Origin of the sequence: Corallococcus interemptor, from assembly GCF_003668875.1 — a bacterium.
GTDB classification, from domain to species: domain Bacteria; phylum Myxococcota; class Myxococcia; order Myxococcales; family Myxococcaceae; genus Corallococcus; species Corallococcus interemptor.
In genome coordinates this window covers 1-56893 of record NZ_RAWM01000016.1, presented here as the reverse complement: position 1 = coordinate 56893, position 56893 = coordinate 1, and the positions used below count along the sequence as shown (strand labels likewise).

Here is a 56893-nt window from a genome sequence, read left to right as displayed (position 1 = left end):
GCGTCCTCGCCCTCTTCGTGCAGCCACGCGGCGAAGCGCGGCCGGGAGTTCACGTCCGCGTTGCGCTCGTTGGAAAGGGCATTCGCTCCCGTGGGCGCGTAGACGCTGAACGGCGCGCCGCTGTACTGCACGTGGTAGCGCCCGCTCTCCTCGAAGCGCGGACGCAACAGCGGCCCCTGCGCCGCGTCGCCCATGAGGCCCCGGCCACCGCCCAGCCGCACCGCGTCCACGGACAGCGTCGCGCCCGCGCCCTGCGCCGAGTCGTTCTCCAGCACCACCGCGCCCGACTCCGGGTGCGCTCCGGCCTTGAAGTAGAAGCGCCCCAGGAGCACCCACGTCCCACCGTGGCGCTGCTGATTCACCCGGAAGTGGCTCTCGCCTCCCGCGTGCTTCACCACGTAGTGCGCGTCCGTCGCGCGCGTGGCGCCGGAGCCGTAGGAGACGTAGACGTTGTAGGCCGCGTCCGCCGGCACGTCCGGCGTCCACGTCGCCCGAGCATTGGAGGACGCCGCCGTGTCCAGCGTGCGCGTGGTGCCCAGGGTGAAGGGCTCCACGTTGTTGGCCATGGGCACGGGCGGCGGGGCCCAGCCCTTCTGCGTGGAGGCGTGGAAGCGGCTGGAGTCCCCTGCTTCCGCGTAGCCCGTGCCGCCGTTGTCCACCGTGGCGATGAGCGGGTTCAGGTCCGACTCGCGCACGGTCACCACCGTGGCGCCCGCGGCCATCAGCAGGGGCTGCAGCTCCTGCGATACCACCTCCGCGGAGATGAAGTCCTCCACCACGCCCCAGGTGTTGGGCCGCTGCGTCGCCCAGCGCTTCAACGGCTCGCTGCGATAGAAGCCGTGGCCCGGGCTCAGGTAGATGACCTTGCCGGACAGCGCTCCCTCGCCCCGCCGCGTCTGCGGCACGCCCGCCGTCTTCACGTTGGACTTCACGGGGCGCGCCTCGCGGCGCACCACGGCGGGCGCATCCGGCGACAGGCGGCGCTGCTCATGGGCGCGGGGCGCCGGAGCTGGCAGGTATTGAACACCCGGTGGCTCCAGCCCCAGGCCGTCGCCTTCGAAGGCTTCAGGGGTGCCCTGCGCATGAGCGAGGACGGAGGTGCACAGCAGGGTCAGCGCCAGCGTGCGCGACCAGGACGGGGGGAACGTTCGCATCACGCGGCCGACCTTACCCCTTCACTCCCCCGCTTCAATCGGACCGGTGGGTGCTAGCCTGCCCACCCCTTCACCTTCCGATGACCGTTCCTGCACCTTCCCGTCCCCAGTTTCCCTCCCGCCGCAGCAACGGGCTGTTCGCCTCGTTCGGACATGCGTGGGCAGGGCTCATCCACACCGTGGCCTGGCAGCGCAACATGCGCATCCACCTCATCTCCGGCGTGCTGGTGGGGCTGGTGGGCAGCGGCATCCCGCTGGGGCTCGCGGAGAAGGTGACGCTCATCTTCTGCGTGCTGCTCATCTTCTTCGCGGAGATTCTGAACAGCGCGCTGGAGCAGCTGGTGGATCTGGCCGTGCAGCAGTTCGACGAGAAGGCCCGCCTCACCAAGGACGCGGCGGCCGCGGGCGTGCTCGTGCTCGCGGGCGGCACGGTCGTCATCTTCGCCGCCATCCTGATCAACTACTGGGAGACGGTGCGCACCAGCACGGACGCCATCTTCCGGCAGGTCGCGCTGGGGCTGCCGCTGGCCGGGTGCGCCACGGTGCTGGTGCTGCCCCAGCCCCGGCCCGCGGCCGTGGACATGCTCGCGTTCCTGCTGGCCCTGGGGCTGCTCGCGCTGACGGCGCCCACGTCCGCGAGCCTCGTCTTCACCGCGCTCACCGCCGCGCTGCTCGTCATCGCCGCCGCGGCGGCCCGCGAGCGCAGGCGCCATCCGCGGGACTGAACGACGAACCGAGGGGTGCTGCCGCCACCTCGCGGGTGGGGCGCCCGGAACCAGTCCGGAGCCCGCTCACCCGCGGAGGGTTGATGCGCTGGAGTCTAAGGCGCTACGCCCGCTGCTGAAAGCCTGCCCCGGAGTCCGGGGCCGGCGTCGACTGGGCGGCGGCGACGGCCTTGTCGCCTTCCCTCAGGTCGGTCGTCACCAGCTCCAGGAGCTCCGTGGCGATGCCAATGACCTGGTGCGGCGTGTAACCGCTTGCGCGCAGCTGGTTGAAGAACGTGCGCGCGAGGATGCGGGTGCCCTTTTGGTCGGTGCTCACGGGAATTGCCTCCGGAATCGGCGCGCCGTGTCGGGGCGCCGCATCTACTTGCGGGTCCGGTCTTCAACTGCCGTGCCAGCCGTTCTCTTCCGAACGGATTCTTCAGCAGTCCTCAGGGGTTGAGGCCCGGAAGCGGACGGCACGGAACGTGGAGTGTGCGAAGGGGGTTACGCACCCGGCCGTCCGCTCCGCCTGGAACGCGGTGGCGGGTGCATCACCGGGTTCGCACCCACCCCCCAGGCCATCTTGTCTTTTCAAGTGCTTGCATTCCCTCCGGGGGGTGGAGCACATACGCCCCCCCATCGAGGAGTCAGAACACAATGGCGTACCGGGTGAACAACATCGGGCTGTGGCTGGACGAGCCGGAGGAGCTGCTCGGCCAGCGCGCGGCGGAGAAGCTGGGGGTCACCCGGAGCGACCTCGCCTCCGTGCGGGTGGTGCGCTCGGTGCTGGATGCGCGCAAGAAGGGCAGCCCGCGCTACATCTACACGCTGGAGGTGGAGCTGGCCCCGGGCCGCAAGGCGCCGCGGCTGCCGCCGGACGTGAGCGAGGCCCCGCCCCCGCCGGATCTGCCGCCGCGCGTGAAGGAGCCGGAGAAGCTGCCGCTCATCATCGGCACCGGACCCGCGGGGTTGTTCTGCGCGCTGGGCCTGCTGGAGCGCGGCGTGCGCAGCATCCTGCTGGAGCGCGGCAAGGAGGTCGTCACGCGCCGCAAGGACGTGGCGAAGCTCATGCGCGACGGGTCGCTCGACCGCGAGAGCAACATGAACTTCGGCGAGGGCGGCGCGGGCGCGTACACGGACGGCAAGCTGTCCACGCGCATCAACCACCCCATGGTGCGCAAGGTGATTGAAGCCTTCGCGAAGTACGGCGCGCCGGACCACATCCTCATCGAGGGCAAGCCGCACATCGGCTCCGACCTGCTGCCGGGCGCGGTGGCGAAGCTGCGCGAGGAGCTCATCGCGGGCGGCTGCCAGGTGTACTTCGAGCAGCGCGTGGACGACCTGCTCTACCGCGACGGCCGCATCGCGGGCGTGAAGATGGCGGACGGGCGCACGCTGGAGAGCGACCGCGTCATCCTGGCGCCGGGCAACTCCGCGCGCGAGCTGTACGAGCGCTTCGCCGCCGACGGCCGCGTGAGCGTGGAGGCCAAGCCCTTCGCGCTGGGCTTCCGCGCGGAGCACCCGCAGGCGCTGATCAACGGCATCCAGTACGGCTCCGCGGCGAAGCACGCCAAGCTGCCGCCCGCGGACTACAAGCTGGCGGAGAACCTGGACGTGGACGGCGAGGTGCGCGGCGTCTACTCGTTCTGCATGTGCCCCGGCGGCATCGTGGTGCCCACGCCCACGGAAGAGGGGCTGCAGTGCACCAACGGCATGAGCAACTCGCGCCGCAACGCGAAGTACGCCAACGCGGGCATCGTCGTGTCGGTGTCCGTCGCGGACTTCGCGCGCGAGGGCTTCCACGGGCCGCTGGCGGGCCTGGAGTTCCAGCGGCACTGGGAGTCGGAGGCCTACAAGCTGGGCGGAGGCCGCTTCTACGCGCCCGCGCAGACCATCCCGGACTACCTGGCCGGCCGCGTGAAGAAGGATCCGGGTGACACCAGCTACCGCCCGGGCCTGGCGCACACGGACCTGAACCAGCTCTTCCCGGAGCGGCTGACCCAGTCCCTCAAGGCGGCGCTGCGCACGTTCGACCGGAAGATGAAGGGCTTCATCAGCGACGAGGGGAAGCTCATCGGCATCGAGAGCCGCACGTCCTCGCCGGTGCGCATCACCCGGGGTGACGACCTGCAGTCGGTGTCCATGCGCGGCCTGTACCCGGTGGGCGAGGGCTGCGGCTACGCGGGCGGGATTGTCTCCTCCGCCATTGATGGACTGCGCGCCGCTGAGCAGATTGCCACCGAGCTGGCTTGAGGTCCCCGCCCCCACCGGGCAGGGTTGGCCGGGAGGGAGGAGAGAGCCATGGCGTACCGCGTGCGCACCCCGGATGGTGAGCTGATGTTCCCCTCGCTGGGCGACATCGAGCGCGCCTACATGCAGGGGCTGGTGGACCCGGACGACGAGGTGCGCGAGGACGGCGCGGAGAAGTGGCGCAAGGCGTCCTCGCTGCCCGTCCTGGCCCGGGCGAGGAAGCCCCAGGCGGGGGAGACGTCCAAGCGCGCCCAGACGCTCACGGTGGTGGGCGCGGTGGCGGTGGGCGTGCTCGCGCTCGTGCTGCTCTTCACCGGCACGAACTGGAACGTCCGGATGATGGGCATCGCGCTGGCCCTGGTGGTCAGCGGGTTGCTCACCCGGGTGACCTTCAAGGCCTACAAGCGGCCGCCTCCCGTCTTCTAGCGCCGCTCCCTCCCCTGCCCTCCAGGGCAGCGGCACGGCCCTCGCCGCCAGCAGGCCCCCCAAGGCCCATGTTTGGTGGAGGGCACCCCGCGGGGTGCCTGCCATCGCGCTGGAGGAGGACCGCACCTTGCTCAGCACCTACCTGTCCCGAGAAGCCGCCCGCAAGCTTCGCCATGGCGCTCCCTGGCTGCGCCGCGAGGACATCGTCTCCATGGAGGGCGAGCCGCAGCCCGGCACGCCCATGCAGCTCAAGGACGAGGACGGACACGTCCTGGGGCTGGGAGACGTGGACCTGGAGGCGTCCTACGCCGTGCGCCGCCTGGGCCTGCCGGACGAATCCGTGGAGGGGCTCATCCCCCGCCACGTGCGCCACGCCTTCGAGCGGCGCGGCCGGCTGGTGGACGACCCGCGCTTCTGCCGCATCGTCAACGACGACGGGGACGGGCTGCCGGGTCTCATCGTGGACCGGTATGACCAACACTTCGTCGTCCAGACGCTCACCCGCTCCATGGACGCGCGGCAGGAGGAGATCACCCGCACGCTGGTCGAGGTGACGGGGGCGGGCTCAGTGCTGCTGCGCAACGACACACTCCGGCGCAAGGCATTGGGCCTGCCCGCGCAGCGTCCGCACGTGATGTACGGCACGCCGCCGCGCTGGTGCCGCCTGCTGGAGATGGGCGCGCGCTTCACCGTGGACCTCACCTACGGCCGGGGCACGGGCTACGCGTATGATCACCGCGAACTGCGCCGCTTCCTGGGCCGCACCGGCAACGGGGACCGGGTGCTGGACGTCGCCTGCAACGTGGGCGGCCTCTTCGTCCACGCGGGGCGCCACGGGGCGAAGCAGATTCTGGCCTTCGACGGCAACGCGGACGCGGCGGACCTGGCGCGGGAGAACGCGGAGGCCAACGGGCTGCTCGGCCGGGTGACGGTGGAACAGGGCGAGCCGCTGGCCGTGCTCCGGGCGATCAAGGAGACCTTCGACCTGGTGCTGCTCGACACGCTGAGCGTGGCGTCCGAGGAGGACTTCATCGAACAGGTCCGGCTGGCCCTGCGGCGCACCCGCCATGGAGGGCGGCTGCTCGTGGTCGGTTATCACCCACCGCTGGCGCTGGGCTCGTTCACGGAGTGCGTGGCCACGGCCTGCGAGCAGGAGGCGCGCATCGCATTCCGGCTGGTACGGATGGGATTGCCGCCGGACCACCCGGCGCCGGTCGGCTCCCCGGGGGCCGAGTACCTGGAGGCGGTGGCGCTCGAGGTGAGCTAGAGCCGGTGCGGATTCGCCCTCGACGGGGCCTCCTCGGTGTTAGTGTCCGCGCCGCGATGACAACCGAAAACGAGTCCCAGGCCGCGACCTCTTCCACCCCGGAGGCTTCCGTCGAGACCGTCCGCAAGGTGTACGCGGCGGACCTGCGCGAGAAGGACCGGGTCCACACCGTCTTCCGCGTCACCAAGAAGGAGAAGGTGAACGCGCGCAGTGGCAAGGTGTTCCTCTCGCTGTCCCTGGCCGACAAGAGCGGCACGGTGGACGCGCGCGTGTTCGACAAGGTGGACGCGCTCGAGCCCGTCTTCCAGAACGGTGACTTCGTCCTGGTGCAGGGCAGCGTCATCGTCTTCCACGGCCGCACCCAGGTCGTCGTGGAGGCCGTGGAGCGGCTGGATCCGGAGCCGCTCGACCCCAAGGAGTTCGAGCCGCCCCCCGCCCCTCCCGCCGAGGCGAAGGCCCCCGAGGCCAAGCCTGAGGCCAAGAACGGTGAAGCCAAGGCCGAGGCCAAGGCCGGTGAAGCGAAGTCTGGCGAAGGCAAGCAGGCGGAAGCCAAGGCCGAGCGCCACGAGGGCGGCGGTGGCCCGCGCGCGGTGGGGCAGATCCGCGAGCTCATCACCGAGCGCGTCAACGACCCGTTCGTGAAGCAGCTGCTGCTGGCGTTCCTGGACGACGCGCAGGTGTCCGCGGCGCTGCCGGTGGCTCCGGCGGCCAAGGGCGTGCACCACGCGTGGCGCGGCGGTCTGGCCGAGCACGTCCTGTCTGTGATGCGCCTGACCCTGCGCGTGTCGGACCACTACCCCATGGCGGACCGCGACCTGCTCCTGGCCGGCGCGTTCCTGCACGACGTGATGAAGGCCGGCGACGCGTCCGACAAGGGCTTCGACACGTCCGACGAGGGCCGGCTGGTGGGCCACGCGGTGCTGGCCGCGCAGAAGATCCGCGAGAAGACCGTGGGCATCCCGGGCTTCCCGCCGCTGCTGGAGCAGCACCTGACGCACCTGGCGATCTCCCAGTCGGGCCCGTCCGGCGCTCCCGGCGCGAAGGTGCCGGTGACGCTGGAGGCGCAGATCGTCGACACGCTCAGCGCGCTCGACGCCCGCATCTCCGGCTGGGTGGAGGCCATGCAGCGCGATCCGAACGAGCGCTGGACGGATCACCTGCGCGCGTATGACCGGTCGCTCTGGAAGGGCTTCGTGCCCACGGGCCGCGGCCGGGCTCCGGTGGAGGGTGGCCGGCGCAAGCACCGCGAGGAGAAGCGCAAGGCGCGCGCCGACAAGGCCCCGTCCGCCCCGGCTGGCGAGGGTGCTTCCGCCCCCGCGTCCCAGGAGGCCCGTCCGGAGCGTCCGCCGCGGCCGCCCCGCGAGCCCCGCGCCGAGCGTCCGCCGCGCGAGGACCGTCCGCCCCGCGAGGACCGGGGTCCCCGCGAGGAGCGCCCCGCGCGTCCGCCGCGCGAGGACCGTCCGCCCCGCGACCCCAAGAGCCTGCCCGGCGAGCTGACCTTCAAGCCGTTCAGCGCGCTGGCGCCGGCCCCGAAGTCCGGTGGTGAGGGTGGTTCGGAGGGCTGAAGCCCATGGCGAAGCGGCTGGGAGAGCGGTTGATTGAGGCCGGCCTCGTGACACCGGGGGCCGTGGAGCAGGGTCTGGAGCACCAGAAGATCACCGGCCACAAGCTGGGGGACTGTCTGGTGGAGCTGGGCCTGCTCCAGGAGGCCGCGCTGCTGCGGCTCCTGGCCAACGAGTTCCAGACCCGCTTCGTCACCGCGGACAAGCTGGCCAAGGTCCGCATCGACACGAAGGTGCTGGACAAGCTGCCGGTGCGGCTGGCGGAAGCGCAGAACGTGCTGCCGCTGGCCATCGACCCGGAGCGCAAGCTGCTGTCGGTGGTGGCCGCCGAGCCGCAGAACAAGTCGCTGCTCGACGAGATCGCCCTCGTCACCGGCATGTCGGAGGTCTACGCGTACATCGGCCTGCGCAGCGCCATCTCCGCGGCCATCCGCAAGCACTACTACGGCGACCCCACGGCGTTCACCACGCTGCTGGAGGGCCCCGCCGCGAACAATGGCCCCCGCCGTCCGGACACGCCGTCCAACACGCACGTGGGCGCGGAGCCCGGGCGCAACGGTTCTTCCGCCGGGCGCAGCGCCACCAGCCTGAGCATGCGGCTGGAGACGGACGCGCGCATGCGGCTGCAGCGCGCCGGCAGCGGCACCAACGTGGCGCGCATCTCCACGCAGCGGCGCGAGCCGGGCGGCCCACGCGGGCTCATCAGCGACACGGACTACGTGGAGACGCTGAGCCTGATGGTGGGCCTGCTGGAGCAGGACCGGCCCCGGCACCGCGGCCACTCCGCGCAGCTGGCGCGGCAGGCGGGCATCGTGGGCCAGCGCATGGGCATGCCCCACAAGGAGCTGGCGGCGCTGTCCATCGCCGCGTACCTGCACGACCTGGGCAAGCCACCGGAGCGGCACTACTCGCTGGCGAGCAACGCGGCCAACCCGGAGTGGAAGGCCCAGGCGAAGGCGTGCTGCCGCGCGCCCACGAAGCTCTTCGAGACGGTGCACCTGCCCGCGCAGGTGAACACCATCCTCGCGCAACTGTACGAAGCCTGGGACGGCTCCGGCACGCCCCAGGGCGCCAAGGGCGAGGACATCACCCTGGGCGCGCGCATCCTGGCGGCGGTGGACAGCTTCCTGGAGCTGACCAAGAACCCGGGCAACGCGTTTGGCCGCGTCTTCCCCAAGCAGCAGGCGCTGGAGCACCTGAAGAAGAACGCGGGCGTGCTCTACGACCCCGTGGTGGCGGACATCGTCGGTCAGTTGCAGAGCGGCGAATTGCTGGCGCACCGGCTGGCCAGCGAGGGCCGGCAGGTGCTCATCGCGGAGCCGGATGAGGCCACGCGCGGCGAGCTGCTGGAGGCGGTGCTCAAGCAGCAGCTGGTGGCGCACGCGCTGTCCACGCTGGACGGCGCGCTGGACGGCCTGGCCCGGCAGGACTGCGACGTGCTGGTGGTGAGCCTGCGGCTGGGACAACAGGAGGTCATGGACCTCTTGGAGGCCGTGCGCTCCATGCCGGAGAGCGCGGGCCTGCCCATCGCCGTGGTGGGTGAGCCGGATGCCCAGGCGCGCGAGCGGCTGCTCTTGGCGGGCGCGACGGCGGTGCTCTCCCCCAGCGACAAGGCGGAGGTGGCCCGCACGGTGCTGACCCTCTTCCAGGACCGCGTGCAGCACAACGGCCCGGGCCGGGTGGTGCGCGGCAGCTTCGACGAGCTGCCCCCGAAGGACCTGCTTCGCACGCTGGGCGGCGGCAAGAAGAGCGGGAAGCTCCAGCTGCGAAGCCACACGCTGGAGGGCTCGCTGCACCTGGAGCGAGGCCGCGTCGTCCACGCGGCGTTCGGTGGCCACGCGGGCGAGCCCGCGCTGCAGGCGCTGCTGAAGCTGAAGCAGGCGGACTTCGTCTACGACCCGGACGCGCTGCTGATGGACATGCCGCAGTTGGACCAGGACCTGGAGGCCCTGGCCAACGCGCTCAGCCCAGCGTGAGGTTGAAGAGGCGGGCCGCGTTCGCCGTGGTGACGCGGGCCACCTCTTCCAGCGACACACCCTTCAGCTCCGCGACCTTCTTCGCCGTCTCCAGCACGTGCGCGGGCTCGTTCTTGCGGCCCCGGTGCGGCACGGGCGCGAGGTAGGGGCTGTCCGTCTCCACCATCAGGCGCTCCAGCGGCGCGAAGCGCACGGCGTCCTGGAGGGCCTCCGTCTTCTTGTACGTCACGACACCGGACAGCGACAGGTAGAAGCCCCGGTCCAGGTACTTGCGCGCGGCGGCCGTGTCGCCGGTGAAGCAGTGGATGACGCCGCTCGTGACGTCTTCAGCCGCCAGGGCCGCGTCGCAGTCGTCATGCGCGTCGCGCACGTGCACCACCAGCGGCTTGGCCAGGCGCTTCGCGAGCGCGCACTGCCGCCGGAAGACGGTGGCCTGAATCTCGCGAGGCGAGTAGTCGTAGTAGTAGTCCAGCCCCGCCTCGCCCACGGCGCGCAGCTCCGGACGGGCGCAGGTGCGCTCCAGCATCTCGAAGTCCGCTTCGGTGGCGCGAGCGGCCGCGTGCGGGTGGATGCCCAGCGTGGGCGACAGGAAGTCCGGGTGCCGGGCGGCGATCTCCAGCGCGTTGCCCCAGTCTCCGGGGCCTTCGAACTGCCCCACCAGCACCGCGTGCACCAGCCCCGCCGCGCGCGCGCGCTCCAGCACCGGCGCCACGTCCGCGTAGTCCTTCGGCTCCAGGTGGCAATGCGCATCAACCAGCTTCATGGCTTCTCCTGAAACAGCTCTTCCAGCTCCGTCCGTGCCTCTTCCGACGCGAAGGTGGGCACGGCGGCGCGCACGCGCTCCAGCCCCTCCGCCACGCCCAGCCGCCACAGGCCATCCGCGGCGTCCAGCCGGTCGTCCTCCGGCGCGCTCCGGTCCTCCAGCACGGCGAGCAGCCAGGGCAGCGCCCGGGCATCCCCCAGCCGGCCCAGCCCGCGCGCGGCGGCGCCCCGGCACGGATCCTTCGCGTCCGCGAGGATGTCCTTCAGCCGCTCCAGCGCACCGGGCACCTTCAGCTCACCGCACAGCTCCACCGCGAGCGCCCGGTCCGCGCTCCACTTCTTGCGCGTGCGCTGCATGAGCCAGTCCGCGCCCTCCGGATCGCCCAGCTTCAGGAGCACGCCCGCCGCCTGCGTCTTGTCGAACGCGGGCAACAGCCACTTGCCGAAGAGGCGCTTCACGGCTGGCAGCGCCCGCGTGTCCTCCAACTCCGCCAGCGCGCCCAGCGCCCGGAAGCGCAGCGTGTCCACGTCCAGCGCGGCCACGAGGATGTCCAGGCCAGCCGGGTGTTTGAGCGCGGCGATGCCTCGCGCGGCCTCGAAGCGGACCTCCGGCGTGGGGTCCTCCAGCATGCCGGCCAGGGCGCCGCGCGCGTGCGGCAGCGCCAGGTCCGCCAGCCGCCCGGTGGCCTCCAGCCGCACGCGGGTGTCCTCGTCACGCAGCCTTGGCAGGAGCATGTCCGGGAGCTGATCCGGCGCCAGGATGACGGACGCCAGGCTCACGCCCGAGCGGCGCACCTCCGGCTGCGCATCCGCGAGCAGCCGCACCAGCACGTCCGTGAACTCCGCCGCGTGCGCGGGCTCCTCGGACGCGAGTTGGAACAGCAGATCCGCCGCCTCGGCCCGGCTCGCCGGCCGCTTCTCCCGCTCCAGGGTCAACAGGGCGCGGTCCCGCTCGGCACGCCAGTCCGCCACGTCTCGTCACCTCTCTCGCCGGGTGGCGGCATTGCCACCCGGCGTGTCCTTGAAGCCACTGCTCGTGCGCTACTTCACGTCCGCGCCGGGCGGCACGTCGCCCGGCTCCAGCAGGGACAGGTCCTTGCCGCCCGAGCCTGCCGTCAGCAGCATGCCGCGCGACTCGATGCCCTTGAGCTTGCGCGGCTTCAGGTTCGCCACCACCACCACGCGCCGGCCCGCCAGCGCTTCCGGCGCCGGGTACGCCTCCGCGATGCCGGACACGATGGTGCGCGGCGTGCCCTCACCCAGGTCCACGTCCAGCTTGAGCAGCTTGTCCGCGCCCTTCACCTTCTCCGCGGCCACGATGCGCCCCGCCTTCAGCACCACCTTGGCGAAGTCCGCGTACTCGATGTCGGCCGCGGGCGCGCCTTCCGCCGCTCCCGCGCCCGGGGATGCCTGCGTCGTGGGCGCTGCTTCGGGAGTCTTCGCTTCCACGGGCTTCTTCTCCGTCTTCTTGTCCTTGCCGCTGGCCTTGGCGGGCTCGGCGGCCGGCGTCCCCGCGGGGACCTTGATGATGGCGTTGACGCGCTCCTCCTCCAGCCGGGGCAGCAGCGGCTCCGGCGTGCCCAGCGGGCGGGCGCGATCCAGCAGCGGGTACTTCGCGGTGGCCAGGGCCTGGAACGTCAGCGGCTCGGCTCCCAATTGCGCGAACAGCTTCTCCGACACGCGCGGCGTCACCGGCGCCAGCAGCGCGCCCAGCAGGTACGCCACGTCCGCCGCGTCCGACAGGTCCGCCCGAGCGGCCTCCGCGTCCTTCTTCACCAGCGCCCACGGCGCCGCCGTCTGCAGGAACGCGTTCGCCGTGGAGGCGATCTCCGTGATGATCCGGATGGCGTTGCGGTACTCCAGCTTCTCGAACGCCTCGCGGACCTCCGGCACCCGCGCCAGCGCGTCCTCCACCAGCTTGCGCCCCGGTCCTTCCGCGCGGCCCGGCGCGAGCTTCTTCTCCAGCGGCCCGGCCAGCAGCGACAGCGCGCGGTTGGCCAGGTTGCCCACGTTGTTGACGAGCTCGCCGTTCACCCGGAGGCGGAAGTCCTTCAGGTTGAGGTCCAGGTCCTCCACGCCCGCGCCCAGGTTGGCCGCGTAGAAGTAGCGCAGGTAGCTGGGGTCCAGCAGGTCCAGGTAGTCACGCGCGGCCACCATGGTGCCGCGGCTCTTGCTCATCTTCTCCCCGTTCACGGTCAGGTGGCCGTGCACCTTGATCTCGTTGGGGATGTGGAACCCCGCGACGTTCAGCACCGCGGGCCAGAACAGCGCGTGGAAGTAGACGATGTCCTTGCCGATGAAGTGGACGATGCGCGTCGGAGCATCCTTGCCCCAGTACGCGAGCGCATCCGGGAAGCGGCCGGACTCCTTCGCCCACTTCTCCGTCGTGGCGATGTACCCGATGGGCGCATCCAGCCAGACGTAGAAGAACTTGTCCGTCTCACCCGGGATGGCGAAGCCGAAGTACGGCCCGTCGCGGCTGATGTCCCAGTCCGCCAGGCCCTTCTCGAAGAAGCCCTGGAGCTGGGTGGCCAGACCCGGGTGGATGAAGCCGGGGCGCTTGAGCACTTCCTGGAGGAAGTCCGCGTGCCGCGACAGCTTGAAGAACAGGTGCACGGAGTTGCGGCGCACCGGCGGCGTGCCACAGAGCGCGCACTTCGGGTCGATGAGGTCCGTGGGGTTGTACGTCTTGCCGCACTTCTCACAGGCGTCGCCGTACTGATCCGTGGACCGGCAGTTGGGACAGGTGCCCCGGATGAAGCGGTCCGGCAGGAAGCGCTTGTCCTTCTCGCAGTAGGTCTGCTCGATGTCGCGGCGGTCGATGTCGCCCGCGTCCTTCAAGCGCCCGTAGATGAGCTCCGCGTAGTGGCGGTTCTCCGGCGAGTTGGTGGAGTGGAAGTAGTCGAAGCGGATGTCGAAGTCGCGGAAGTCGCGCTGGTGCTCGTCGTGGAAGCGCGCGACGAACTGCTCCGGCGGGATGCCCTGCTTCGCGGCGTTGATTTCGATAGGCGTGCCGTGCGTGTCGTCCGCGCAGAAGTAGACGACGTCCTGGCCGCACGAGCGCAGGAAGCGGACGTAGATGTCCGTCTGGATGTACTCGACAGCGTGGCCGAGGTGGACGGCGCCGTTCGCGTACGGAAGGGCGCTGGTGACGAGGATTCTCTCCGCCATGGACTCTCCTGAGGGCGGCGGACCATAGCCGCTTTGGGGAAACGAGGGATCGCCAACATGCATTCGCGACCATGCATGGCCCCTCCGTGGATGTTATCGACCAGACGCCATGTGCACCGTCCTCATCCTCCGTAACGCCCACCCCGAGTGGCCGCTGGTCGTCGCCGCCAACCGGGATGAGTTCTACGCGCGTCCGGCCCACGGGCCGAAGGTCCTCTCCGAGTCCCCGCGCGTGGTGGGCGGTCAGGACGTGGAGCGGGGCGGCACGTGGATGGGGGTGACCCACGAGGGAGTCCTGGTGGCCCTGACGAACCAGCGCGGCGCCCGCATCCAGGGCCTGGCCCCCCGCTCCCGGGGCGAGGTGGTGCTGCGCGCCCTCCAGGCCGGGTCGGTGGAGGCCATCGAGCGCTACCTCGGCACCCTGCCCGCCCCGGAGTTCCTGCCCTTCAACCTGCTCTACGGGGACGCGAACACCCTGCGGGTCGCCTACGCGCGGCCGGGCCACGAGCGCCTGTTACACGAGGACGTCCCGGATGGCGTGCACGTGCTCCCCAACGACAATCTGGACACCCTGACCATCCCCAAGGTGGGGCGGGCCATCGCCCTGGCCGAAGGCGTGGCGAAGCGCCCCTGGCCGCAGCTGGTGACGGGGCTCCAGGCCGCCCTGGCCGACCACGCCCTGCCGCCCCGGGAGACCGCGACGGGGCCGCTGGAGGAGAATGACCTCCCCGCGGACTTCCTCCGGCAGCTCCAGGCGCTGTGCATCCATACGGAGGGCTACGGAACGCGCTCGTCCGCCATTGTCGCGCTCAAGCCCGGCCACGTGGGGCACTACCTGGCCACGGACATCGCGCCCTGCCAGGGCGGGTGGCGGGATGTGACGGGTTTGCTGACGGCGGGATGAGTTTCAGTCCAGCCGCGCCCGCATCACCGCGTCGTGGCCCGCGTCGTAGGTGGCCTCGAAGGCGGGGCCCCGGCCGGTGAAGGCCTCCACCGGGGGCATGGCCACGTCCACGCGGACCTCGCGCACGTCGCAGCCCAGGTCGGAGCGGTAGAAGGCCGGCTCGCCGGTGACGTTGATGGCGATGAGCCTCGCGCCCGGGAACAACTGGCAGGCGTCATGGACGGGCGTCGCGGACACGCGGTCCGCGCCCGGATCAATGCGCTCCAGCGTCGCGTCCTCGAACAGCAGCGGGTTGGCCGCGCTCGCGGAGACGGCCTCCGCCAGCGGGCCGCGCGTCACGGTCACCAGCCGGATGCCGCCCGCGAAGGGCTCCTGGTGGAAGGTGACGAAGGGCACGGGCAGCTCCTCCACGCGCGCGCCCGCGTAGAAGCGATCCAGCACCTGGGTGAAGCGCTCATGGCTCAAGGGCGGCACCGTCGCCGCGCCGCTGGCCGCCCCCAGCGCGCCCGCCGCCATGGCGGGTCCCAGCGCGCCGCCCGACAACAGCACCGCGAGCAGCCCCACCGCCGCGCCCACCGCGCCGCGTGTCGCGGCCACCTTGAGCGTCTCCTCTTCGTACGCGGTGAAGAAGGAATGGTAGCGCTGGCGCAGGTTCATGCCCGGCGCGGACGCGTAGAGGCCGCCCACCACCGCGCCCATGCTGTTGCCCACCACGCAGTCGATGGGCACGCCCCGGGCCACCAGCGCATCCAGCGCGCCCACGTGCGCGAGCCCCTTGGTGCCACCCACCGACAGCACCACGCAGGTGCGCGAGGCCCGCGTCCCCCGGTGGCACGACAGGGCCCCGGAAAACACCACCGCCGTCAGCACCACCAGCCCCAGCCGCCGCATGCGTCCTCCCGCTCGCGAAGTCGGGACACCCTACCCCGTTCCCACGCGACGGGCTGCCTGCCCCCGGAAACACGACCGCCCCCGGGACATGGAGCCCCGGAGGCGGAAGGTGACCTTCACACGAGGCCCGGCGAGGACTCACGCCGGACCCGCGTGAGGGCTTAGTACGTGGCCTTCAGCGACGTGCCGCTGTAGGACGAGTAGCCGCGCAGCATGATGTACATGCGGCCCGAGGAGGCCTTCGCCGCCGCGCTGCACGACTCGTTGTTGCCGGACAGGTACGGACGGCAGTCATACGAGGTCGTCGTCGGGGCGGAGCCGAACTTGATGTACATGTCCGCGTCGCCCGTGCCGCCGCTCATGACGTAGGTGGAGGAGCGGGAGGCCGGCAGGTCGATGCAGTAGTACGCCGACGAACCGGACGCGCCGGACAGGCCCGTCTTCGCGACGCCGTTGGTCAGCACGGTGCAGGTCGGGGGCGGAACCGTCACGCCCACGCCCACCGCTTCCCAGGCCGCCTTCACGGAAGCCTGCGTCGCGGCGTCATAGCCCAGGGCCGCGGCGGCCTGGATGGTCCAGGTCTTCGCCTGCTCGTACGTGGTGCTGGCCGTGTAGAGGTTGGCGTTGGCGTAGTACCAGATCTGACCGGCCTTCTGGACGCCGATGCCCGTCACGTTGATGGAGCTGCGGCCGCGCGGGTGCGTGCCACCCTTGGCGAGCAGCGCGAACGCCAGGTTCGGGACGCCGGAGGTGTAGTGCACGTCCTGGCCGGAGTAGTTCGGCGCCCAGTCGATGGACGCGCCGTCCTTCGCCGGGTCATCCATGTAGCGGAGCGCGTCGCCGGCGGTGCCGGGGGTCCACACGTCCTCGCCCACCTTCCAGATGTCCGCGGCGGTGCTCCACGTGCCGGACTTCCAGCTCTCGCAGATGGCGCCGAAGGTGTCGGACATCGCCTCGTTGAGGCCGCCGGACTGGGCGGAGTACGTGAGGTTGGACTCGTTCTGCGTCACGGCGTGGGTCAGCTCGTGGACGGTGACGTCCGCGTCCTTGCCCAGCTCGATGGAGTTCACGCCGTCGCCGTCGCCGTACACCATCTGGGTGCCGTCCCAGTAGGCGTTCACGTAGTTGCGGCTGTAGTGCACCGTGCTGATGAGCGTCTGGCCCGCGTTGTTGAGCGAGTCGCGGTTGAAGTTCGTCTTGTAGCAGTCGTAGGTGTAGCCCAGCATGTCGTAGTTGGTGTCGACATGGGAGTCACCGATGGCCGCCTGGCCCTCGCTGCGCTTCAGGGTGCCCGGGGTGCTGGTGCCGTTGTTCGCGCTGTAGACCTTGCGGTTGAGCGCGGTGTGGATCTCCGGGACGCGCAGCAGCGTGTCGCCGTTGATGGCGTCCACATAGACGCGGTCGCGCAGCGGCATCGCGGCCGTCTCACCGGCGACCTTCACCTCGTAGGCCAGGCGCAGCTCGCTGTCCTTCTCAGACTTCACGTACACCAGGCGCGCGTTGCCCGCGGACAGGCCCGTGCCCTGGGTGTCACGCAGCGCCGCCGTGCGGGCCGCCTCCGCGGCGACCTTCGGACGCGCGGGCAGCGCGCCGCCGGAGCGCGCGGAACCGTTCGCGCTGAAGATGGCGCCGGAGCGGTCCACGTGCACCACCAGCTCCTCGCCCACCACCGGCAGACCGTTCAGCGTCTGCGCGTAGCGGATGTGCGAGATGCCCAGGTCGTCCACGGAGACCTTGCGGACCTGCAGGTCGGACGCGTTCAGGCGGAACAGCGAGGCGATGCTGGGCAGCGACCCGGCGATGGCCGTGTGCACGTCCGCGGCGGCGAAGCCCGTCAGCGCGCGGTCCGCCTGGCCCAGGCGGCCCTGGATGGTGTGCGGCGTCCCATCCGCGTTGGTGCCGACAATCTGGGCACCGGGCATCGCGCTCAGGGCGCTCTGCACTTCCGCGACCTCATCCGGCTTCTGCTGACCTTCCTGCGTGTCGCCATCCATGTCCCCGACACCACAAGCAACCAGCGGGAACGCCAGCAGCGCTGAAACGAAACGGGTGCGAACCAAGGTACTGCCTCCTGCCCGGCGCGAAGGGGGTGGTCGCCGGGACAGCGCTCCTTTCAGCATTCTTCAGGCCAACTCATTAAGCCCGCGAAATGCCTCGCATTATGGAAAGGTGCTGAAAAGCAGCTGGCACATCGGTGCCCAGTTCATCTTCCGTAATGTGGAAGCAGTCGTTACGTGCCTGCCGCAAGCCCTTGGAATTGTTGATGATTCAAGGGCGGCCGGGCGGCTGTCCTGAACCGTGACAGGCCACACCGGGTGTGTCTTCTATTCAGACAATCCACGGTTGGCGGCTTTTTCTTGCTGTGCAAAGGATGGCCCTGAATTCGCGAGGCGTGCGTCAGCGCCACACGCCCAGCAACACCCTTGCACGTCCATCCATGGGGAGCTCGGCCTCCTCCACGGAGGAGAAGCCGGCGTCGCGGGCCACGTCCGCCAGGTGCCGCATCCACGGTTTGTAGGGCATCCCATTGTCGGAGCAGCAAGGGACGACGGCGAAGCCCAGCCCGTGGCGCGCGGCGTACTCGATGATGATCCGCGTGGCGCCGTCCGGGTGCATGCCCACGACGAGCTCCGCCTCGCAGGGCTCCTCCAGGGTGAAGAGCCGCTGCGCGTACTTCACGGGCAGGTGCTTGTGGCGCAGGTCGAAGGTGGTGACGGTGCGTCCGCGCTGGGTGAGGGACTCGTTCAGCTTCCCCATGCCGCCGGCGATGTCATAGACGCGCAGGGCCTGGGGAAAGCGCGAGACGAGCAGGTCCGCGAAGAGATCGAAGCGACGCTTGTCCGCCATGGCGGCTCCTTCAACCCGGGCCTCTTCAGGCGCGGGTGCACACCGTCCACAACAGCCGTTCGATGACGAGCTTCCCGCTGGCGGAGGACTTCAGGGCCAGGTCCGCGTCCGCGCACGCCACCAGGGCGTTGAGCAGCTCGCGGCGCTCGTAGCGGGCGGCGGCCTGCATGCCGAAGGCGAGCGCCCAGGCGTTGGGCGTCTTGCGCTTGGTGGCCTTCAGCTCCTGCTCCAGCTTGGGGAGGATGCGCGCCTCCACGTCGCGGCCGGTGCGCGGCGGCTGGCCGCCCGCGTACTTCTCCAGCCAGGCGTGGTTCTCCAGCAGCGAGCGGACGATGGACGCCACCGCGCCCAACAGCTGGAGCGCGTGCGTGCCCTGCCCCATCGCGTCCTCCGCGTAGGACAGCGCGTCGCGCAGCTCGCGCTTCTGCAGCGCCTCCGTCAGCTCGAAGAACTCCTCCTCGCGCGCGTGGTGCACCAGCAGCGCCACGTGCTGCGCCTCGATGGTGGGGCCTTCCGCGTAGACGGCCAGCTTCTCCAGCTCTGATTGGAGCAGCCGGATGTTGCCGCCGATGCGCTCCTTCAGGCCCTCCAGCGCGCCCGGCCCCAGCTTCTTCTTGAAGGGGGCCAGGAACTCCCGGGAGATTTCGCTGAGGTCCAGGTCCTTGTGGCGCGCGGCCACCTTGCGCTCGAAGAGGCGGCCCTTGTCCTGCGCGAACTTGAGCAGCGGGCTGCGCGAGTCCACGTCCGTGGCCGCCAGCACCAGCGCGTGCCCCGGAGGCACGCCCTTCTGGAGCAGCTCCAGCAGCGCGGAAGCGTCCCCTTCCGGCGCGCTGATGCGCTCGTCACGGCAGAAGGCCGCGGCCTCCTGGAGGAAGGCGAGGTCCGCCTCCGCCAGGTCCACGTTGAGCTCTTCCTTCCACTGCTCCACCGAAGGAGCGCCGGGCACGCGGGGGTCCAGCTGATCCACGCCCCAGCCGGCGCGGCCCGCCAGCGCCAGCAGCCGCCGGGCTCCTTCCTTGCGCTTGCCCGCCTTCCAAGCGTCGCGCGCCTTGGCCAGCGCGTCGCCCTTGCCCTTCTTGGGCGCGAGGAACTCCGGGTCGCGCACCAGCACCACCTTGCGCCCGGGGAACAGCGGCAGCGTGGCCAGCTCCTGCGCCACCTCGCGCGGAGAGGCCGCGTCCAGCACCGCGAGGTTCAGCCCCATGGCGGCGTCCGGCACCAGCGTCTTCACCAGCTCGTCGGCGCCCTTCCTGACCAGGAACTCCTCGCCCCACAGGAGGTACAGCGGCCACACCTTGCCGGCCTTCACCTCCGCCAGCACCTCGTCCATGTCCGCGCTCATCGGGCCTCCACGCACAGCTCAATGAGCAGCCGCTCCAGCTGCAACCGGGGCGCGCCGTTGCGCGAGCCGATGGCCGTGCGCGCCGACTCCAGCAGCGAGTGCCGCCGGTGCAGCGCGGCCTCCGTCGTGCGCTTCGCGGCTTGCTGCGCCAGCTCCGTCAGGTCGCGGTTCGCAATGGCCTCCAGCGCCCCGGCCTTCGCGAGCGACACGTCGCGCGTCCAGAGGATGAGCAGCTCCAGCGCCGTGTCCGCGTCCTCGCGCGAGCCGCCATGCGCCTCCGCGAAGCGCAGCAGCGCCGGGATGTCGTCGCCGCTCAGGGTTTCAAAGGCGGTGAGCACGTCCTTGCGCTCCTTCAGCGCGTCCACGTCCAGCGCGAGCGCGCGGCCCAGGCTGCCTCCGGACATCACCGCGGCCAGGGCGGCGGTGTCCGCGTCCAGCTTGCGCTCCTGCTGCACGCGCTTCGCGACCAGGTCCACCGGCAGCGGGCCGAAGTACACCTTGCTGCACCGGCTGCGGATGGTGGGCAGCAGGCGGTCCATGGCGCTCGCCACCAGGATGAGCGTCGTTTCAGCGGGCGGCTCCTCCAGCGTCTTGAGGAAGGCGTTCTGCGCCTGGACGTTCATCTGCTCCGCGCTGACCAGGATGGCCACCTTGCGCTTGGACTCCAGGCCGCGCAGCGCCAGGCGCTCCTGGAGCTGCCGTATCTGCTCCACGCGCAGCTCGCGGCTGGGCGTGCCGGTGAAGTCGGAGCGGCCGGCGAGTCCTCGCGACACGCGCTCGTCGTCCGGCATCACCCAGGTGACGTCCGGGTGCAGCCCCTTGGCGATGCGCACGCAGCTGGCGCACTTGCCGCAGCCCACCTCCGGGGCCTCCGGGCACGTGAGGGCCTGGGCCAGCCCCACCGCGGCCAGCTCCTTGCCCACCCCTTCAGGCCCGGCGAACAGGTAGGCGTGATGCACCGAGCCAGACCGCAAGGCGGATTGGAGCGCGTCCATCGCGCGGGGCTGTCCCTGCACCGAGGCAAGCGTCATGGGGGCGTGTATCCCTGCTCGGGGCCCACCCGTCAACCGCCACCTTGACCCGTGCACGCGCCACCGGTCTGATTCACCGGGCGTGCTGAACTTCCTCGAAGGCCATCTCCCCCTGCTGGCGGGCTCCATCCTCACGGTGCTGCTGCTGGCCATCCAGCGGACCACCCAGGACACGGCCCTGCGTGACGACCTGCGGGGCGCGGTGCGGATGCTGCTCGCCTTCCTGGCGCTGCGGCTGGTGTCGCGCTTCCTGCCGGAGGGCTCGGCGCCAGAGGGCCTGCACAAGTTCGTGAACGTGGGCTGGATGCTCACGTTCGCCTTTGGCGTCATCCGCGCCGGGGTGGCGTTCGCGCTGAAGCTGGTGCGGATGCGCTCGCCGGTGACGACGCCGAAAATCCTGCGCGACGTCATCGACTTCACGCTGTACGCGCTCGCCACCGTCCCCATCCTCCAGAGCCAGCTCAACCTGGACCTGGCGGGCCTGGTCGCCTCCACCGCGGTGCTGACGGTGGTCATCGGTCTGGCGCTGCAGGAGACGCTGGGCAACCTCTTCGCGGGTCTGTCCCTGCAGCTGGACCGGCCCTTCGAGGTGGGCGACTTCATCCGCATTGGCGAGCACACCGGGCGGGTGGTGCACATCGGGTGGCGCTCCATCCGCATCGCCAACTTCCGGCGCGAGGTCATCACCCTGCCCAACAGCATGGTGGGCAAGGAGCACGTGAAGAACTTCACCCAGCACCGCGAGCCCGTGGGCATCGAGATGCAGGTGGGCGTGTCCCTGGACGCGCCGCCCAACCAGGTGAAGCAGGCGCTCTTGGACGTGGCCAGGGAGATTCCCCAGGTGCTGGTGCAGCCGCCGCCCATCGCGCGCACGGTGGCCTTCACGGACTCCAACGCGCAGTACATGGTGCGCGTGTTCCTCAACGACTTCGCGCTGTCGGACAGCGTGCGGGAGGAGCTGCACACGCGGCTGTGGTACCGGCTGCGCCGCGAGGGCCTGGAGTTGCCCCACGCCCAGCGCACGGTCACCCTGCGCCGCGAGTCCAAGCACCGCCGCCGCGAGCTGGCGGACGACACGGTGCGCGACCTCCTGCGTCAGGTGGACCTCTTCGAGCCGCTGGGCCCGGAGGAGCTGGAGCGCCTGCGGTGCGAGGTGGTGGTGCGCCGCTTCGGCCGCAACGAGCGCATCATCCAGGAGGGCGAGGAGGGCGGGACCTTCTACGTCGTGGCCTCCGGCGAGGTCAGCGTGCGCGCCGGCACGCTCCAGTCCGAAATCACGCGGCTGGGGCCGGGTCAGTACATTGGAGAGATGTCGCTGCTCACCGGCGAGCCCCGCGCCGCCACCGTCGTGGCCGTCCAGGACTCCGTGCTGCTGGAGCTGGACCGGCCCACCTTCGCGCGGCTGTTCGCGGACTATCCGGGCCTTGCCCGGCAGCTCTCCGCGCTCCTGGCCCAGCGCCGCACCCAGCTGCGCGCGGTGGCGCAGGCGGCCGGCGGCGGACCGGACCACTCGCCCGAGGCGGGCCGCATCCTCGGAAGGCTGCGCTCCCTCTTCGGCCTCAAGCACGAGTAGCGGATTTCCCGGAGCCCACTCCGGGGCAATCACGACCCTCTGTTTACACTTTGCGTGGCGGCCTGGAAGGCATGCATCCAGACGCGACGCCAGGACCTTTGACGCTCGGAGCCTGAAAGGTCTAAAGGTTCACATATGCAAGTCATTCGTGACTTTCCCGCGCGGTTGGGTGCGCTGCTCCTTCCGGGCGCGCTGTTGATGGCCCTGCCCCAGAGCGCGGCGGCCACGGCCCAGGTGACGCCGGACGCGGCAGCCGCGGGGCTGGAGCGGCTGACGCACCGCCGGGTCTTCTTTGGCCACCAGTCCGTGGGCGGCAACATCCTGGACGGTGTGCGCGGCCTTTCACCCAGCACGAAGGCGCCCGCCATCGTGGAGGTGAAGGACGCGAGCACTGCGATTGCGCAGGGCACGCTGGCGCACGCGTTCGTGGGCCAGAACGAGCAGCCGGAGACGAAGATCGCGCACTTCGAACGGCTGTTGGACGGCGGCGTCGCGAAGCAGGTGGACGTGGCGCTGATGAAGTTCTGCTACATCGACTTCACCTCCAGCACGGACGCGAAGGCACTCTTCGAGAAGTACCGCACCACGCTCGCGGGGCTGAAGTCGCGCCACCCGGGCGTCACCTTCGTGCACGTCACCGCGCCGCTGACGACGGTGCAGCGCGGGGCGAAGGCGTGGTTCAACGAGCTGCGCGGGCGCCCCGTGTTCGGCGTGGGGGAGAACGTGTCGCGCGAGGCGTTCAACGCGCTGATGCGGCAGACCTACGGCGGCAAGGAGCCCCTGTTCGACCTGGCGGCGCTGGAGTCGTCGCAGGCGGATGGCAGCCGCGAGACGTACGAGGTGAACGGCCGCGCGTACCCGGCGATGGTGCCTGACTATTCCGATGACGGGGGCCACCTCAACGCGGCGGGGCAGGCGCGCGTGGCGCCGGCGCTCATCGCGTTCCTGGCGGCGCTGCCGGAGGCACCGGCCTCCGCGAAAGCCGGGCCCTGAAGCCATGCGCGTTCCGTTGATGATGATGCTCGGCCTGGGGCCAACGGTCGCGCGTTTGAAGCTGCGCCGCTGTGAGTCCGTGGGCGCCATCCCCACCGTCTGGGGCCGCGTCTGGATTCACGGCGAGGGCGAAGTCCTGGTGGGCAACCGCGTGGTCTTCGACGCGCGGATGGCGCCCATTGAATTGCACGCGCAGCGGGGGGGACGCATCGTGATCGAGGACGACGTGACCATCGAGGGAGGCAGCTCCATCGAAGCGCAGTCCTGCGTGACGGTGGGCGCGCGCAGCCGTCTGGGCATGTGGTGCAAGCTGCTGGACAACATGTATCACCCGGTCCGGGGCAACCGGCACGAGCGGCCCCAGTCCGTGCCGCTGGTGGTGGAGGAAGGTGTCACGGTGGGCAGCCGCTCCATCCTGCTGCCGGGCACGCACCTGCAGAAGGGCGCGAGCGTGGCCTCCGGCACGGTCATCTCCCGCCGCATTCCTCCTGGCGTGATGGTGGGCGGCTCGCCGGCCCGCGTGCTGCGGCGCGAGGTGGCGCGATGAAGCCTCCCCTCCCCTCCCGGCAGGAAGCCGTCCAGATGGCGCGCGCGGGCATGGAGCTGGTGCGCACGCAGGTGTTCCCGCGCGCCGAGCGCGTGGTGGCCGTGGCGCGGGCGCGCTGGCTGTTCCGCACCTTCCGCACGGGCCGGGACGTGGCGGCGTATGGCCCGGTGGCCGCGCGCAACGACGGCCACGCGGAGCTGGGGGACAAGCTGACGTTCCTGGGCGGCATGCTGCCCACGTCGGTGGTCTGCTACGAGCACGCGCGGCTGCTGGTGGGCGACGAGACCCAGTTCAACTACGGCGTGTCCGTGGAGGCCTGGGAGTCCGTGCAGATTGGCGCCCGGTGCATGTTCGCGTCGTACGTGCGCGTGAGCGACCGGGACGGCCAGCGCATCGCCCCCATCATCATCGAGGACGACGTCTGGGTGGCCCACGGCGCCATCCTGCTGCCCGGCGTGCGCATTGGTGCACGGTCGGTGGTGTCCGCCGGCAGCATCGTTTCCCAGGACGTGCCCCCGGACTCGCTCGCCATGGGCAACCCGGCGCGCAGCATGAGCCTGGACCTGGTGTCCCGGGACGCCACGGGTACCTGACCGCCCTGCCGCCTGCCTTTCGCCCGGCGCTCAGCAAAACGCGCCGGGCGCGTTCCATTCGCATCGCCCTTCCACACCCCATTCCCTGCTTCAACGACAGGACCCATCCCATGAGCACGCGTGACACGCTTCGCACCTTCATCGTCGACACCTTCTTCGTGGACGACTTCGCGGACGACGACTCGTTCCTGCGCAAGGGCCTCATCGACTCCACGGGCATGATGGAGCTGGTGGCCTTCATCGAGACGGAGTTCCACATCAAGCTCGACGACAAGGAGCTGGTGCCGGAGAACCTGGACTCGCTGTCGCGCGTGGTGGCCTTCGTGGACCGCAAGCAGTCGCTGGCGAAGGCGAGCTGAGACGCCCATGTGCGGCATCGCGGGGTTCACCTTCCCGGCGGGTGACGCAACAGGCACGGAGCAGCACGCCGGCCGCCTGCGCCGCATGACCGCCAGCATCAAGCACCGGGGGCCAGACGCGCAGCGCGCCCTGCTCCTGGACGGCGCCGCGCTGGGGCACGCGCGGCTGTCCATCGTCGACCTGGCCTCCGGTCACCAGCCGATGCGCGACGAGGCCACCGGCCTCACCGTCGTGTTCAACGGGGAGATCTTCAACCACGTGGAGCTGCGCGAGCAGCTGTCGGGCGCGTATGCCTTCCGCACGCGCTCGGACACGGAGGTCATCCTCGCGGCGTTCCTCGCGTGGGGCATCGACTGCGTGCGCCGCTTCGAGGGCCAGTGGGCCTTCGCGCTGTGGGACCCGCGCGACCGCACGCTGTGGATGTCGAGGGATCGGGTGGGCATCTGCCCGCTGTTCTACGCGTCCCTGCCGCAAGGCCACCTGGCGTTCGCGTCGGAGGCGAAGGCGCTCTTCGCCGGAGGCCTGGTGACGCCCGCGCTGGACGCGCGGGGGCTGAAACAGACGTACCAGCTGTGGGCGCCGGTGGCGCCGCGCACGTCCTTCGAGGGCGTGTCCCTGCTGCCGCCCGCGCACGTGGCGAAGTGGCGCGACGGGACGCTGACGCTCCAGCGCTACTGGGACCTGGACTTCGGGGTGACGCCGGACGCGGCGGACGCGCCCCGGCTCCTGGAGGAGCTGGGCGCGGTGCTGGACCGGGCGGTGCGCCTGCGGCTGCGCGCGGACGTGCCGGTGGCGGCGTACCTGTCGGGAGGGTTGGACTCCAGCCTGTTGTGCTCGCTGGCGCAGGAGCAGCTGGGCGGCACGCTGCGGACGTTCTCCGTGGGCTTCGCGCACGCGCGGTTCGACGAGCGCACGCACCAGGCGACGGTGGCGGAGCAGCTGCGCACCGAGCATCGCGTGGTGGAGATGCGCGACGGGGACATCGGCTCGCTGGTGCCGGGCGTCATCTTCCACGCGGAGCAGGCGATGATGCGCTCCGCGCCCGCGCCGTTCCTGCGGCTGTCCGGGTGGGTGCGCGACCACGGCATCAAGGTCGTGCTGACAGGTGAAGGGTCGGACGAGATGTTCCTCGGCTACGACCTCTTCAAGGAGACGCAGGTGCGCCAGTTCTGGGCGCGCCAGCCGGGCTCGAAGTACCGGCCGCTGCTCCTGCGCCGGCTGTATCCGACGCTGTCGGTGAGCCAGCAGAGCGTGGAGTTGCTGCGCGAGTTCTTCGGCACGGGGCTGGAGACGCCGGACGCGCTGGGGTTCTCGCACCTGGTGCGGTGGGGCAACAGCGGCCGCATCCTTCGCTTCCTCGCGCCGGAGTTCGCCGCGAAGGTGGCGGACGAGGATCCGGTGGCGTCGGTGCTCGCGACGGTGCCGGACGCGGTGGCGAAGTGGCGGCCCCTGGCGCGGGCGCAGTACCTGGAGGCGCGCACGCTGCTGTCGGGCTACCTGCTGTCCGCGCAGGGCGACCGCATGCTGCTGGGCAACGCCGTCGAGGGGCGCTTCCCGTTCCTGGACACGGGCGTGATGGAGTTCGCCGCGAGGGTGCCGGAGCGGCTGCGGCTGCGGGGCCTGGACGAGAAGCACCTGCTCAAGCGCTTCGCGAAGGGCCGGGTGCCGGCGTCCATCCTGGAGCGCACCAAGTTCCCGTATCGCGCCCCCATCGCGGGAGCGCTGGTGGGTCCGGACGCGCCGGCCTGGGCGCGCGAGCTGCTGGCCCCGGAGGCGGTGGCGGCCACGGGCGTCTTCGACGCGCGCAAGGTGGAGCGGCTGGTCGCGAAGCTGCGGGCGCCGAACTCCGCGGAGAGCGAAGCGGACACCATGGCCCTGTTCGCCGTGGCGTCCACGCAGTTGCTGGCGCATCAATTCCTGAAGCCCAGGCCCGTGCCCCAGGCGGACGTGGACGCCGTGCAGCTGGAGGCCGCGTGAGCGCTGACACCCCGCCCTCGTGGGTTCGCGGCCACGCAGCGGCGACGCCGGAAGCACCGGCGGTGGATTCGCCCTGGGCGCGGCTCACGTATGCGCAGCTTGAAGCGCGGATGCTCGCGCTCGCGGGACAGCTGCGGGCCTCGGGTGTGGAGCCCGGGGCTCGCGTGCTCATCGCCCTGCCCCTGGGGTGCGCGGCGGCCGTCGCGAGTCTCGCGGTGCAGGCCCTGGGCGCCTGCGCCGTGGAGCTGGACCGGGAGACGGGCGCGGACTCCCTGGCCAGCATCCTGGAGCAGACGGGCGCGCGCCATGCGGTCATCTTCGGTCAGGACGCTCGGCGTTGGACGGGGCGCTCACAGCTCAGCCACTTCTTCGTCGTGCATGGCTCGCGTCCTCCGGAGCGCATGCTCGGGCTGTTGAAGCCTGCTTCGTGCGCGTGGCTTCAGGAAGACGGCGCGGTGGATCCGGAGGCCAGCGTCACGGCGTCGGGCGCCCTGCCCTCCCTGCCCCCGGAGGCTCCCGCGTCCATCGTCTACACGTCCGGCAGCACGGGCACGCCTCGCGGCGTCGTGCAGACGTTCGCCAACATCGCGGCGAACACGCGCTCCATCGTGGAGTACCTGGGGCTCACGCCGCGCGACCGCGCCATGCTCATCCTTCCCCTGCACTACTGCTACGGGAAGAGCGTGCTCCAGACGCACCTGCTCGCGGGCGGCTCCGTGTTCCTGGATCCGCGCTTCATGTACCCGCAGGTCGTGCTGGAGGCCATGGCCACCGAGTCCTGCACCGGCTTCGCGGGCGTGCCCCTCACCTTCGAGCTGCTGCGCCGTCAGGCCGCGCCGGACTCGCTCAAGAGCCTGAAGCTGCGCTACCTCACCCAGGCCGGCGGCGGCATGTCCCCGGACACCGTGCGCTGGACGCGCGAGGCCTTCCACCCGGCGGAGCTGTTCGTCATGTACGGCCAGACGGAGGCCACCGCGCGGCTGTCCTATCTGCCGCCCTCGCGCGCCACCGACAAGGCGGGCTCCATCGGCCAGGGCATCCCCGGCGTCACGCTGGCCGTGGTCTCGGACGACGGCTCGCCCCTGCCCGATGGCGAAGTGGGCCAGCTCGTGGCGAAGGGCGCCAACGTCACCCCCGGCTACCTCAACGCGCCGGACGACACCGCCGCCATCCTCCACGATGGCTGGCTGTGGACGGGGGACCTGGCGTGGCGCGACGCGGATGGCTTCTTCTTCCTCGTCGGCCGAGCAAAAGAAATCCTCAAGGTCGGCGGCCACCGGGTGAGCCCCGCGGAGATGGAGCACGTCCTCGCGCGCCACGCGGCCGTGCTGGAGGCCGCCGTGGTGGGCGTGCCGGACGACCTGGGCGGTGAGGCGGCCTGCGCCGCCGTGGTCCTCCAGCCCGGCGCCAGCGCGCAGGAGGACGACCTGCGCCGCTTCTGCCGCGAGTCGCTCCCGGCCCACAAGGTTCCCCGCTACGTGTTGTTCATGGACGCGCTGCCCCGCGGGCCCACCGGCAAGGTGCTCAAGGCCGACCTGCGCACGCGCGTGTTGTCTTCACTCTCTTCCCCTGAATCGAGGTCGCCGTGACGACGAAGTTCTCCAAGCAGGTGCTGGAACTGGACTGGGAGGCCAAGGCCGCGTCGCTGTCCGACGGGCTCAAGGAGGCCGTCCTCAAGAAGCTGCGCAAGCGCGGGCTGGTGGTCGCCGTCTCCGGCGGCATCGACTCCGCGTGCGTCGCCGCGCTGGCGGTGCGCGCGCTGGGGCCGGACCGCGTCTTCGGCCTGCTGTTGCCGGAGCGCGACTCCAGCGGCCTGTCCTCCAAGCTGGGCCGCGAGCTCTGCGAGAAGCTGGGCATCCAGTACACGCTGCACGACATCGCGCCCGTGCTGGAGGCCGCCGGGTGCTATTCGCAGCGCGACGCGGCGGTGCGCTCCGTGTTCCCCGCGTTCCAGCCGGACATGAAGTGGAAGATCGTCATGCACGGCGACCGGCTCAACACGGACGCCCTCAACGTCTTCTACGTGGTGGTGCAGGTGGACGGGCAGGAGCAGCGCTTCCGCCTCACGCCCCAGGCCTACGTGCAGATTGTCGCCGCCACCAACTTCAAGCAGCGCGTGCGCAAGATGATGGAGTACTTCCACGCGGACCGGCTCAACTTCGCCGCGTCCGGCACGCCCAACCGCCTGGAGTATGACCAGGGCTTCTTCGTGAAGCTGGGCGACGGCTCCGCGGACGTGAAGCCCATCGCCAGCCTCTACAAGACGCAGACGTACAAGCTCGCGCGGCACCTGGGCGTCATCGACGGCATCCTCAACCGCGAGCCCACCACGGACACGTTCAGCCTGGAGCAGTCACAGGAGGACTTCTACTTCTCCGTGCACTACTCGCAGCTGGACCTCATCCTCTGGGCGAAGAACCACGGCGTCACGCCCGAGGAGGTCTCCCCGGAGATGGGCCTCACGCCGCAGCAGATCCAGCGCGTGTACGACGACATCGACCAGAAGCGCCGCACCACCGCGTACCTCCACGCGCAGCCGCTGCTGCTCGAAGAGGTCAGCGAGCTGAAGCCCTTCAAGATCTCCTGAAGCGGCGTCACCCGCCCCCGGATCTGGAGGCCGCGTCGATGGTGTCCGCGGCCTCCACCCGGAGGCGCTCCTCCGGGGTGAACGAGTCGAACAGCAGCCGCTGCACCGCGGCCTGACGCCGGGCCGGGTCCGGCTCGCTCTGGCCCAGCGCCTCGCGCTTCGCGCGGAAGTCCGCCAGCCGCTGCTTCCACTTCGCGCGCTCGGCATCCAGGGCCTCCAGCCGCCCGGTGGCCTCCGGCCCCACGGTGGACAGCCGGTGCTGGTGCAGGTCCTCCGCCGTCGCCCCCGCCGCCAGCAGCTCCTGCTCCACGGCCTGCTGCCGCAGCGGGCGCACGGCCTCCTCGCGGTGGGCGCGCACGTCCGGAGGAAGCCGCTCCTCCAGGGCCGCCATGCGCTGCTCGCGCTCCTCCTTCGTCAGCGACGCGTCCTTCATCAGCTTCAGCCGCTCCACGGCGACGGCGTCCACCGCCTCCTCCTGGCCGAAGAGGCCGTCCGCCACGCCCGGGCCCAGGTGCTCGCGGCGCAGCTTGCGCAGGGCCTCCAGGCGCTCGCCGGTGTCCATCGTGGCCGAGGAGCCCTTCGACGCGAGGCCCCGGGCCGCGTCCAGATAGGCCAGGTAGTCGTCCAGCACCTGCACCGCTTCGTCCATGGCGGCGGCAGGCAGCTTCTTCCCCCGCAGCGCCGTGAGGATGCGCTCGCGGATGAGCGACGCGGGCTCCTCACCCGTCGCGGACAGGTAGTAGTTGAAGAACCGGAGCAGGTCCGCGTTCGGCACCAGGTGCCCGGACGCATCCACCACCACCGCGCCGTCCTCCTCCGTGTCCTGGAGCGAACCGGGCAAGGGCGGCAGCGTCGCGCCAGACGACGGAGCCGGGCTCGCCGGCACGGCGGCACCGACAGCGGTGGGAGACACCACACGCTGCATCCCCTGCGCGACGGAACCCGAAGACGGCGGGACAGCGGGTCCGGGCGCGTCCTCCGCCCGGACCTTCCACCACGAGAAGACGCCGGCACCCAGGAGGGCGCACAGCGCGACCACGAGAATGACGGCGCGGCTCTTCATGGCGGGGGCGCTCCTTGCAGCGGCTTACAGGCCCGCGGTCTTCAGGCGGTTGGCCTGGGTGCGGAACACGGACTTCGGGTCGGTGAAGAACGCGGTGAGGCCCAGCACCTGGTTCACCTCGTCCAGGTGGTTCATGTCGTAGTTGTCGCGGATGACCGTGCCGAAGTGCGAGCTGCAGCGGCCCACGAGGCCGTCGTTGGACTCGCTGTAGAAGAAGGACGACAGCTTCATCGCGTAGTCAGACGCGTCCAGCATGTTGGTGAAGGGGTCCGTGCCGGACCAGGAGTAGTAGCGCTGGCCCTGGACGCCCGTCGCCGCGCCGCTGCCGCAGGACGTGGTGGGGATGCCCGCGGGGAACTTCGCGGTGAACGCCGCGCCGCCCGACTTGCTCAGCGCCGCCAGCGCGCCAATCGCGTCCTGCGGCTGCGTGTGGCCGGACAGCAGGCCCAGCACCGTGCCCAGGCTGTTGGCGAAGTACGCCAGGACGCCCTCCGTGAACGAGCCGTTCTTCAGGTTGTTGCGCAGGTAGTCCGCCAGGTCCGCGCCCTTGTGCGGCGAGCCCACCGTGGTCACGGACGCCACCAGGTCCGGCCGCACCGCCGCCACGTAGCGCACGTCCAGGCCGCCGTGGCTGTGGCCAATCAGGTTCACCTTCGCCGCGCCGGAGCGCGCGAGCACGTCCTGCACCTGCGCCAGCAGCGCCTCACCGCGCGCCTCGCTCGTGTTGAACTGCGGAACGTGCGTGATGTAGACCTTCGCGCCGCCCGACTTCAGCGTCGACTCGATGCCGTAGAAGTAGTCGAGCACCCCGAACAGCGAATCGAAACCCGCCATGCCGTGCGCCAGCACGATGGGGTACTTCGTCTGCGTGTACGTATCCGCGCGGGCAGGCTGCGCCCAGATGGCAAGAACCGCGACAGTCAGAACGAGGGTCCGGACGGCGTTTCGCATACAGGCTCCTGATTGGGGAGGGCGGATCATCAAAGGGATTGACCCGCGAATCAGCCCATACGGCGAGCCCCTGATAAAAAGCAAGCCAACCTCAGGATTCACAGAAAAGCGTGTCAGATCCGGGTCAACCCCCTCCCACTTCAACGCAATGCATTATCTCTTCGCCAGAGGAGCCGTCGCATGAACACCGCCGCCTATCAGGCCTTCACGAAGGAATTGACGCGCAGGGCCGACGCGGACGGCCGTGTCCGGGGGCTCGTCGCGCTGGGCTCGATGGCGGCCCGCGACTACGCGCCGGATGACTTCAGCGACCACGACTTCTTCGTCGTCGCCTGGCCCGGGCACGCTGAAACATTGAGACAGGAGCGCGGCTGGCTGCCCCGCGCGGAGGACGTCGCGCTGGCGTTCCGCGAGACGGCCCACGGACTCAAGGTCGTGTACCGCGACGGGCACCTGCTGGAGTTCGCGGTGTTCGACCTGGAGGAGCTGTCGTTCGCGCGCGTCAACCGCTACCGGGTGCTGCTGGACAAGGGCGGCGTGACGGAGCGCATGGACGCGCGCGCGGAAGACACGGCGTCGGAGCTCCAGCGCACGGCCTCCGACGACGCGTGGCTCTTTGGCCAGTGGCTCACGCAGGTGCTGGTGGGCGCGGGACGCCACGCGCGCGGCGAGGGACTCAGCGGCCGCGCGCGCCTGGACGATGCGGTGCGCCTGTTCTGCCTGCTGCTCGCGCGCCACGTCCCCGCCCCTGCCGCTTCGCTGCTGGACGGGTTGGATCCGCTGCGGCGCGTGGAGCGCGTCTACCCAGAGACCGGCGGCGAGCTGGCGCGGGCCCTGGAGGGCGACACGCCGGGCCTCGCGCGCACGCTGCTGCGGCTGGCCGAGCGCGAGCTGTCCCACGTGCCCGCGTACCCTCGCGACGGAGTGGCCGCCGTGCGGGCGCGGCTGGACGCCCTGCGGCGTTAGGCCTGCGCGACGTCCTCTTCCCGGGCGTTGTGCGCGATGACGAGCACCTGCTCCGGGTGGGGCTGACGGCGGGCCCAGTCCAAGAGCGCGGTGACGGCATCCGGCGCGGGCGCGGCCGTGGCCAGCGGCACGCGCGGCTGGTGTTCGAAGAACAGGTCCTCCGCCCCCAGGTTCTGCGCCTCCCACGTGCGCCAGCCGGGCAGCGGCTTGCCGGGCGCGGGCTGCAGGCCGGTGACGGTGAAGCCTCCGGTCGTGAAGACGCGCGTCAGGCCCGCCAGCGTCGCGCCCGTGCCGAAGCCGCACACCACGCGCTTCACCGTGGGGAAGCGCTCGCGCACCTGCGCGCGCAGGCCGGACGCCCAGGCCTCCACGCACGCCACCAGGGCCCGGTTGGTGAGCTGCCGGGGCCAGCACCAGCCGTCGCGCTCCAGCGTCATGGCCTGGTGGAACATGTCCGCCATGGAGCCCACCTGACGCACCTGGCCCTGGAAGCCGTGCGCGCGCAGGTACGCCTCGCCCGTCGCGTCCGTCAGGGCCACCGTGGGCAGGCCGCGCTCGCGGCCCAGGACGTCCAGCGCCAGCGCGCTGGAGGCTCCGGACAACTCCACCAGTCCGCGCGAGCCCGGGGGCATCGCGGCCAGGTAGCGCGCGAAGGTGAGGTACTTGAGGCTGCCGGATGGCTGCGCTCCGCCCCACAGCACCACCGGCCCGCCCGCACGCGGACGAGACAGGGAAAACACTCCACGCATGGCCGCCCCCTCGCGCACACCCGCATCGCGCGACCAACAAGCGCCCGGAGTCTTCCGGAGGGGTGGCTCGCGCGGCCATCACCCCCTGGATGGGAGGGATGTCCACCGCTGGACGGCGCAAGGGCCTGCAAGGACGTGGCGGGCGGTTATGCTCCGCGCCCATGTCTCAAGCCCCGCGCGTCCGCATCCTCCTGTCGGAGACCTACAACCCCTGGTTCAACCTCGCGACCGAGGACTGGATCTTCCGCGAGCTGGATCCGTCCACCCAGACGCTGTTCCTCTGGCGCAACGACAACACGGTCGTCATCGGCCGCAACCAGAACCCCTGGTCCGAGTGCAACCTCACGCGCATGGAGGAGGACAAGGTCTTCCTCGCGCGGCGCACCAGCGGCGGCGGCGCGGTGTTCCACGACCTGGGCAACACCTGCTTCACGTTCCTGTCCGCGAAGGAGGGCTACAACAAGACGGCGAACGTCAGCATCCTCCTGGACGCGCTGAAGCGGATGGGCGTCACGGCGCAGGCCTCCGGGCGCAACGACCTGGTGATTCCGCTGGAGGACGGCCCCCGCAAGGTCAGCGGCAGCGCGTACCGCGAGACGAAGGACCGCGCCTTCCACCACGGCACCTTCCTGCTCCACGCGAACCTGTCCCGGCTGGCCAACTACCTCACGCCGCACCCGAAGAAGCTGGAGTCCAAGGGCAGCGCTTCCGTGCGCTCGCGCGTGATGAACATCCGCGACCTGCAGCCGGACGTCTCGCATGAGTCGCTGGTGAAGGCGATGATTGGCGCCTTCTGCGACTTCCACGGCGCCACCGCGGAGCCGGAGCTGTTGGAGCCGTCCTTCCTGGAGCAGCAGCCGTCGCTCAAGCGCACCTTCGAGCACTACGCGTCGTGGGACTGGCGCTTCGGCAACGCGCCCCGCTTCAGCCACCAGATGGTGGAGTACCTGTCGTGGGGCTTCTTCGAGGTCCACGTCGACGCGGAGAACGGACACGTCACGCGCGCGCAGGTCTTCTCGGATGCGCTCTACCCGGACCTCGTGCAGGACCTGCAGACGGCGCTCGTGGGCAAGCCCCACAGCCGCGACGGGATGCAGCAGGCCGTGGCGGAGGTCCGCGCCCGTCACCCCTCGCAGGAGCGCGAGCTGGGAGAGCTGGAGACCTGGCTGATGGGACAGGTCGAGGTCTGACCCGGCCCACCCGCCGTCACCTCACTTCAGCGATGGCCACCACCGCCGTGGCCACCGCCACTCCAGCCGCCGCCATTCCCACCGCCGCGGCTGGAGGAAGAACCATGGGAGGAGCCGCCGCCGGAGCCGCCGCCCCAGCGCCCACCGCCGCCGCCGCCGTGGCTGCCGCTGGAGGATCCGCCGCTGGTCTGATGGACGCGGCCCGTGGAGCTGCCACCACCCAACCGCCGCCGCCACCGCCGCTGGACTGGGAGCGTCCCCCGCCACCGGACGACGGACGCCCGGGGTTGGAAGAACCGCCACCCCAGCCGCCGCTGGACTGGTGCGCGCCGCTACCGCCGCGCGTTCCGTTCCCACCCGGAGGCGGGCTGCGCGTGCCACCCCAGCCGCCGCTGTTGCCGCCGCCGTTGTTCGACGAGTGGGCGCCGCTGCCCTGCGGACGGTACGGACCGGGGCGGCTGTAGCCCCCGCGGCCACCGCCGTGCGACGGGCCGTTGTAGCGGCCGGGCGAAGCGTCATGCGAGCGCGGGCCGTACCGGTACGGCCCCGGGCGGGCGTAGTGGTAGTTCGGGCGGTAGCGGTGGTGGCCGTAGCCGTAGTAGCGCCACGACACGCCCGGGTAGCGGTACCACGAGCGCAGGAACACGTTCGGCCGCCCGAAGGACACCGAGATGTGCGCGTGGCGGTAGACCGGGACGACGACGCGCACCGAGCCGTTGTAGCCCCAGCCGCCACCCACGAACACCCAGGACAGGCCGCGGCGCACCCAGTGCGGCGACACGAACACCAGGCCCGGACGCGGCGGCTCCATCCAGGTGCCGGAGACCCACTCGTAGCCGTTGGCGCCCCAGTACCAGTAACCCGGCGCCCACGTGTAGCCCACGGCCGGCGCGGGGGGCGGCGTCTCCACGCGCAGGGCCGGAGGCGCCCGGGTCGCCGTCACGTCCTCGCTGGCGACCTCGATGGGGATTTCGACCTCGGTGGAGCCCTCCGGGGCCCAGCCGCCGGACACCCAGCGATAGACGTCGCCGTCCTCCGCCCAGTAGCCGTTGATGTACTGGTAGCCGGGCATGCGCTCCACCCAGCCGCCGGACTTGAACTGCCAGCTGTCGCCGTCCCAGTACCAGTGCCCGGACGTCCAGACCGCGCCGGCATAGGGCCGGGGGGTCGGAGACTCGTTCGGCAGGTCGGGAGGCGGCGAGGGCGCGATGGGCCCGGAATCGTCCGCGTTGGACTGCTGCTGCTCGTACCCGTCGTCGCCCCAGTCATCCGCCGCGACCGGCGAGGTCTGCGCGAACGCCCCCTGGGTGGCCAGGCCGACAATCACACCAATCCACCATCGAGAACCCATGACTCCGTCTCCGATCTCCAGACCCCCGAGGGGACGCGGGCCTCCTCCACTTTATTCACCCTGGAGGCCACAAGCCCGCAATCCCGTCGACACTGCTACAGTCCGTCAGGACGCGAATGCTGCGCCGACTCCTCCCCACATTGATCGCCCTGGGTTGTGGACTGCTGGCCCTCGGCTGGGGGCTGGTGAGCCTCCAACGCATCTTCACCCAGGAGCGTGAGGACGCCCGCGCCCAGGTGCGCTCGCGGCGCATTGCCCTGGAGCAGCTGGCGGCGGAGTCGCTGCGCACCGCGCTGGCGCAGCGGATGAAGACCCACCTGCCCAAGCTCAACTCGGCCGTGGGGGATCCGCTGATGGCCGCGGAGGGCTACTACCTGCTCTTCCGGGGCCACCAGTTCCTGCCGCGCGTGGACTGGCCCCGGGAGGGCACGGACGTCCCGGCCCAGGCCAACTACACGATGCTGGCGCACGCGCTGGAGGACGGCCAGGCCCCCTCGCCCTTCCAGGAGCGGCTGGCCCGGCTGCGCGCGGCGGAGGCCGCCCTGGTCTCCGGCAGCGAGGCGCGCAAGGACGCGGCGGTGGAGGCCCTGCTGCGCTACCACGCGGCGCACCCGCTGCCGGCGGATCAGGAGCTGCCCTTCACGCTCTTGATGGTGGAGTACCTGCAACGCGGAGAGGACACGCCGCCCCTCATCCGGGCGCTGGTGCGTGAAGGACTGGCGGAGGAGCTGGGCGGCATGTCGCGCGACGCGGGCCTGCAGCGCAACCTCCTGCGCGCGCGGTCCCAGCTCACGCAGCCGGACTTCAACTTCCTCCAGGCGCGCATCGTGTCGTTGAGCCGCGCGCTGAAGGAACCCTCCGACGCCTTCGTGGCGCGCGTGCAGGAGGCCGGCGCGGGCGCGCTGGTGCTGCCGGAGCCGCTGGACGGCCCCACCCTGCTCGCCGAGCAGTGGTACGTGGAGCCCGCGGCCGAGCAGGTGCACGGGCTGGCGGTGGACATGTCCGCGCTGCTGTCGGACCTGACGCAGGAGCTGCGCGGGCGCAACCTCATCCCCAAGGACGGCCAGGTGCGGCTGGGGCCCGGCGGCGTGGCGCGCCCCCTGAAGCACCCGGGGCTGGAGGTGGCCACGCCCGGCTGGGCCGCGGCGGAGGCGGACATCGAGGCGCGATACGGCCTCAAGACGCTGCTCGTCGCCGCGTGCGGCGCGCTCGCGTCGGCCATCGCGGCGCTGGCGGTGGTGGCCCAGCAGCGCAAGTACCGCTTCGTGGAGCTCAAGAGCGACTTCGTCTCCACCGTGTCGCACGAGCTGCGCACGCCGCTCGCGTCCATCCGCCTGTTGGGGGAGACGCTGGAGCGGCGGCTGGGCCAGATTCCGGAGGCCGGGGACTACCCCACCCGCATCGTGCGCGCGGCGGAAGGGCTGCACTTCCTGGTGGAGAACATCCTGTCCTTCAACCGCATCGACAAGGGGCGGTGGGCGCTCAGGCCCGCGCGCGTGCGGCTGGAGGAGGCGGTGGGCAACCTGCGCGACGACCTGATGGACGCCGTCACGGTGCCGGTGGAGCTGCGCTCGGACGTGGGGGACGTGGAGCTGGACGCGGACGCGTCGCTCGTGCGGATGCTCTTCGCCAACCTGGGCCGCAACGCCTGCCTCTACAACCTGCGCAGCCCGGTGGTGCTCACCGTCCGCGCCTACCCCCAGCCGGGCTTCGGGGCCACGGTGCTCTTCAGCGACAACGGCGTGGGCATCCCCGCCGAGGAATGGGAGCGCGTGTTCCAGGACTTCTACCGTCTGACAACTCCCGGGCCGGAGGTGCATGGAAGTGGCCTGGGACTGGCGCTGTGCCGCAGAATCATGGGCCTGCACCAGGGCAGCATCCAGGTGGCCTCCTCCGGCCCTGAAGGCACGACCTTCGCCCTGACCTTTCCCGAGACGCGCCGATGACGACGCAGACGCCGCCCCCCTCCTCCACCCGCCCCTCCATCCTCATCGTCGAGGACGACGCCAACCTGCGCCTGGGCCTGCGCGACAACCTGCGCGACGAGGGCTACGACGTGACGGACGCCCCTTCCGCCAAGGACGCGGCGCCGCACCTGGAGTCGCGCGAGTTCGACCTGCTCATCCTGGACGTCATGCTGCCGGGCGAGGACGGCTACAGCTTCTGCCGCCGCCTGCGCGCGGAGGGCGTCAAGAGCATGGTGCTGATGCTCACCGCGCGCTCGCTGGAGGACGACCTGGTGCGCGGCTTCGAGGCCGGCGCTCAGGACTACCTCACCAAGCCCTACCGGCTGCGGGAGCTGCTCGCGCGCGTGCAGGCGCTGGTGCGCCGGGCGGGCACGGCGCCGCCGCAGGTGGTGACCTTTGGCACCTTCACGCTGGACCTGGGGCGCCGCGCGGTGCTGCGCTCGGACGGCGGTGAGGTGGACCTGACGCGCACGGAGTTCGACCTGCTGGCGTTCCTCTTGCGCCACCGCGACCGCGCGCTGCCCCGGGGCGAAATCCTGGATGCCGTCTGGGGCCGCGACGTGGTGGTGGATCCGCGCACGGTGGACAACTTCGTGTCCAACCTGAAGAAGAAGCTCGGGTGGACGAGCACGTCCGGCTTCACCATCCACACGCTGCGCGGCGTGGGCTACCGCATGGAGGTCACGAGCGGCGGCCCGTCATGACGAATCCATGACCGACATATGGAGCGCCGTCGGCCTTTCCACTGACGGGACTTCGTACCTTGCCTCTTGTGGAGACGAGACGCCTGGAGCGTCCGTTCCAACCAGGAGGCGGGTCAGATGTTTGAGTCGGTCATCGAACGGCGGGGAGTGCGCTCGGGACGGTTCGGCACGGGCGCGTGGGTGTCCATCGGCGTGCACGCGGGGCTCCTGGGCCTGGTGTTCTTCATCTCCGGCCGCGCGCCGGAGACCATCGAGCCGCCCGAGCGGACGATCGTCTTCCACCCGCCCGCCATCCAGAAGGGCGTGAAGCAGGCCGCGCAGCCCAAGCCGGCCACGGCCGCGCCGGCGCCGAAGCCCAAGCCGCGCACGGACCGCATCCCGCTGCACCCGAAGCCGCTGCCCACGGATCTGCCGGAGGCAAAGCCGGAGCCGACGACGGTCGCGGACGCGGCGGCCACCACGGACGCGACGGGCACGGGCGAGACCGGCCCGGTGGGTGATCCGGACGGCGATCCGAACAGCACCAGCCCCATCGGCGCGGTGGGCGTGCCGGTGATCAACACCGCGCCCACGGGCACGGAGGTGCTGCCCTTCCAGGGCGGGATGACGCCGCCGAAGCTGCTTAGCGGTTCGCAGTTCAACTACACGCTCGAGGCGCGGCGCGCGGGCGTGGAGGGCATGATGATCGTGAAGTGCGTCATCACCACGGAGGGCCGGGTGCGCGACTGCCGCATCATCAAGGGCCTGCCGTTCATGGAGGACGCGGTGCTGGAAGCGCTCTCCTCGCGCACGTATCAGCCGCTGACCTTCCAGGGCCGTCCGGTGAACGTGTCGTACACGTTCAACATCAAGCTGAAGATGCCGTAGCCATGGGGGCAGGTGTCCGCCAGTGAAAGCGCCCGGGCGCCTGCTTCCCCTTCGGGAAGGGAAAAGCATCGCAGCGGGAGTGCGGGCCCGTTAGGAAAGTCCCGTCGCGCCTGGCCATGTGCGCGATACCGGCACCGGAAGGAGCGGGCCTCCCCCGGCCCGCTTCCGGTGCCGGTCCCTTTTCATCAAGCGATGGCGGACACCTGGTACGACGCGGTGGTGGTGGGCGCGGGCTTCGGCGGCCTGGGCACGGCGCTGGAGTTGTGCCGCCGGGGCGCCCGGGTGGCGCTGTGCGAAGGGCTCAACTACCCGGGCGGTTGCGCGAGCACCTTCCGGCGCGGTGGCTACGGCTTCGAGTCCGGCGCCACGCTGTTCTCCGGCTTCGGTGAGCACCAGCTCTTCGGCCGGTGGATCCGCGAGCATGCGCTGGACGTGACGGTGGACTGGCTGGATCCCCTGGTGGAGCTGCGGGCACCGGGCATGCGGCTGCCGGTGCACCGCGACCGGGACCGGCTCATCGCCGGGTTCTGCGCGCTCCCTGGAGCACCCGTGCAGGGCGTGCGGCGGTTCTTCGAGCTGCAGGGCCAGGTGGCCGGAGCGCTATGGCCGCTGTTCGATGACCCGGACCTGCTGCCGCCGTTGAGCCTGAAGACGCTGATGCGGCACGCGGGGCGCGCGTGGTCCTACGCGCCACTGACGCGATGGCTGGGCCGGCCGCTGGGCGCGGTGCTCGCGCATCACGGGCTGGAGGGCTTCACGCCGCTGCGCACGTACCTGGACGCGCTCTGTCAGATCACCGTGCAGTGCGCCGCGGCGGAGGCGGAGACCCCGTTCGCGTTCGCGGCGATGGACTACTACTGGCGCGGCACGGGCCATGTCCGGGGCGGCATCGGCCGGCTGGCGACGGGGCTGACGAAGGCCATCACGGCGAAGGGCGGCGACGTGCTCATGGCGAACCGGGTGCGCGCGGTGACGCCGGTGGACGGAGGCTGGCGGGTGACGGCGCGCAGGGGTGAGTTGCTGGCCCGGCACGTGGTGGCCAACGTGCTGCCGCAGGGGCTGCGCACGCTGCTGGATGCGCCGGTGGGACGGCTTCCCCGCGTGGATGCGCTCGCGGAGCGCGTGGACGAAGGCTGGGGCGCGGCGATGCTGTACCTCGTGGTGCGGCCTCCCGAGGGGGACTCCGGCGCCGCGCACCACTTCGAGCTGGTGCGCGATGAACAGGCGCCGTTCATCGAAGGCAACCACCTCTTCGCATCCATCAGCGGGGCCTCGGATGAAGGCCGTGCACGGCCGGGTCAGCGCACGGTGACGGTGTCCACGCACGTGTCGCTGAAGAAGCTCGCGGGCATGGCGCCGGAGGAACAGGCGTCCTGGTTCGCCGCGCTCCATGCGCGCATGCGTGAGAACCTGGACGCGCTGCTTCCAGAGTGGACGGCCAACGTCGTGCACGTCATGACGGCGTCGCCGCGCACGTTCCAGCGCTTCACGTCGCGAGAGGCGGGCGCGGTGGGTGGCGTTCCCCGGCGCGCCGGATTGGACAATTACCGCATCCTGGGACCGTTCCAGGCTCAACGCAGTTTGTGGTTGGTGGGGGACTCGGTGTTCCCGGGTCAGAGCACGCTTGCAACAGCGGTGGGTGGCGTTCGCACCGCCGCGAGTATTGCCGCGTCGCGCTGAAGCATTGTCTTGCGTAAACCGCGTATGGTTTGCGTCCCCCCTCATGGAGGACGCATGCGTACGTTCCTGATTGGCGGTCTGTTGGCGCTGGCGGTGGGCTGTGGCGGTCCCATGGAGCAGGAGGCCGCGCCGGATCTGGCCTCGCAGGAGTCGGCGCTCCCGGACTGCATGAACACCGACAACATGATCACGTACTTCAACGACGCGTCCCACTCGATCATCGTGGGTCAGCGCGGCTGCTACTGCGGCAGCTGGGTGAACTGGGGCCAGGTGTCCACGAGCTACTGGGAGAACACCTCCTGCTAGGCAACCCCAGACACCCGTGGCGCGATAGAGGTCCGCGCGTCCGCGAGGATCCTCGCCGACTCCGTGGCGGCGTCCTCTGGCCGGACGCTGGTGTCTGAGATTCCTGCGATGAGCCGGGTGCGGTCGTGGTCCACCGCGCCCGGCTTCGCCCAGGTGTCCGCGTCCGGCGCGGTGAGGTACGCGGAGAACGCGTGGTGCCCGGAGCCGGGGCGCTCGCCAATCACATGCACCAGGGCGCGCGGACGCGGGTCCCCTTCCGCGCCAAACAGCAACTGGCCCACCTGGTAGCCCGCGCGCACGCGGCCGTGCTTCACCACCAGCACCTCCGGCGCCACCCTCCAGCCCGTCGCCTCCAGCTCCGCGCGCAGCCGCGCCAGGAACGGCGCCAGGTGGCCCTCGTCCATCAGCGAGCGCGGATCCAATCCGTCCGACACGACCACCTGCGCGTCGTACCGGCCCGCGTGCTGCTCGCGCAGCGCTCGCACCGTGACCTCCGAGCCCGCCTCCAGCGTTTCGCCCGACGGCGGATGCAGGATGTAGTCGCGACGGTCCGCGGAGTTCGTCCGCAGCCGCACCGAGCCCGGGATGGACGCCACCGCCGCGTCGGACAGCTCCGACCACAGCCCCACCTTGCCGTCGTCGTAGAGGCCGCGCACCTCGCGCTCCAGCGCGGGCTCCAGCATCCAGGGCTGGTCGCCATGCCCCACCGCCAGCGGCACGCCCCGGGCGCGCACCTGGGCCATCTGCGCCTCCGCCTCCAGGCGCAGCTCCGCCTCCGGACGCGTGTCGCCCTTGGCGCGGCGGTAGTGCACGTAGACGTGGGCCGGGTCGCCGAAGTGCTTCGTGGGCCGGCCTTCCGCGTCGATGACGCCCAGGCGCTGGAAGAACGCCCACATCCGGTCATCCACCTTCAGGCCGTACCGCGCGCGCAGCCGCACGTGGTCCTGGAAGGACGTGGTGAGGTAGCTGAGCATCGGATCATTCCGCGTGGGCAGCGCCATCAGGTACGCGGGCCCGGCCTCCGCCAGCTGCTCCTGGCACCAGCCCAGGTCATCCAGCGTCACGTCCATGTGCAGCGTGGAGCACACGTCCAGGCCTGGCGTGAGGCCGTGCAGCTTGCCCATCACGATGTCTTCCAGGCAGCAGCGCACCAGCTGCTCGCGCGTGCGGAACACCTCCGGGCCAATGAAGCCCGCCACGTCGTTGACGTGCACCCACGGCGCCGCCTCACGCCCCGCGCCCGCCTGCGCGATGGCCACGCGGCGCTTCAAGGCCCGCGCGAAGCCGTACTTGCGCGACTCGTGGATGAGCATGTCCGTGCCGTGGGGGTGCCCGTTCGTCGCGTCCGCGCCCTGCCCCGTCTCGAAGTACAGGCCCCAGCGCCCGGTGCGCGCCGCGGCGTGCGCAACCATCTTCTCCAGCGTCACGTCGAAGGTGCGGTTGGCGGCCTCGTTCCCGCCGAGGCTCTGGAACCAGATGCCCGTGGTGCCCGGCCGCAGCGCCTCCACCTGCGCCTGCACGTCGATGTGCGCGAGCACGCAGTGGGGCATCACCTCCTCCAGCCCGAACGTCGTCAGCACGTCGTGCAGCGCGGACTCCACCGCGGCCACCGACGCGACGTCCGACGACACCGGGTTGGTCCCCAGCACCACGTCGCCCACCGCGAAGGACCAGCCGTCGAAGACCTGCCAGCGGATGTCCTCCGGATGATCCGTGGGCGAGTTGGGCTGCAGGCGCGCGCCCAGATAGCCCTTCGCGCCCACGCGGCTGCCCGGCAGCGGATGGAAGATGCGCCCACCCACCGTCTTCAGCTCCACGTCGCTCATCAGCTTCACGACGCACGCGATGACGTCGCTGGGCAGCCCGTCGAGCACGCCGTGCACGGCCTGCACCTCCGCCGTGAGCAGGAAGTCCTTGAGCCGGCCCAGCGTCCAGTCCGCCACGCGCTTCCAGCGCGCCGGGTCCCACGCCTCCAGGTTGAACACGTGCAGCCGGTCCTCGAACGGAGGATGGGCGTGCAGGTCGTCCAGCCGCGTGCGTGACAACAGCGTGCGCGCGTTGCGCCGCGAGTCCTCGTCCGCCGCCGCGACGCCGATGGCCTCGTCGCCTTCCTTGAACGCGTTCGCCGCGCCCAACACCTGTTGATACAGGCGCGCGTCGAAGCCGCCGCTCAGGCGCTGCACGTAGTCAAAGACATCTTCGTGGGGGAGGACGTCGGGGAGACAGACGCTCATGGGCCATGAGCTTTATCCGGCGGCGCGGCCGCGCCACCATCCCCCGAGGGCGCTGTCGCCTGCGTGACGCCCGGACGGCTGCCCTCCACGATGCTTGGTGTTTCAATCGTTAGCGCTGCAAAGACTTACTTCGCTGGAACGCAGCCCTCGGGAGGCTTCCATGCGAGCAGCGCCTCCACGCGCGCGTCCTGGACCTTGGACACGCCCTCTGGCGCATCGACGCGGTTGACCCCGGGCTCGCGCGTGAAGTCGAGCTCCCTGACGGGCACGGGCAACGCCGGGCAGCCGCCCTGGAACGTGGCCTCCGCTTCGGTCATGAGCACGTTCGCGTGGTCCTCTCCAGCGGCCCACGAATAGGGATACGTGAACGTGCCCGACAGGGGCTCCGTGCCTCCGGGAGGAAACCACTTCCAGCTCAGCCGCGTCTGCGCCGTGGAGCCGCCGAAAACTCCGCCAGCGACCCCGCCCAGGATGCCGTCCTCGATCGTGGGCCATTCGACGCGGAGACCCTTCGGAACAGGCACGCGCACGGCCTCCACCTGCACCCGGTCGTTCACCTCCGGCTCCATCATCAGCATCCACGAGAGTTCGCGGATCCGCTCCGGCGACACGCGCCCCACCCTCACACTGGACTGCCGCGCGGCGTTCGTGGCCACTCCGTCCACCTTGCCGTCGGACTTCAACGCCAGGCCGGAGCAGCTGCTCGAGCGGTACGTGGTCCCTGTCGCCAGGTGGTAGGCGTCGAGCTGATCACAGAAGTCGTAATGGCCTCGCCGGCCGCGGATCACCAGCCAGCCGCCCGCTGGCGCGCGGATGCGTCCCAGCGGCAGTACCGTCTGGACATTCCGCCCGCTCGGGTCGAGCGCCAGACATTCCCTCCAGGCCTTGTAGCGGCTCCGTGAAGGCTTCCTCCGGGCTTCCTTCATGCAGTCCGTCGGAGGCGGCGGATCCGCGTCGAACGTGCCGGGGCGCCGGTTCTCCGGACGGAAGGCCTTCTCCGCCCGCGCGCGCCAGGCCTCCGTCTCCGCGCCGCACTCACCGGCCTTCACCGGGCACAGCAGGGGGGCCAGCCGGTGTTTCGGCGAGGTCTCGCGCGCCAGCACCTCGCGGAGGTCCGGAGCCATCACGATGGACTGCGCACCGGGACGGCCCAGCTCCAGTTGAGACGCGAAGTACGCCTTGCCTCCATCGCGCCACCACGTCTTCAACGCGAGCGCGGTCGTGGCCGTGTCCTCGTCCCAGCTCAGCGGCTCCCGGTGCTCCTCTTCGCGAGCGATGCCGAAGCAGCGGTGGCTCAGCAGCAGCTGGAGTCCGGACCGCGCATCCTCCACCTCGCCGTCGTCCGGAAGCGCCTGCATCCGCGCGTCGAACGCGGACAGCGCCTCCTGGGCCGCCTTCCAATCCGCGGTGTCTGGCGCGCACGGGACGATGCGCCCCGCCTGCGCAGGCGCCGCCGTCAACAGCCAACCCAGCCCGAACGACACCATGAGGGACACGGACATGCCTCCATGGCAGCCGGTCCCGGGCCCGGACGTCAAGTCGCGCGGTGGCGCACTACTCGCCGAGGAGGGCCGACCAGAAGCGCACCATCTTCAGCGACTCCATCACGCTGGACTGCTTGTCCATCTCCGCGTGGGTGATCAACGGCGTGGGCCGCAGGTGCACGTGCGTGTGCGGCGCCAGCGCGCGCGCCAGCAGCGTGGACTCGATGGCGGGGATGACCGAGTCATCTGTCCCGTGCAGCAGGTACACCGGCGCACGAGGCGCGGGAGAAAGCTCCGGCGACAGCGACGGATCTCCGGCGAAGCCCTTCACGAAGGGCAGCAACCGCTGGCCCAGCGCGGCCACGTCGCGCGTGTTCACCTGATGCAACAGCGTGGCGGCGGGCTCCGGCAGCGTGGCCTCCATTGCCCGGGCCTCCGCGAACGTGGCCTCCGCCTTGCGCGAGTCCACCAGCGTCAGATGCGACGCGTGCATGAACATGAGGACGCCCTTGCGCAGCGCCTCCACCTGCTCCGGCGGCACCAGGCGGTCCGCGACGTTCAGCAGGATGACCACCACGCCGTAGTCGTGCGGCCTGCGGTGCACCCCGTCCGCCTGCACGCCCGTGCACAGGAAGGACAGCACGCGCGACAGCTCACCGTGCCCGCCGAAGGACAGCACCGCGGCCACCCTGTCACGCAGCGCGGGCCGGCCCGCCGCGACGACGGACAGGCCTCCGGAGAAGCTGATGCCAAAGAGATCCACCTCCCCTTCCGGCGCCAGCGCTCCCGGCCCCAGCGCCCACAGGGCCGTGTCCTCGATGACGTCCGGCAGGCGCGGGGTGATCTGGTAGCGCAGCAGGTCCGGCGGCTCCGGCGTGAGCACCGGCTGCCCGCCCATGGCCAGGTCCTCCGCCAGCTTCACCAGGCGGGGCTCGTCGATGCCCGCCGCGTGCACGCCCGACGTGAGCACGATGAGCCGGCCCTTGCGCTGATCCGGCTGGTAGAGCCGCCCGCGCACCGGCCCGTGGCGCGTGGGCACGCTCAGGTCCGTGACGGTGAAGGCCCCGGTGCCATGGCGGGCCAATGCCTCGGCCACGGTGCCATGGAGGCCCGCCGCGCGCAGCACGAAGGACAGCCCTCGCAGCTCGGGCGGCAGGAGGAGGACAGCCGCCAGCAGCAGGGCCGCGAACACGGCCCCCAGCGTCCAGCGCAGCCGGTGCTTCATTGCATCAGCGTTTCGACGAAGGTGCACAGCTGGTCGCGCTCGAAGGGCTTCTCCAGCAGCTCTCGCGCGCGGCGGCCCACGAACTCGCGGGCCTGCGGGTTCACCCCGCCCGTCATCAGGCCGGTGCGCGGCGCCAGCTCCGGCGCCAGCCGCTCCAGCTCCACCAGGAAGTCCATGCCGCTCATGCCCGGCATCATCAGGTCACAGAGGATGGCGTCGAACTTCTCGCCGCGAGACAGCCGCGTCAGGGCCTCGCGCGCGTCCTGGATGACGTGCACCTCGTAGAGGTTGCGCAGGAGCCGGCTCACCGCGCTGCCCACCGCCGGCTCGTCGTCGATGAGCAGCAACCGGCGCAGGCTTCGCGTCGCGCGCGCCGCCTGCGAGGGCTCCTCCACCACGGCCGCGACCGCCTGCACGGGCCGCGCACTCTCCGGCGGCAGGGCGAGCGCCGGCAGCTCCACGCGGAAGAGGCTCCCCTGCCCCTGCTCGCTGGCCACCTCGATGTGGCCGCCCATCGCGTGCACCAGCGTGAGGCAGATGGACAGGCCCAGGCCGGTGCCGCCCTTGGGCGAGCGCGTGGTGAAGAACGGATCGAAGATGCGCTGGCGCACCTCCGGGGCCATCCCCTGCCCGTTGTCCTCCACCTCGATGAGCACGTGGCCCTCGCGGCCCGGACGCACGCGCAGCTTGATGAGGTTCTCTTCCGGAGGCCGGTCGCCAAAGGACTGGAGCGCGTTGGTCAGCAGGCCCGTGACGACCTGGGCCAGCCGGCCCTCGTTGCCGTGCACCGCGGCCACCGGCTCCAGGTCGCACGCCATGCTCGAGCGCTGCTGGAACTCGTCGCGCATCCGCTTGACCGCGTCCTCCACCGCGCGCCGCACGTCCACCGGACCGTGCTGCTCCTCCTCCGTGCGCGAGAACGTCCGCAGGTCGCGCACGATGGAGCGCACCCGCCCCGCGCCCTCCAGCGCCTCGGCCACCACCTGGCGCAGCTCCTCCAGCTGCTCGGCCGGCACCACCGGCTGCGCCACGCGCTCCCAGAGGTAGGCCAGGTTGGAGGTCACGTAGGAGAGCGGGTTGTTGATCTCATGCGCCACGCCCGCGGCCAGCGTGCCCACGGACGTCATCCGCTCCGCCAGCCGCCGCTGCGTCTCCAGGCGGGTGCGCTCGTTGACGTCGCGCACCAGTCCCACGAGGAAGCGCTCGCCGTTGGGCAGCATGTACGCGGCCCGCTGCGTGAGCACCTCGCGCGAGCGGCCCTTCGCGTCCGTGAAGGAGCCCTCGTCCTCCACCGTCTGCCCCGTGGTGAAGGCGCGCTCGTCCTGGCGCCAGGCCGTCTCCGCCTGGACCGGGGAGATCAGCGCCGAGGTGACCGTGCCGCGCAGCGCCTCCGCGGGTTGCTCCAGCAGGCGGCAGTAGGCCGTGTTCACGGCGACCAGCCGGTGCTCCCGGTCCTTGATGAACAGCGGCTCCGGCACCGCGTCCAGCGCGCCCTGGAACATGTCGCGCGCACGCCGCAGCGCCTGCGCGTCTCCGTCCGCGGCCCTGCGCCGCAGCGCCACGAGCCTCGCGCCCCAGCGCGTGCCGGGCGGCGCCACGCACTCGTCCGCGCCCGCCTCCACCAGCGCCTCCGCCTCCTCGCCCTCGCGCTTCGTCAGCACCACCAGCCACGTGCGCGTCTGCAGCCGGCGCGCGTGCGCCCACTGGCAGCGCGCCTTCACGGCCTCCAGCGGACCGCCATGATCCCAGAGGACGAGCAGCCCTTCGGGCAGCGGCTCCGGAAAGGACTCCACGCGGATCACTCGGCACGCGCGCCCTTCGGCCGTGGCGCAAAGATCGCGTTCCACGTCCTGGGCCACCGGGGCTGGGACCGCCACCAGCATTGCGTGCACAGCGTTGCTCCTCGCGACCCGCGGGATCGGCCTCCCGGCGTCGCTCGACTGCATTGCAGCCTTGACCGCGCCAACCCGTCAACGCGGGGCCGCGCGGACTGCCCGTAGCCCATTTCCGGGTCGGGTGGGACTCAGAATTGCAGTGAACCGCGCGCGATGACGCGGGGGCCTACCTTGCAGGAAGGTAGGAGCGAACAGCGCTCGCAGTGCTGGGGCAGCGTCTTCGCCGGGCACGCGCCACTCATGCCGTAGTGGCACAAAGCAAAGTCGTAACGGACGGGGTCCTCCGGGTCGAGCGCCCGCAGCGACGCCGTCACCTCCTCGGCGGTGCGCCAGGTGAGGTCCGTGCGCTGCGTGAGTCCCAGGTGGAGCGCCATGCGTCCGATGTGCGTGTCCAGTGGGACCAGCAGTGCTGACGCCGGCACCTGCTTCCAGATGCCGAAGTCCACCGCGTCCGGTCCGCGCACCATCCACCGCAGATACAGGTTGAGGCGCTTCGCCGCGCCCGGCCCCAGGGGCGAGGGCAGCAGGTGATGCAGTCCGCGCTCCGGCCCCATCGCCTTGCGGAGCGCGTCCATGGGGATGTCCCGCAGCGCGGCGGTGAAGGCCGCGAGCGCTCCGTGCAGCGTGCCGGCCGCCTTGAAGCCCCGGACGAACAGGGCCTCCAGACCGCCGTGCTCGCGCAGCGCGCGGCCCATGCCCAGCAGCAGCACCGCGAGGTCGGTGCCCACGTTGAAGCGGTACACGAAGCCCGTGAGCAGCGCCTTCGCGCCCTTCACGTCCAGCGCGCGCACGAAGGCCGCGGGCGACGGCCCCATCTGCTTGAGGAGCGCGTCCACCTTCGGGCGGAAGAGGTCCGCGCGCCCGTAGGCCAGCGCCGCCGCCAGCAGCCCGCTGACCTCCACATCGCGTGGATCCGTGTAGCGGTGGGGGAACTCCACCGGGTCGAAACCGATGCGCGCTGACTGATCCGTGGACGCCAGGAAGGCGTCCAGGCGGGGGCGCAGGCGCTCGGCCGCCTGGGGGCTCAATCCGGTGTGCGCGGTGCGGCGCTTCGTCATCTCGCGGGCAGTCCTAACGCGTCAGCTCGCGCACCGCATGGCCCAGCTCCGGGAGGATGAGCGCGTCCAGGGCCAGCTTCACGGCCTGCGGCGAGCCCGGCAGCGCGAAGAGGATCATCCCCTGGTACGTGCCCGCCGTGGCGCGCGACATCATCGCGGGGCTGCCGATGCGCTGGAACGACAGCATCCGGAACAGCTCGCCGAAGCCGGGCAGCTCCTTCTCGAAGAGCGCGCGCAGCGTCTCCACCGTGCAGTCGCGCCGGCCAATGCCCGTGCCGCCCGTGAAGAGCACCGCGCGGGCCCCCGCCGCCTGCGCCTGCGCGAGCGCGCCCCGGATGGCCTCCGGATCATCCTTCACCACCGTGTGCCCGGCGACGGTGTGCCCCGCGGCGGCCAGGCCCTCGCGCAGGTCCTTCCCGCTGCCGTCGTGCGCCTCGTCCCGGCTGTCCGAGCACGTCACCACGTACGCGCTGACGTGCACCGGCGCGCGCGACTTGTGCTCCGCCGCCACCGCCGAGCCTTCATGCGAGTGGTCATGGTCGTGCGAATGCCCGTGGCCGTGGTCGTGGTCATGCGAGTGGCCGTGGCCGTGGTCGTGCGAGTGGCCGTGGTGGTGATGGCCATGACCGTGGTCATGGTCGTGATCGTGTCCGTCGTGTCCCATGGTGGACGCTCCTGAAGGTGGGAAGGCTCAAACGTCGGGAAGGTCGACGACGAGCGTTCCGTCCTCGACCGTGAGCTGCACCGTCGGCTGGTCATCACAGACGCCGGGCGAAGTCGCGTTCTGCCCCGTGTCCATGTCGAAGCCGACCTCATGGCACGGGCACACGACCATGTTCTCCTCGAGACGTCCGCCCGACAGCAGACAGCCGGCGTGGTTGCACCAGTCGTCGAGGCCCTTGTAGCGGCCGTGGATCTTCGCGATGCAGACGTTGCGCTTGCCGATTTCGTAGCCCCGCATCTCCCTCTCGGCGAAGTCCGCGGGTCCCAGCTTGATCTTCGTCATTGCGTTCCTTTTCCCACAACCCGTCCGGGCCTGCACCCCCGTTCCCCCGGCATTAATTTCCCGACCGTGACTCCTGACGTGACACCCTCCAACGCCGTGCTCACCGACAAGGCGGCCGTCGCCCAGCTCCTCCGGGACATGTCCCTCCTGCTCCAGCTCCAGGGGCAGAGCGGCTTCCGTGTCCGCGCCTACGACATTGGCGCGGACCGCATCGCGAACCTGCCGCAGGACCTGGGCGCCATCGTCACCGAGGGCCGCCTGCAGGAGCTCCAGGGCATCGGCCCGGGGCTCGCCGAAAAGCTCACCGAGCTGGTGACGACCGGCCGCATGACGGCGTTCGAGGAGCTGAAGGCCCAGTTCCCCGCCGGCCTGCTGGAGCTCATGAAGCTGCCGGACGTGGGGCCGAAGAAGGTCGCTGCCCTGTGGAAGGAGCTCCAGGTGGGCAGCGTCGAGGACCTGGAGCGCGCCTGCAAGGACGGCCGCGTGCGGGAACTCAAGGGCTTTGGCCCCAAGAGCGAGGCGAAGCTCCTGGACGGCATCTCCGTGTACCGGCGCGCCAAGGGCGAGCGGAAGCTCCTGGGGGACGCGCTCCCCATCGCGGAAGGACTGCTGGAGCTGATCCGCCAGGCGCCGGGCGTGGTGCGCGCGAGCCTGGGTGGCAGCGTGCGCCGCCGCGCGGAGACCGTGGGCGACGTGGACATCATCGCCTCCGCGAAGGAAGCGGGACCCGTGCTGGACACGCTCGCGAACGCGCCGGGCGTGGCGACGGTGATTGGCAAGGGCGACAGCAAGTGCTCCGTGCGCATGGTGCAGGGCGACCTCCAGGTGGACCTGCGCGTGCTGCCGGACGAGGACTACGCCACCGCGCTGCACCACTTCACCGGCTCCAAGGCGCACCACATCCGGCTGCGCAACCTGGGCCACGAGAAGGGGCTCAAGATTTCCGAATGGGGCGTGCACCGCGAGGACGGCACCAAGGTCCCCGTCCCCGACGAGGCGACGCTGTACCGGCTGCTGGACATGCAGGAGGTGCCGCCGGAGCTGCGCGAGGACAACGGCGAGGTGGAGGCGGCCCGGACTGGCAAGCTGCCGGAGGACCTGGTGACGCTCGCGGACGTGCAGGGCGCGGTGCACGCGCACAGCACCTGGTCCGACGGCCGCAACACGCTGGAGGAGATGGCGCGCGCCGCGAAGGCGCTGGGGCTCAAGTACCTCACCGTCACCGAGCACAGCGAGGCGGCCATCCACGCGGGCGGACTCAAGGTGGACGACCTCAAGCGGCAGTGGGAGGAGATCGACCGCGTGAACGAGCTGGTGCCCGGCATGCGGCTGCTCAAGGGCATCGAGGTGGACATCCTGGAGTCGGGGGCGCTGGACTACGCGGACAGCGTGCTGGAGCAGCTGGAGGTCGTCATCGCCTCCATCCACGTGCGCCACTCCATGGACGAGGACCAGATGACGCGCCGGGTGCTGGCCGCGCTGGACAACCCGCACCTGCACATCCTGGGACACCCCACCGGGCGCCTCATCCAGAGCCGCGAGCCGTACGCCCTCCGGATGGAGGAGGTCCTGGAGCGCGCGCGGGAGCGCGGCGTCGCGGTGGAGATCAACGGCAAGCCGGCGCGCCTGGACCTCAAGGCCGAGTACGTGCGGCAGGCCGTGGGGCGCGGGGTGAAGCTGGTGGTGAGCTGCGACGCGCACCGCCAGGACGACCTGAAGAACCTGGCCTATGCCGTGGCCACGGCGCGCCGGGGCTGGGCGAGGAAGCAGGACGTCCTCAACACCCGCTCCGCGGAGAGCTTCCTCGCCGGCCTGCGGGAGCGCTGATAGGCTTGCGGGCGCGAAGATGTTCCGCCCGCTCCTCCTCGTCCCCGCCCTCCTCTGCCTCCTCCTCGCCCTGCCCACGCGGGCCGGCGCGGAGGCCCGGCCGTCGCGCGCCGACCTCCAGCGCGTGCTGGAACTGCACACCCGCTCCTCGGTACGCGTGCGCGGCCCCCAGAACGCGGGCCCCGGCATCATCGTGGGCGCGGACGGACAGGTGCTCACGGCCGTGTCGCTCGTGGGTCCCAGCTCCGCCCAGGTGGTGCACGAGGGCAACGCGCTGACGGCGCGCGTGGTGCTCTCCAGCACGGTGCTCCAGGTCGCGGTGGTGGCGGGCCCCCAGGGCACGTGGCCCGCGGCGCCGGTGCGGCTGGTGCCGGAGGGGCTGGCGGGCCGCTGGGTGGTGGGCGTCATGCCCGCGCGCAAGAAGGGGCAGCGGGACACGCCCAGGGCGACGGTGGCGAAGACAGCCCCCGCGCCGTTCTTCGACGTGGACCTCACGCTCGCGCCGGGCAGCCCGCTGTATGACGGCGACGGGCGGCTGGTGGGCCTCGTCGTCGAGCGCCGGGGCCGTGGCGCCCGCGCCCTGCCCCTGTCCGCCGTGAAGGCGGAGCTCGCCTCGGCGGACGCGCCATGAGCCGGCCTTCGGGGCCTCCCTTCAAGGTGAGCGCGGTGCAGGAGGCGATGGGCCTCTGGGCGCTGGGCTTTTTGGGCATCATCGCGGCGTTCCTCATCGCCGGGGGCACCAGCGTGCCCAAGCTGGTGGCCACGGTGGGCTTCCTCTACCTGCCGCTCATCCCCATGCGCTGGCGCGACGAGGACTACCGCGACTACGGCCTCACCCTGCGCGCGTGGAAGGAGGACGTGCGCCTGTTCCTGGTGATGAGCGCCATCGTGGGGCCGCTGTTCTTCGCGGGCTTCGCCGGCTTCGTGCAGGTGGTGCCGCACCTGCCGCCCGCGCTCGCGCACCACCTGACGCCCATCATCGGCGAGGGCCACTTCCAGCCGCGCCTGCCCCCGCGCTTCGGCGAGTGGGTGATTGATCAGCTCTTCGTCGTCGCGCTGCCGGAGGAGTTCTTCTACCGGGGCTACCTCCAGGCCCGCCTGCGCGACGCGTGGCCCCAGGGGCGCGTGGTGCTGGGCGCGCGGCTGGGGCGCGCCTTCTGGGTGACGGCGCTGCTCTTCGCGCTGGGCCACCTGGCCATCTTCCAGACGTGGCGGCTGGCGGTGTTCTTCCCCGCGCTCCTCTTCGGCTGGATGCGCGAGCGCACCGGCACCATCGTCGGCTGCTCGCTCTTCCACGCCGCCTGCAACCTCTACGTGCGCTTCCTGGAGGTCTCCTTCTTCGGCGGCCCGTAGCGGCCCCGTCAGGACGGCGGCAGCTGCTGGACCTGGAGGTCCTCGCCCACCGCCAGCGTCGCGCCCTGCGGCAGCTCCACCCAGCCCTGCGTGCGCGTCACGTGGCTGGCCACCACCACCGTGCGGCGGCGGCGGTGCGCGCCGACCTCCGGATGCGTCTCCGGCGTCTGGGGCGTCACGCCGCAGTGGGCGCACTCCGCGCTGCCCTCCAGGCGCGTGTAGTACAGCGGGGCCTCGCCGCGGCGCGTGGCGGCCAGCACGGTGCCGTTGGTGGCCACCAGGTTGAGCGGCGGCGTGCGCACCTGCCCCAGCTTCACGAGCGTGGCCTCCACTTCACGCACCGTGTCGCGCAGCACGCGGCCGGCCACCTCCGGCTCCAGGCGTGGATCATCCGTGCGGCCCAGTTCCCGCAGGCGCGTGAGGAAGAGGGCGAAGAGGACCTCGCTGCCGGTGGAGCCTCGCACCTGCCGCTGGAGGTGCTCTGGCACGCGCGACAGCAGCGGGGCGCGCAGGGGCTCGAAGTCCGGCAGCGGGCCCTGGTGGGCGAACAACCAGTGGCGCGCCCGGAAGGGCTGGGTGTTCTCCTCGGGCGACAGGCCGAGCGGCAGCCGGCTGGCGTGGAAGAGCACGGCCTCGGATTCGTGGGGCGGCCCCAGGTCATCCAGCGTGATGTCCCGGTCCGGTGCCAGGCGGCGCAGGAGGACATCCTCCTGGGCATAGGAGCCCACCCCCAAGGCGTTGGCCCGGGCCTCCGGGCGGAGGACGACCTGCTGGGTCAGCCGGTGCAGCTCGCACCGCAGGAGGTTGGGATCCGACGACAGGGCGGCGAGGATGGCGGACATGGTGATTCCCCCCTTCACCTCAAGGGATAAGGTCCATGGGATGCCGGTTCAGCCCGCTGAACCCGCTCCCCTGCTCTGGCGCTAAGCCCTTGAAATGGCTGGCGTTTGAACAGTCTTTGAATTGACACCCCGGAACGTGGAGCCTAACCTCCGGGCGCTTCCCGGCTGCCCTCTCGCCAGAGGGGCCGGGGTGCAGGTCTTCACCGGAGACGGAATGGCGGACGACATCGCAATCGGCATCGACCTGGGCACGTCGTATTCGTGCGTGTCCGTCGTCCACGAGGGTCAGCCCACGGTCATCCCCAACGAGTGGGGCGAGACGACGCATGCCTCGTGCGTGTCCTTCCTGGAGGAAGGGTCCGTGCTGGTGGGCAACGCGGCGAAGAAGAACATCATCACCAGCCCCGAGAACACGGTGTACTCGGCCAAGCGGCTCATCGGCCGGTACTACTTCTCCGACGAGGTGAAGAAGGCGCAGGCGGTGATGCCCTACCGCATCGTCGAGGGCGACAACAACTCGGTGCGCATCGGCGTGCGGGACCGCAGCTATTCGCTGCCGGAGATCTCCGCGCTGGTGCTCAAGGAGATGAAGGCCGTCGCGGAGACGTACCTGGGCCGCGAGGTGCACAAGGCGGTCATCACCGTCCCCGCGTACTTCAACGACAACCAGCGCCAGGCCACGAAGGACGCGGGCCGCATCGCGGGGCTGGAAGTCCTGCGCATCATCAACGAGCCCACGGCGGCGGCGCTGGCGTACGGCTTTGGCCGGGACGTCAACCAGCGCGTCGTCGTCTACGACCTGGGTGGCGGCACGTTCGACGTGTCCATCCTCGAAATCGGCAAGGACGTCTTCGAGGTGCTCGCGACGGCGGGTGACACGTACCTGGGCGGCGACGACTTCGACGACCGCATCATGACGTGGATGGCGGACGACTTCCTCAGCCGCACGCGGTTGGATCTGCGGCAGAACAAGTACTGCCTGCAGATGCTGAAGGACGCGGCGGAGAAGGCGAAGATCGACGTGGGCCAGTACGGCACCGCGGAGATCCTCTGCGCGGGCATCTGCCAGGACGCCAACGGCAACGTGATGGACCTGCGCAACACGCTCAACCAGGACCAGTTCAACCGGATGGTGATGGACCTGGTGCAGCGCACGTTCAAGGTCTGCGACGAGGCGCTGCAGAGCGCACGGCTGACGGCGGCGGACATCGACGCGGTCATCCTGGTGGGCGGGCCCACGCGGCTGCCCATCATCCGCAACTCGGTGAAGCACTACTTCCAGAAGGAGCCGCTGGAGGGCATCAACCCGGATCAGGTCGTGGCCATGGGCGCGGCGCTCCAGTCGCACGCGCTGCTGGACAGCAAGACGGAGACGTTCCTGGTGGACGTCACGCCGCTGACGCTGCGGATCGGCACCGTGGGTGGGTACACGGAGAAGATCATCGACAAGAACACGCCGGTGCCCATTGACCGCTCGAAGACCTTCACCACCAGCCGTGACGGGCAGGAGAAGGTGAAGATCCGCGTGTACCAGGGTGAGTCCAACCGCGCCGAGGAGTGCGAGATGCTGGGCGAGTTCGAGTTCTCGGGCTTCCGCATCGGGTATCGCGGCGAGGTGAAGATCGAAGTGACGTTCGAGATCAACACGGACGGTCTGGTGAACGTGTCCGCGTGTGACGTGGAGACGGGTCAGAAGACGTCGACGACGATCACGTTGTCGTCCGGCATGACGGAGGCGGACATCCAGCAGTCGATCCAGTCGAACCGCAACACGCGGCTCGCCGGCCACAACAGCAGCGACCTGCCCGCCGTGGCCAACTAGGCGCCGCCGATGTCCGAGCCTTCCGATCCGAACTCTGGCGCGCCGCCAGGGCCCGCCGCGCCCCCGGCGCCCGCGCGTCCGGCGACGCCCGCCCTGCCCCGGGTGACGGCCACCGTACCGCCGTCCGTCCCGCCCACGGCACCCCGTCCGCCCGCGGCGCCGCCGCCCAAGGCAGCAGTGCCTCCGGGGACCGCGCCAGCCGCGCGCCCCACGCCGCCCCCTGTCGCGCCGCCAGCGGCGGCCCGGCCGGCTTCGGGTCAGGTTCCATCGGTGGCACCGGCGGCGGCACGGCCTGCGTCGGGTCAGGTTCCCTCGGTGGCTCCAGCGGCGGCCCGGCCTGCGTCGGGGCAGGCTCCCTCGGTGGCTCCGGCAGCCTCGCAGGCTCCTGCCGTGGGCGGCGTCCCGCCTGTGGCTCCAGCGACGGCCCGGCCTGCATCGTCCAGTGGAGTGCCCTCGGTCGCGCCCGCGGCTGGAGCCCCCGTGACTGGAACTCCGCCGCGCCCGACGCCCGCGGGCCTCGCACCCGTGGGAGCCGCGCCTCGTGGGGCACCGCCGGGCATTGCCCCTGCGGGAGTCCCCGCTGCATCACGGCCGACGGTGTCCGGGGTTCCATCCGTTGGCGTCGCGTCGCCTCCGCCCGCGCCGACCGCGCAGTCGCGGCCCACCGTCACCGCGATTCCGGCGGTCGGTACGGTGGCTCCCCCGCAGGCTCCAGCAGCCCCCACGACGCCTCGCGCGACCGTGACGGCGATTCCGCCGCAAGCACCTGCGACGCCTGCCGGTGCTCGCCCCACCGTCTCCGCCATTCCGGCCGTGGGCGCGGTGGCGCCGCCGCAAGCTCCTGCGACGCCTGCCGGGGCTCGTCCCACCGTCTCCGCCATTCCGGCCGTGGGCGCGGTGGCTCCTCCTCAGGCTCCGGCGGTTCCCACCGGTGCGCGCCCCACCACCACGACGCCCGCCGTGGGCGCTGGGACTCCGCCCCAGGCTCCCGCGTCGATGCCTCGCATCGCACCCGTCGTTCCGCCCAACGTGAGCGCTTCGCCCGCGATGCCTCCCGCCATGCCTCCCGCCATGCCTCCGGCGGTGCCGGGCGTCGCGCCCATGGCCACGCCGCCTCCCGTGGCGCGCGGCCCCGCCGCCGTGCCGACCATGCAGCCGCTGAGCCCCGCGGTTCCTCCGGTGGCTCCCGCGGCCCGTCCGCCCTCGGTGCCCACCATCGCCCCCGCCGGTGCCCGGCCTGCGTCCCCTCCCACCGTGGGACCGGTGACGCCGCCGCCCGTCGCGCCACGCCTCAGCCCGCCCGCTGTCGGCGCGACGCCGCCTCCGGTCCTCGCCGTCGGACAGGTCGTCCCGCCCATCGCGCCCGCGGGCCCCGTGCCTCCGCGCCCTGGCAACCGGCCCACCACGTCCCTGCCCGCGCTCGCGCCGGCCGGCGC

Annotated in this window: 48 protein-coding genes and 1 pseudogene (1 of these 49 cut by a window edge); 26 read left to right on the top strand and 23 right to left on the bottom strand. The window is 71.1% G+C overall.

The features are described from left to right. A protein-coding gene (locus tag D7X96_RS08715; RefSeq protein WP_121769462.1) for a golvesin C-terminal-like domain-containing protein crosses the window boundary here: on the bottom strand, positions 1-1154 show its start. It extends 1735 nt beyond the left edge of the window; the window shows 1154 of its 2889 coding nt (coding positions 1-1154); it begins with the start codon at positions 1152-1154; the stop codon falls past the left edge of the window. Positions 1155-1234: 80 nt separating this feature from the next. On the opposite strand from D7X96_RS08715, the gene D7X96_RS08710 reads away from it, so the two are divergent. Beyond that, positions 1235-1879 carry a diacylglycerol kinase gene (locus D7X96_RS08710; RefSeq protein WP_120547799.1) on the top strand — a complete coding sequence of 215 codons (645 nt, stop codon included), beginning with the start codon at positions 1235-1237 and terminating at the stop codon, positions 1877-1879. A gap of 103 nt (positions 1880-1982) precedes the next feature. On the opposite strand, the gene D7X96_RS08705 is transcribed toward D7X96_RS08710, so the two are convergent. Beyond that, a complete protein-coding gene (locus D7X96_RS08705) occupies positions 1983-2195 on the bottom strand; it encodes a hypothetical protein (protein WP_233609634.1) in 213 nt (70 codons plus the stop codon). A 320-nt stretch (positions 2196-2515) separates the two neighbouring features. On the opposite strand from D7X96_RS08705, the gene D7X96_RS08700 reads away from it, so the two are divergent. The 5 genes from D7X96_RS08700 (at position 2516) to D7X96_RS08680 (ending at position 9339) form a co-directional block, all read left to right on the top strand. Next, positions 2516-4111: an NAD(P)/FAD-dependent oxidoreductase gene (locus D7X96_RS08700; protein ID WP_120547801.1), complete on the top strand. Its 1596-nt coding sequence runs from the start codon at positions 2516-2518 to the stop codon at positions 4109-4111. Between the two features lie 48 nt (positions 4112-4159). Next, positions 4160-4534 (top strand): hypothetical protein, encoded by a 375-nt coding sequence (locus D7X96_RS08695; protein WP_120547802.1) that lies wholly within the window; start codon positions 4160-4162, stop codon positions 4532-4534. Between the two features lie 127 nt (positions 4535-4661). Beyond that, positions 4662-5801, top strand: a complete 1140-nt coding sequence (locus D7X96_RS08690) for a class I SAM-dependent rRNA methyltransferase (RefSeq protein WP_120547841.1) — start codon at positions 4662-4664, stop codon at positions 5799-5801. A 56-nt stretch (positions 5802-5857) separates the two neighbouring features. Continuing rightward, positions 5858-7366 (top strand): OB-fold nucleic acid binding domain-containing protein, encoded by a 1509-nt coding sequence (locus D7X96_RS08685; RefSeq protein ID WP_121769461.1) that lies wholly within the window; start codon positions 5858-5860, stop codon positions 7364-7366. Between the two features lie 5 nt (positions 7367-7371). Beyond that, positions 7372-9339: an HD domain-containing phosphohydrolase gene (locus tag D7X96_RS08680; protein ID WP_121769460.1), complete on the top strand. Its 1968-nt coding sequence runs from the start codon at positions 7372-7374 to the stop codon at positions 9337-9339. On the opposite strand, the gene D7X96_RS08675 is transcribed toward D7X96_RS08680, so the two are convergent. From D7X96_RS08675 to metG, 3 genes are all read right to left on the bottom strand, one after another. Further along, positions 9326-10102, bottom strand: a complete 777-nt coding sequence (locus tag D7X96_RS08675; protein WP_121769459.1) for a TatD family hydrolase — start codon at positions 10100-10102, stop codon at positions 9326-9328. The two genes, D7X96_RS08680 and D7X96_RS08675, sit on opposite strands and share 14 nt — an antisense overlap. Next, complete coding sequence (locus D7X96_RS08670) at positions 10099-11073, bottom strand: HEAT repeat domain-containing protein (RefSeq protein WP_121769458.1); 975 nt, start codon at positions 11071-11073, stop codon at positions 10099-10101. The genes D7X96_RS08675 and D7X96_RS08670 overlap by 4 nt, the downstream gene beginning before the upstream one ends. Before the next feature lie 69 nt (positions 11074-11142). After that, on the bottom strand, positions 11143-13272 hold the full coding sequence (gene metG / locus D7X96_RS08665) for a methionine--tRNA ligase (protein ID WP_121769457.1): 2130 nt from the start codon (positions 13270-13272) through the stop codon (positions 11143-11145). Between the two features lie 109 nt (positions 13273-13381). Between metG and D7X96_RS08660 the strand changes: the two genes are divergently transcribed. Next, positions 13382-14176, top strand: coding sequence for an NRDE family protein (locus D7X96_RS08660; protein ID WP_121769456.1), 795 nt, complete (start codon positions 13382-13384; stop codon positions 14174-14176). A 3-nt stretch (positions 14177-14179) separates the two neighbouring features. On the opposite strand, the gene D7X96_RS08655 is transcribed toward D7X96_RS08660, so the two are convergent. The 5 genes from D7X96_RS08655 to holB form a co-directional block, all read right to left on the bottom strand. Then, positions 14180-15067, bottom strand: coding sequence for a patatin-like phospholipase family protein (locus D7X96_RS08655; RefSeq protein WP_121769455.1), 888 nt, complete (start codon positions 15065-15067; stop codon positions 14180-14182). A gap of 161 nt (positions 15068-15228) precedes the next feature. Beyond that, the gene (locus D7X96_RS08650; RefSeq protein ID WP_120547810.1) at positions 15229-17127 is read right to left on the bottom strand and encodes a M4 family metallopeptidase; all 1899 of its coding nucleotides are present in this window, start codon (positions 17125-17127) and stop codon (positions 15229-15231) included. Between the two features lie 337 nt (positions 17128-17464). Beyond that, positions 17465-17914: a hypothetical protein gene (locus tag D7X96_RS08645; protein WP_121722511.1), complete on the bottom strand. Its 450-nt coding sequence runs from the start codon at positions 17912-17914 to the stop codon at positions 17465-17467. A 25-nt stretch (positions 17915-17939) separates the two neighbouring features. Beyond that, the gene (gene holA, locus D7X96_RS08640) at positions 17940-19256 is read right to left on the bottom strand and encodes a DNA polymerase III subunit delta (protein WP_120547812.1); all 1317 of its coding nucleotides are present in this window, start codon (positions 19254-19256) and stop codon (positions 17940-17942) included. Then, positions 19253-20287 carry a DNA polymerase III subunit delta' gene (holB, locus tag D7X96_RS08635; RefSeq protein ID WP_120547813.1) on the bottom strand — a complete coding sequence of 345 codons (1035 nt, stop codon included), beginning with the start codon at positions 20285-20287 and terminating at the stop codon, positions 19253-19255. The genes holA and holB overlap by 4 nt, the downstream gene beginning before the upstream one ends. Positions 20288-20369: 82 nt before the next feature. Here holB and D7X96_RS08630 point away from each other — a divergent pair, with 82 nt between their 5' ends. The 8 genes from D7X96_RS08630 (at position 20370) to nadE (ending at position 28917) form a co-directional block, all read left to right on the top strand. Further along, positions 20370-21860 (top strand): mechanosensitive ion channel family protein, encoded by a 1491-nt coding sequence (locus D7X96_RS08630; RefSeq protein WP_120547814.1) that lies wholly within the window; start codon positions 20370-20372, stop codon positions 21858-21860. 135 nt (positions 21861-21995) lie between these two features. Continuing rightward, the gene (locus tag D7X96_RS08625) at positions 21996-22853 is read left to right on the top strand and encodes a hypothetical protein (protein WP_120547815.1); all 858 of its coding nucleotides are present in this window, start codon (positions 21996-21998) and stop codon (positions 22851-22853) included. Between the two features lie 4 nt (positions 22854-22857). After that, complete coding sequence (locus D7X96_RS08620; RefSeq protein WP_120547816.1) at positions 22858-23400, top strand: acyltransferase; 543 nt, start codon at positions 22858-22860, stop codon at positions 23398-23400. Further along, positions 23397-23993, top strand: coding sequence for an acyltransferase (locus tag D7X96_RS08615; RefSeq protein WP_120547817.1), 597 nt, complete (start codon positions 23397-23399; stop codon positions 23991-23993). Before D7X96_RS08620 ends, D7X96_RS08615 begins: the two co-directional genes overlap by 4 nt. A 110-nt stretch (positions 23994-24103) precedes the next feature. Then, positions 24104-24352, top strand: a complete 249-nt coding sequence (locus tag D7X96_RS08610) for an acyl carrier protein (protein WP_014398060.1) — start codon at positions 24104-24106, stop codon at positions 24350-24352. A gap of 7 nt (positions 24353-24359) precedes the next feature. After that, positions 24360-26330: an asparagine synthase (glutamine-hydrolyzing) gene (asnB, locus tag D7X96_RS08605; RefSeq protein ID WP_121769454.1), complete on the top strand. Its 1971-nt coding sequence runs from the start codon at positions 24360-24362 to the stop codon at positions 26328-26330. After that, a complete protein-coding gene (locus D7X96_RS08600) occupies positions 26327-27919 on the top strand; it encodes a class I adenylate-forming enzyme family protein (RefSeq protein ID WP_121769453.1) in 1593 nt (530 codons plus the stop codon). The genes asnB and D7X96_RS08600 overlap by 4 nt, the downstream gene beginning before the upstream one ends. Beyond that, a complete protein-coding gene (nadE, locus tag D7X96_RS08595; protein WP_120547820.1) occupies positions 27916-28917 on the top strand; it encodes an NAD(+) synthase in 1002 nt (333 codons plus the stop codon). Before D7X96_RS08600 ends, nadE begins: the two co-directional genes overlap by 4 nt. 7 nt (positions 28918-28924) lie before the next feature. Here the strand turns inward: nadE and D7X96_RS08590 are convergent, their stop codons facing one another. After that, positions 28925-29980, bottom strand: coding sequence for a lipase secretion chaperone (locus D7X96_RS08590; protein ID WP_121769452.1), 1056 nt, complete (start codon positions 29978-29980; stop codon positions 28925-28927). A 24-nt stretch (positions 29981-30004) separates the two neighbouring features. After that, positions 30005-30931, bottom strand: a complete 927-nt coding sequence (locus D7X96_RS08585) for a lipase family alpha/beta hydrolase (RefSeq protein ID WP_199746875.1) — start codon at positions 30929-30931, stop codon at positions 30005-30007. Between the two features lie 180 nt (positions 30932-31111). On the opposite strand from D7X96_RS08585, the gene D7X96_RS08580 reads away from it, so the two are divergent. Beyond that, positions 31112-31897, top strand: coding sequence for an aminoglycoside 6-adenylyltransferase (locus D7X96_RS08580; protein WP_121769451.1), 786 nt, complete (start codon positions 31112-31114; stop codon positions 31895-31897). Here D7X96_RS08580 and D7X96_RS08575 read toward each other — a convergent pair. Then, on the bottom strand, positions 31894-32646 hold the full coding sequence (locus D7X96_RS08575) for a pyridoxal-phosphate dependent enzyme (protein ID WP_121769482.1): 753 nt from the start codon (positions 32644-32646) through the stop codon (positions 31894-31896). The genes D7X96_RS08580 and D7X96_RS08575 overlap by 4 nt on opposite strands. Positions 32647-32807: 161 nt before the next feature. Here D7X96_RS08575 and lplA point away from each other — a divergent pair, with 161 nt between their 5' ends. After that, the gene (lplA, locus tag D7X96_RS08570; RefSeq protein WP_120547824.1) at positions 32808-33836 is read left to right on the top strand and encodes a lipoate--protein ligase; all 1029 of its coding nucleotides are present in this window, start codon (positions 32808-32810) and stop codon (positions 33834-33836) included. A gap of 16 nt (positions 33837-33852) precedes the next feature. On the opposite strand, the gene D7X96_RS41425 is transcribed toward lplA, so the two are convergent. Beyond that, positions 33853-35187, bottom strand: a complete 1335-nt coding sequence (locus D7X96_RS41425) for a YXWGXW repeat-containing protein (protein ID WP_279637360.1) — start codon at positions 35185-35187, stop codon at positions 33853-33855. Positions 35188-35303: 116 nt separating this feature from the next. Here D7X96_RS41425 and D7X96_RS08560 point away from each other — a divergent pair, with 116 nt between their 5' ends. From D7X96_RS08560 to D7X96_RS08540, 5 genes are all read left to right on the top strand, one after another. Beyond that, the gene (locus D7X96_RS08560; RefSeq protein WP_120547825.1) at positions 35304-37133 is read left to right on the top strand and encodes a sensor histidine kinase; all 1830 of its coding nucleotides are present in this window, start codon (positions 35304-35306) and stop codon (positions 37131-37133) included. Continuing rightward, positions 37130-37858 (top strand): response regulator transcription factor, encoded by a 729-nt coding sequence (locus tag D7X96_RS08555; RefSeq protein ID WP_120547826.1) that lies wholly within the window; start codon positions 37130-37132, stop codon positions 37856-37858. The genes D7X96_RS08560 and D7X96_RS08555 overlap by 4 nt, the downstream gene beginning before the upstream one ends. A gap of 117 nt (positions 37859-37975) precedes the next feature. Beyond that, positions 37976-38725 (top strand): energy transducer TonB, encoded by a 750-nt coding sequence (locus D7X96_RS08550; protein ID WP_120547827.1) that lies wholly within the window; start codon positions 37976-37978, stop codon positions 38723-38725. A 192-nt stretch (positions 38726-38917) separates the two neighbouring features. Then, positions 38918-40405: a phytoene desaturase family protein gene (locus D7X96_RS08545; RefSeq protein WP_121769450.1), complete on the top strand. Its 1488-nt coding sequence runs from the start codon at positions 38918-38920 to the stop codon at positions 40403-40405. Positions 40406-40459: 54 nt separating this feature from the next. Further along, positions 40460-40711, top strand: a complete 252-nt coding sequence (locus tag D7X96_RS08540; RefSeq protein ID WP_120547829.1) for a hypothetical protein — start codon at positions 40460-40462, stop codon at positions 40709-40711. Here D7X96_RS08540 and eutB read toward each other — a convergent pair. The 7 genes from eutB to D7X96_RS08505 all read right to left on the bottom strand — a co-directional run bounded on the left by eutB (position 40708) and on the right by D7X96_RS08505 (position 49613). After that, complete coding sequence (gene eutB / locus D7X96_RS08535; protein ID WP_121769449.1) at positions 40708-42945, bottom strand: ethanolamine ammonia-lyase subunit EutB; 2238 nt, start codon at positions 42943-42945, stop codon at positions 40708-40710. The two genes, D7X96_RS08540 and eutB, sit on opposite strands and share 4 nt — an antisense overlap. Before the next feature lie 125 nt (positions 42946-43070). Further along, entirely contained in the window at positions 43071-44447 is a 1377-nt protein-coding gene (locus D7X96_RS08530; protein WP_121769448.1) for a hypothetical protein, read from the bottom strand. A gap of 52 nt (positions 44448-44499) precedes the next feature. After that, positions 44500-45654 carry a dienelactone hydrolase family protein gene (locus tag D7X96_RS08525; RefSeq protein ID WP_121769447.1) on the bottom strand — a complete coding sequence of 385 codons (1155 nt, stop codon included), beginning with the start codon at positions 45652-45654 and terminating at the stop codon, positions 44500-44502. Then, positions 45651-47600 (bottom strand): ATP-binding protein, encoded by a 1950-nt coding sequence (locus D7X96_RS08520; protein WP_120547833.1) that lies wholly within the window; start codon positions 47598-47600, stop codon positions 45651-45653. Before D7X96_RS08520 ends, D7X96_RS08525 begins: the two co-directional genes overlap by 4 nt. 77 nt (positions 47601-47677) lie before the next feature. Further along, a complete protein-coding gene (locus D7X96_RS08515; RefSeq protein ID WP_208647285.1) occupies positions 47678-48607 on the bottom strand; it encodes a TIGR02757 family protein in 930 nt (309 codons plus the stop codon). Positions 48608-48620: 13 nt separating this feature from the next. Beyond that, a complete protein-coding gene (locus tag D7X96_RS08510) occupies positions 48621-49088 on the bottom strand; it encodes a MogA/MoaB family molybdenum cofactor biosynthesis protein (RefSeq protein ID WP_043323766.1) in 468 nt (155 codons plus the stop codon). Positions 49089-49298: 210 nt separating this feature from the next. Further along, positions 49299-49613, bottom strand: a complete 315-nt coding sequence (locus D7X96_RS08505; RefSeq protein WP_120547835.1) for a Rieske (2Fe-2S) protein — start codon at positions 49611-49613, stop codon at positions 49299-49301. Positions 49614-49679: 66 nt separating this feature from the next. Here D7X96_RS08505 and polX point away from each other — a divergent pair, with 66 nt between their 5' ends. Genes polX through mrtX form a run of 3 tightly spaced genes read left to right on the top strand, consistent with a single transcriptional unit; the run spans position 49680 to position 52793 of the window. Then, positions 49680-51440 carry a DNA polymerase/3'-5' exonuclease PolX gene (gene polX / locus D7X96_RS08500; RefSeq protein ID WP_121769445.1) on the top strand — a complete coding sequence of 587 codons (1761 nt, stop codon included), beginning with the start codon at positions 49680-49682 and terminating at the stop codon, positions 51438-51440. A 19-nt stretch (positions 51441-51459) separates the two neighbouring features. Continuing rightward, positions 51460-52071, top strand: a complete 612-nt coding sequence (locus D7X96_RS08495; protein WP_120547837.1) for an MXAN_2756 family trypsin-like serine endoprotease — start codon at positions 51460-51462, stop codon at positions 52069-52071. Then, complete coding sequence (gene mrtX, locus D7X96_RS08490) at positions 52068-52793, top strand: myxosortase MrtX (RefSeq protein ID WP_120547838.1); 726 nt, start codon at positions 52068-52070, stop codon at positions 52791-52793. The genes D7X96_RS08495 and mrtX overlap by 4 nt, the downstream gene beginning before the upstream one ends. An 8-nt stretch (positions 52794-52801) precedes the next feature. On the opposite strand, the gene D7X96_RS08485 is transcribed toward mrtX, so the two are convergent. Continuing rightward, positions 52802-53635, bottom strand: coding sequence for a class II glutamine amidotransferase (locus D7X96_RS08485; protein ID WP_208647284.1), 834 nt, complete (start codon positions 53633-53635; stop codon positions 52802-52804). A gap of 214 nt (positions 53636-53849) precedes the next feature. On the opposite strand from D7X96_RS08485, the gene dnaK reads away from it, so the two are divergent. Then, positions 53850-55457: a molecular chaperone DnaK gene (gene dnaK / locus D7X96_RS08480; protein ID WP_121725497.1), complete on the top strand. Its 1608-nt coding sequence runs from the start codon at positions 53850-53852 to the stop codon at positions 55455-55457. A gap of 908 nt (positions 55458-56365) precedes the next feature. On the opposite strand, the pseudogene D7X96_RS39925 reads toward dnaK, so the two are convergent. Further along, positions 56366-56893, bottom strand: a pseudogene (locus D7X96_RS39925) (hypothetical protein); the annotation flags it as partial.

Excerpts from the sequence above, each read along its gene's own strand:
- D7X96_RS08710 (WP_120547799.1), top strand. The coding sequence starts at position 1,235 with ATGACCGTTCCTGCACCTTCCCGTCCCCAGTTTCCCTCCCGCCGCAGC.
- D7X96_RS08700 (WP_120547801.1), top strand. The coding sequence starts at position 2,516 with ATGGCGTACCGGGTGAACAACATCGGGCTGTGGCTGGACGAGCCGGAG.
- D7X96_RS08695 (WP_120547802.1), top strand. The coding sequence starts at position 4,160 with ATGGCGTACCGCGTGCGCACCCCGGATGGTGAGCTGATGTTCCCCTCG.
- D7X96_RS08685 (WP_121769461.1), top strand. The coding sequence starts at position 5,858 with ATGACAACCGAAAACGAGTCCCAGGCCGCGACCTCTTCCACCCCGGAG.
- D7X96_RS08680 (WP_121769460.1), top strand. The coding sequence starts at position 7,372 with ATGGCGAAGCGGCTGGGAGAGCGGTTGATTGAGGCCGGCCTCGTGACA.
- D7X96_RS08675 (WP_121769459.1), bottom strand. The coding sequence starts at position 10,102 with ATGAAGCTGGTTGATGCGCATTGCCACCTGGAGCCGAAGGACTACGCG.
- metG (WP_121769457.1), bottom strand. The coding sequence starts at position 13,272 with ATGGCGGAGAGAATCCTCGTCACCAGCGCCCTTCCGTACGCGAACGGC.
- D7X96_RS08660 (WP_121769456.1), top strand. The coding sequence starts at position 13,382 with ATGTGCACCGTCCTCATCCTCCGTAACGCCCACCCCGAGTGGCCGCTG.
- D7X96_RS08655 (WP_121769455.1), bottom strand. The coding sequence starts at position 15,067 with ATGCGGCGGCTGGGGCTGGTGGTGCTGACGGCGGTGGTGTTTTCCGGG.
- D7X96_RS08645 (WP_121722511.1), bottom strand. The coding sequence starts at position 17,914 with ATGGCGGACAAGCGTCGCTTCGATCTCTTCGCGGACCTGCTCGTCTCG.
- holA (WP_120547812.1), bottom strand. The coding sequence starts at position 19,256 with ATGAGCGCGGACATGGACGAGGTGCTGGCGGAGGTGAAGGCCGGCAAG.
- holB (WP_120547813.1), bottom strand. The coding sequence starts at position 20,287 with ATGACGCTTGCCTCGGTGCAGGGACAGCCCCGCGCGATGGACGCGCTC.
- D7X96_RS08625 (WP_120547815.1), top strand. The coding sequence starts at position 21,996 with ATGCAAGTCATTCGTGACTTTCCCGCGCGGTTGGGTGCGCTGCTCCTT.
- D7X96_RS08620 (WP_120547816.1), top strand. The coding sequence starts at position 22,858 with ATGCGCGTTCCGTTGATGATGATGCTCGGCCTGGGGCCAACGGTCGCG.
- D7X96_RS08615 (WP_120547817.1), top strand. The coding sequence starts at position 23,397 with ATGAAGCCTCCCCTCCCCTCCCGGCAGGAAGCCGTCCAGATGGCGCGC.
- D7X96_RS08610 (WP_014398060.1), top strand. The coding sequence starts at position 24,104 with ATGAGCACGCGTGACACGCTTCGCACCTTCATCGTCGACACCTTCTTC.
- asnB (WP_121769454.1), top strand. The coding sequence starts at position 24,360 with ATGTGCGGCATCGCGGGGTTCACCTTCCCGGCGGGTGACGCAACAGGC.
- D7X96_RS08590 (WP_121769452.1), bottom strand. The coding sequence starts at position 29,980 with ATGAAGAGCCGCGCCGTCATTCTCGTGGTCGCGCTGTGCGCCCTCCTG.
- D7X96_RS08585 (WP_199746875.1), bottom strand. The coding sequence starts at position 30,931 with ATGCGAAACGCCGTCCGGACCCTCGTTCTGACTGTCGCGGTTCTTGCC.
- D7X96_RS08580 (WP_121769451.1), top strand. The coding sequence starts at position 31,112 with ATGAACACCGCCGCCTATCAGGCCTTCACGAAGGAATTGACGCGCAGG.
- D7X96_RS08575 (WP_121769482.1), bottom strand. The coding sequence starts at position 32,646 with ATGCGTGGAGTGTTTTCCCTGTCTCGTCCGCGTGCGGGCGGGCCGGTG.
- lplA (WP_120547824.1), top strand. The coding sequence starts at position 32,808 with ATGTCTCAAGCCCCGCGCGTCCGCATCCTCCTGTCGGAGACCTACAAC.
- D7X96_RS41425 (WP_279637360.1), bottom strand. The coding sequence starts at position 35,187 with ATGGGTTCTCGATGGTGGATTGGTGTGATTGTCGGCCTGGCCACCCAG.
- D7X96_RS08560 (WP_120547825.1), top strand. The coding sequence starts at position 35,304 with ATGCTGCGCCGACTCCTCCCCACATTGATCGCCCTGGGTTGTGGACTG.
- D7X96_RS08555 (WP_120547826.1), top strand. The coding sequence starts at position 37,130 with ATGACGACGCAGACGCCGCCCCCCTCCTCCACCCGCCCCTCCATCCTC.
- D7X96_RS08550 (WP_120547827.1), top strand. The coding sequence starts at position 37,976 with ATGTTTGAGTCGGTCATCGAACGGCGGGGAGTGCGCTCGGGACGGTTC.
- D7X96_RS08545 (WP_121769450.1), top strand. The coding sequence starts at position 38,918 with ATGGCGGACACCTGGTACGACGCGGTGGTGGTGGGCGCGGGCTTCGGC.
- D7X96_RS08540 (WP_120547829.1), top strand. The coding sequence starts at position 40,460 with ATGCGTACGTTCCTGATTGGCGGTCTGTTGGCGCTGGCGGTGGGCTGT.
- eutB (WP_121769449.1), bottom strand. The coding sequence starts at position 42,945 with ATGAGCGTCTGTCTCCCCGACGTCCTCCCCCACGAAGATGTCTTTGAC.
- D7X96_RS08530 (WP_121769448.1), bottom strand. The coding sequence starts at position 44,447 with ATGTCCGTGTCCCTCATGGTGTCGTTCGGGCTGGGTTGGCTGTTGACG.
- D7X96_RS08525 (WP_121769447.1), bottom strand. The coding sequence starts at position 45,654 with ATGAAGCACCGGCTGCGCTGGACGCTGGGGGCCGTGTTCGCGGCCCTG.
- D7X96_RS08520 (WP_120547833.1), bottom strand. The coding sequence starts at position 47,600 with ATGCAGTCGAGCGACGCCGGGAGGCCGATCCCGCGGGTCGCGAGGAGC.
- D7X96_RS08515 (WP_208647285.1), bottom strand. The coding sequence starts at position 48,607 with ATGACGAAGCGCCGCACCGCGCACACCGGATTGAGCCCCCAGGCGGCC.
- D7X96_RS08505 (WP_120547835.1), bottom strand. The coding sequence starts at position 49,613 with ATGACGAAGATCAAGCTGGGACCCGCGGACTTCGCCGAGAGGGAGATG.
- D7X96_RS08495 (WP_120547837.1), top strand. The coding sequence starts at position 51,460 with ATGTTCCGCCCGCTCCTCCTCGTCCCCGCCCTCCTCTGCCTCCTCCTC.
- mrtX (WP_120547838.1), top strand. The coding sequence starts at position 52,068 with ATGAGCCGGCCTTCGGGGCCTCCCTTCAAGGTGAGCGCGGTGCAGGAG.
- D7X96_RS08485 (WP_208647284.1), bottom strand. The coding sequence starts at position 53,635 with ATGTCCGCCATCCTCGCCGCCCTGTCGTCGGATCCCAACCTCCTGCGG.
- dnaK (WP_121725497.1), top strand. The coding sequence starts at position 53,850 with ATGGCGGACGACATCGCAATCGGCATCGACCTGGGCACGTCGTATTCG.